Annotated in this window: 48 protein-coding genes and 5 pseudogenes (1 of these 53 cut by a window edge); 26 read left to right on the forward strand and 27 right to left on the reverse strand. The window is 65.0% G+C overall.

The genetic code is table 11. The annotated features are described in order from the left end of the window. Nucleotides 1-484: 484 nt before the first annotated feature. The 3 genes from ACFTWF_RS23740 to ACFTWF_RS23750 form a co-directional block, all read right to left on the reverse strand. Nucleotides 485-1,120 carry an RES family NAD+ phosphorylase gene (locus ACFTWF_RS23740; RefSeq protein ID WP_378463628.1) on the reverse strand — a complete coding sequence of 212 codons (636 nt, stop codon included), beginning with the start codon at nt 1,118-1,120 and terminating at the stop codon, nt 485-487. A 9-nt stretch (nt 1,121-1,129) separates the two neighbouring features. Continuing rightward, the gene (locus tag ACFTWF_RS23745) at nt 1,130-1,756 is read right to left on the reverse strand and encodes a hypothetical protein (RefSeq protein WP_378463629.1); all 627 of its coding nucleotides are present in this window, start codon (nt 1,754-1,756) and stop codon (nt 1,130-1,132) included. 93 nt (nt 1,757-1,849) lie between these two features. Next, entirely contained in the window at nt 1,850-2,038 is a 189-nt protein-coding gene (locus ACFTWF_RS23750; protein ID WP_378463630.1) for a hypothetical protein, read from the reverse strand. A gap of 125 nt (nt 2,039-2,163) precedes the next feature. On the opposite strand from ACFTWF_RS23750, the pseudogene ACFTWF_RS23755 reads away from it, so the two are divergent. Further along, nucleotides 2,164-2,355: pseudogene (locus tag ACFTWF_RS23755) on the forward strand (Txe/YoeB family addiction module toxin); the annotation flags it as partial. A gap of 91 nt (nt 2,356-2,446) precedes the next feature. Here ACFTWF_RS23755 and ACFTWF_RS23760 read toward each other — a convergent pair. Next, nucleotides 2,447-2,845 (reverse strand): annotated as a pseudogene (locus tag ACFTWF_RS23760) (hypothetical protein); the annotation flags it as partial. 248 nt (nt 2,846-3,093) lie between these two features. Here ACFTWF_RS23760 and ACFTWF_RS23765 point away from each other — a divergent pair. Then, complete coding sequence (locus tag ACFTWF_RS23765; protein ID WP_378463815.1) at nt 3,094-4,611, forward strand: acetyl-CoA hydrolase/transferase family protein; 1,518 nt, start codon at nt 3,094-3,096, stop codon at nt 4,609-4,611. 364 nt (nt 4,612-4,975) lie between these two features. Then, nucleotides 4,976-5,140 (forward strand): hypothetical protein, encoded by a 165-nt coding sequence (locus ACFTWF_RS23770; protein WP_378463631.1) that lies wholly within the window; start codon nt 4,976-4,978, stop codon nt 5,138-5,140. Nucleotides 5,141-5,837: 697 nt separating this feature from the next. Here ACFTWF_RS23770 and ACFTWF_RS23775 read toward each other — a convergent pair. From ACFTWF_RS23775 to ACFTWF_RS23790, 4 genes are all read right to left on the reverse strand, one after another. Next, a complete protein-coding gene (locus tag ACFTWF_RS23775) occupies nt 5,838-7,484 on the reverse strand; it encodes a flavin-containing monooxygenase (RefSeq protein WP_378463632.1) in 1,647 nt (548 codons plus the stop codon). A 216-nt stretch (nt 7,485-7,700) separates the two neighbouring features. Then, a complete protein-coding gene (locus ACFTWF_RS23780) occupies nt 7,701-8,846 on the reverse strand; it encodes an acyl-CoA dehydrogenase family protein (RefSeq protein ID WP_378463816.1) in 1,146 nt (381 codons plus the stop codon). 144 nt (nt 8,847-8,990) lie between these two features. Then, complete coding sequence (locus ACFTWF_RS23785) at nt 8,991-10,778, reverse strand: sigma-54-dependent Fis family transcriptional regulator (protein ID WP_378463633.1); 1,788 nt, start codon at nt 10,776-10,778, stop codon at nt 8,991-8,993. A gap of 87 nt (nt 10,779-10,865) precedes the next feature. Continuing rightward, nucleotides 10,866-12,443 (reverse strand): long-chain fatty acid--CoA ligase, encoded by a 1,578-nt coding sequence (locus tag ACFTWF_RS23790; RefSeq protein WP_378463634.1) that lies wholly within the window; start codon nt 12,441-12,443, stop codon nt 10,866-10,868. 248 nt (nt 12,444-12,691) lie between these two features. Here ACFTWF_RS23790 and ACFTWF_RS23795 point away from each other — a divergent pair, with 248 nt between their 5' ends. The 5 genes and pseudogenes from ACFTWF_RS23795 to ACFTWF_RS23815 all read left to right on the forward strand — a co-directional run bounded on the left by ACFTWF_RS23795 (nt 12,692) and on the right by ACFTWF_RS23815 (nt 17,316). Beyond that, nucleotides 12,692-13,591, forward strand: coding sequence for an SMP-30/gluconolactonase/LRE family protein (locus ACFTWF_RS23795; RefSeq protein WP_378463635.1), 900 nt, complete (start codon nt 12,692-12,694; stop codon nt 13,589-13,591). A gap of 2 nt (nt 13,592-13,593) precedes the next feature. Continuing rightward, entirely contained in the window at nt 13,594-14,568 is a 975-nt protein-coding gene (locus tag ACFTWF_RS23800; protein ID WP_378463636.1) for an NAD(P)H-dependent flavin oxidoreductase, read from the forward strand. Between the two features lie 19 nt (nt 14,569-14,587). Beyond that, on the forward strand, nt 14,588-15,469 hold the full coding sequence (locus ACFTWF_RS23805; RefSeq protein ID WP_378463637.1) for a crotonase/enoyl-CoA hydratase family protein: 882 nt from the start codon (nt 14,588-14,590) through the stop codon (nt 15,467-15,469). Between the two features lie 39 nt (nt 15,470-15,508). After that, nucleotides 15,509-15,872 (forward strand): annotated as a pseudogene (locus ACFTWF_RS23810) (acetyl-CoA C-acyltransferase); the annotation flags it as partial. Between the two features lie 346 nt (nt 15,873-16,218). Then, nucleotides 16,219-17,316, forward strand: a complete 1,098-nt coding sequence (locus tag ACFTWF_RS23815; RefSeq protein WP_378463817.1) for a hypothetical protein — start codon at nt 16,219-16,221, stop codon at nt 17,314-17,316. 163 nt (nt 17,317-17,479) lie between these two features. Here the strand turns inward: ACFTWF_RS23815 and nudC are convergent, their stop codons facing one another. The 3 genes from nudC to ACFTWF_RS23830 form a co-directional block, all read right to left on the reverse strand. Beyond that, nucleotides 17,480-18,406 carry an NAD(+) diphosphatase gene (gene nudC / locus ACFTWF_RS23820; protein WP_378463638.1) on the reverse strand — a complete coding sequence of 309 codons (927 nt, stop codon included), beginning with the start codon at nt 18,404-18,406 and terminating at the stop codon, nt 17,480-17,482. Nucleotides 18,407-18,482: 76 nt separating this feature from the next. Next, complete coding sequence (locus ACFTWF_RS23825; protein WP_378463639.1) at nt 18,483-18,785, reverse strand: Dabb family protein; 303 nt, start codon at nt 18,783-18,785, stop codon at nt 18,483-18,485. Between the two features lie 73 nt (nt 18,786-18,858). After that, nucleotides 18,859-19,599 carry an alpha/beta fold hydrolase gene (locus ACFTWF_RS23830; protein WP_378463640.1) on the reverse strand — a complete coding sequence of 247 codons (741 nt, stop codon included), beginning with the start codon at nt 19,597-19,599 and terminating at the stop codon, nt 18,859-18,861. 234 nt (nt 19,600-19,833) lie between these two features. Between ACFTWF_RS23830 and ACFTWF_RS23835 the strand changes: the two genes are divergently transcribed. After that, nucleotides 19,834-20,766, forward strand: a complete 933-nt coding sequence (locus ACFTWF_RS23835; RefSeq protein ID WP_378463641.1) for an alpha/beta hydrolase — start codon at nt 19,834-19,836, stop codon at nt 20,764-20,766. A 24-nt stretch (nt 20,767-20,790) separates the two neighbouring features. On the opposite strand, the gene ACFTWF_RS23840 is transcribed toward ACFTWF_RS23835, so the two are convergent. Beyond that, the gene (locus tag ACFTWF_RS23840) at nt 20,791-21,546 is read right to left on the reverse strand and encodes an IclR family transcriptional regulator (RefSeq protein WP_378463818.1); all 756 of its coding nucleotides are present in this window, start codon (nt 21,544-21,546) and stop codon (nt 20,791-20,793) included. 152 nt (nt 21,547-21,698) lie between these two features. On the opposite strand from ACFTWF_RS23840, the gene ACFTWF_RS23845 reads away from it, so the two are divergent. Genes ACFTWF_RS23845 through ACFTWF_RS23855 form a run of 3 tightly spaced genes read left to right on the forward strand, consistent with a single transcriptional unit; the run spans nt 21,699 to nt 25,110 of the window. Next, nucleotides 21,699-22,922, forward strand: coding sequence for a CaiB/BaiF CoA transferase family protein (locus ACFTWF_RS23845; RefSeq protein ID WP_378463642.1), 1,224 nt, complete (start codon nt 21,699-21,701; stop codon nt 22,920-22,922). A 14-nt stretch (nt 22,923-22,936) separates the two neighbouring features. Further along, nucleotides 22,937-24,082 carry an acyl-CoA dehydrogenase family protein gene (locus tag ACFTWF_RS23850; RefSeq protein WP_378463643.1) on the forward strand — a complete coding sequence of 382 codons (1,146 nt, stop codon included), beginning with the start codon at nt 22,937-22,939 and terminating at the stop codon, nt 24,080-24,082. Then, nucleotides 24,082-25,110, forward strand: a complete 1,029-nt coding sequence (locus tag ACFTWF_RS23855; RefSeq protein ID WP_378463644.1) for an acyl-CoA dehydrogenase family protein — start codon at nt 24,082-24,084, stop codon at nt 25,108-25,110. Before ACFTWF_RS23850 ends, ACFTWF_RS23855 begins: the two co-directional genes overlap by 1 nt. 109 nt (nt 25,111-25,219) lie before the next feature. Here ACFTWF_RS23855 and ACFTWF_RS23860 read toward each other — a convergent pair whose 3' ends face one another. From ACFTWF_RS23860 to ACFTWF_RS23875, 4 genes are all read right to left on the reverse strand, one after another. Further along, entirely contained in the window at nt 25,220-26,020 is an 801-nt protein-coding gene (locus ACFTWF_RS23860) for a crotonase/enoyl-CoA hydratase family protein (protein ID WP_378463645.1), read from the reverse strand. Between the two features lie 163 nt (nt 26,021-26,183). Further along, nucleotides 26,184-27,089, reverse strand: coding sequence for an alpha/beta hydrolase (locus ACFTWF_RS23865; protein ID WP_378463646.1), 906 nt, complete (start codon nt 27,087-27,089; stop codon nt 26,184-26,186). 45 nt (nt 27,090-27,134) lie between these two features. Beyond that, nucleotides 27,135-28,751 (reverse strand): flavin-containing monooxygenase, encoded by a 1,617-nt coding sequence (locus ACFTWF_RS23870; RefSeq protein WP_378463647.1) that lies wholly within the window; start codon nt 28,749-28,751, stop codon nt 27,135-27,137. A 103-nt stretch (nt 28,752-28,854) separates the two neighbouring features. Continuing rightward, nucleotides 28,855-30,327 (reverse strand): aldehyde dehydrogenase family protein, encoded by a 1,473-nt coding sequence (locus ACFTWF_RS23875; protein ID WP_378463648.1) that lies wholly within the window; start codon nt 30,325-30,327, stop codon nt 28,855-28,857. 1,207 nt (nt 30,328-31,534) lie between these two features. Between ACFTWF_RS23875 and ACFTWF_RS23880 the strand changes: the two genes are divergently transcribed. Beyond that, nucleotides 31,535-31,870 carry a hypothetical protein gene (locus ACFTWF_RS23880; protein ID WP_378463649.1) on the forward strand — a complete coding sequence of 112 codons (336 nt, stop codon included), beginning with the start codon at nt 31,535-31,537 and terminating at the stop codon, nt 31,868-31,870. Nucleotides 31,871-32,091: 221 nt separating this feature from the next. On the opposite strand, the gene ACFTWF_RS23885 is transcribed toward ACFTWF_RS23880, so the two are convergent. Further along, nucleotides 32,092-32,376, reverse strand: a complete 285-nt coding sequence (locus tag ACFTWF_RS23885; RefSeq protein WP_378463650.1) for a YciI family protein — start codon at nt 32,374-32,376, stop codon at nt 32,092-32,094. A gap of 546 nt (nt 32,377-32,922) precedes the next feature. Here ACFTWF_RS23885 and ACFTWF_RS23890 point away from each other — a divergent pair. Next, nucleotides 32,923-33,118: pseudogene (locus tag ACFTWF_RS23890) on the forward strand (IS110 family transposase); the annotation flags it as partial. Between the two features lie 532 nt (nt 33,119-33,650). On the opposite strand, the gene ACFTWF_RS23895 reads toward ACFTWF_RS23890, so the two are convergent. Further along, nucleotides 33,651-34,667, reverse strand: coding sequence for a S1C family serine protease (locus ACFTWF_RS23895; protein WP_378463651.1), 1,017 nt, complete (start codon nt 34,665-34,667; stop codon nt 33,651-33,653). A 699-nt stretch (nt 34,668-35,366) separates the two neighbouring features. Here ACFTWF_RS23895 and ACFTWF_RS23900 point away from each other — a divergent pair. The 12 genes from ACFTWF_RS23900 (at nt 35,367) to ACFTWF_RS23955 (ending at nt 46,594) form a co-directional block, all read left to right on the forward strand. Next, nucleotides 35,367-35,870, forward strand: a complete 504-nt coding sequence (locus ACFTWF_RS23900) for a general stress protein (protein WP_378463652.1) — start codon at nt 35,367-35,369, stop codon at nt 35,868-35,870. A gap of 3 nt (nt 35,871-35,873) precedes the next feature. Next, on the forward strand, nt 35,874-37,760 hold the full coding sequence (gene dnaK / locus ACFTWF_RS23905; protein WP_378463653.1) for a molecular chaperone DnaK: 1,887 nt from the start codon (nt 35,874-35,876) through the stop codon (nt 37,758-37,760). A gap of 8 nt (nt 37,761-37,768) precedes the next feature. Continuing rightward, nucleotides 37,769-38,293, forward strand: a complete 525-nt coding sequence (locus ACFTWF_RS23910; protein ID WP_378463654.1) for a nucleotide exchange factor GrpE — start codon at nt 37,769-37,771, stop codon at nt 38,291-38,293. A 6-nt stretch (nt 38,294-38,299) separates the two neighbouring features. Then, nucleotides 38,300-39,226, forward strand: a complete 927-nt coding sequence (locus ACFTWF_RS23915; RefSeq protein ID WP_378463655.1) for a DnaJ C-terminal domain-containing protein — start codon at nt 38,300-38,302, stop codon at nt 39,224-39,226. Beyond that, nucleotides 39,223-39,552 (forward strand): chaperone modulator CbpM, encoded by a 330-nt coding sequence (locus tag ACFTWF_RS23920; RefSeq protein ID WP_378463656.1) that lies wholly within the window; start codon nt 39,223-39,225, stop codon nt 39,550-39,552. The genes ACFTWF_RS23915 and ACFTWF_RS23920 overlap by 4 nt, the downstream gene beginning before the upstream one ends. Then, nucleotides 39,534-42,167, forward strand: coding sequence for an ATP-dependent chaperone ClpB (clpB, locus tag ACFTWF_RS23925; RefSeq protein ID WP_378463657.1), 2,634 nt, complete (start codon nt 39,534-39,536; stop codon nt 42,165-42,167). The genes ACFTWF_RS23920 and clpB overlap by 19 nt, the downstream gene beginning before the upstream one ends. Before the next feature lie 13 nt (nt 42,168-42,180). After that, nucleotides 42,181-42,633, forward strand: a complete 453-nt coding sequence (trxA, locus tag ACFTWF_RS23930; protein WP_378463658.1) for a thioredoxin — start codon at nt 42,181-42,183, stop codon at nt 42,631-42,633. Further along, nucleotides 42,630-42,896: a UBP-type zinc finger domain-containing protein gene (locus tag ACFTWF_RS23935; protein WP_378463659.1), complete on the forward strand. Its 267-nt coding sequence runs from the start codon at nt 42,630-42,632 to the stop codon at nt 42,894-42,896. The genes trxA and ACFTWF_RS23935 overlap by 4 nt, the downstream gene beginning before the upstream one ends. Beyond that, the gene (locus ACFTWF_RS23940) at nt 42,874-44,601 is read left to right on the forward strand and encodes an FAD-dependent oxidoreductase (protein ID WP_378463660.1); all 1,728 of its coding nucleotides are present in this window, start codon (nt 42,874-42,876) and stop codon (nt 44,599-44,601) included. The genes ACFTWF_RS23935 and ACFTWF_RS23940 overlap by 23 nt, the downstream gene beginning before the upstream one ends. 13 nt (nt 44,602-44,614) lie before the next feature. Then, on the forward strand, nt 44,615-45,055 hold the full coding sequence (locus ACFTWF_RS23945; protein WP_378463819.1) for a DUF1931 family protein: 441 nt from the start codon (nt 44,615-44,617) through the stop codon (nt 45,053-45,055). Nucleotides 45,056-45,127: 72 nt separating this feature from the next. Further along, nucleotides 45,128-45,265, forward strand: coding sequence for a hypothetical protein (locus ACFTWF_RS23950; RefSeq protein ID WP_378463661.1), 138 nt, complete (start codon nt 45,128-45,130; stop codon nt 45,263-45,265). Nucleotides 45,266-45,637: 372 nt separating this feature from the next. Then, nucleotides 45,638-46,594, forward strand: a complete 957-nt coding sequence (locus ACFTWF_RS23955; protein ID WP_378463662.1) for a nucleoside hydrolase — start codon at nt 45,638-45,640, stop codon at nt 46,592-46,594. 68 nt (nt 46,595-46,662) lie between these two features. Here ACFTWF_RS23955 and ACFTWF_RS23960 read toward each other — a convergent pair. The 9 genes and pseudogenes from ACFTWF_RS23960 to ACFTWF_RS24000 all read right to left on the reverse strand — a co-directional run. Continuing rightward, nucleotides 46,663-47,991 (reverse strand): annotated as a pseudogene (locus ACFTWF_RS23960) (coenzyme F420-0:L-glutamate ligase). Further along, nucleotides 47,988-48,899, reverse strand: a complete 912-nt coding sequence (cofC, locus tag ACFTWF_RS23965; protein ID WP_378463663.1) for a 2-phospho-L-lactate guanylyltransferase — start codon at nt 48,897-48,899, stop codon at nt 47,988-47,990. Before cofC ends, ACFTWF_RS23960 begins: the two are co-directional and overlap by 4 nt. Nucleotides 48,900-48,940: 41 nt before the next feature. Further along, complete coding sequence (gene pgl, locus ACFTWF_RS23970) at nt 48,941-49,747, reverse strand: 6-phosphogluconolactonase (protein ID WP_378463664.1); 807 nt, start codon at nt 49,745-49,747, stop codon at nt 48,941-48,943. Next, nucleotides 49,744-52,215 carry a 5-amino-6-(D-ribitylamino)uracil--L-tyrosine 4-hydroxyphenyl transferase CofH gene (gene cofH / locus ACFTWF_RS23975; RefSeq protein WP_378463665.1) on the reverse strand — a complete coding sequence of 824 codons (2,472 nt, stop codon included), beginning with the start codon at nt 52,213-52,215 and terminating at the stop codon, nt 49,744-49,746. Before cofH ends, pgl begins: the two co-directional genes overlap by 4 nt. Before the next feature lie 77 nt (nt 52,216-52,292). Beyond that, on the reverse strand, nt 52,293-53,270 hold the full coding sequence (locus ACFTWF_RS23980) for a ribose-phosphate diphosphokinase (RefSeq protein ID WP_378463666.1): 978 nt from the start codon (nt 53,268-53,270) through the stop codon (nt 52,293-52,295). A gap of 152 nt (nt 53,271-53,422) precedes the next feature. Next, nucleotides 53,423-54,043: an HAD family hydrolase gene (locus ACFTWF_RS23985; protein ID WP_378463667.1), complete on the reverse strand. Its 621-nt coding sequence runs from the start codon at nt 54,041-54,043 to the stop codon at nt 53,423-53,425. Between the two features lie 98 nt (nt 54,044-54,141). Continuing rightward, complete coding sequence (locus ACFTWF_RS23990) at nt 54,142-55,599, reverse strand: nicotinate phosphoribosyltransferase (RefSeq protein WP_378463668.1); 1,458 nt, start codon at nt 55,597-55,599, stop codon at nt 54,142-54,144. A gap of 821 nt (nt 55,600-56,420) precedes the next feature. Beyond that, nucleotides 56,421-56,810, reverse strand: a complete 390-nt coding sequence (locus ACFTWF_RS23995; protein ID WP_378463669.1) for a nuclear transport factor 2 family protein — start codon at nt 56,808-56,810, stop codon at nt 56,421-56,423. A gap of 74 nt (nt 56,811-56,884) precedes the next feature. After that, a protein-coding gene (locus ACFTWF_RS24000; RefSeq protein WP_378463670.1) for a PfkB family carbohydrate kinase crosses the window boundary here: on the reverse strand, nt 56,885-57,671 show its 3' portion. The gene runs 164 nt beyond the window's last position; the window shows 787 of its 951 coding nt (coding positions 165-951); its start codon lies beyond the right edge, outside the window — the gene reads right to left on this strand; its stop codon occupies nt 56,885-56,887.

The raw sequence follows: 57,671 nt of genomic DNA on the forward strand, positions 1-57,671 counted from the left end.
ACCTTCACCCGAACTGCCCCCCCCCCCACCCACCCCCCGCCAAAACAAACCACCCGCCGAAATACCGCCGTGCGGCCTTCATATCCCCGCCCCCACTGCGATATTGGTAAAAGCGGCAATGGAGCTCGGCTTCTTCATCCATGCTCTGCCCTGCCACATCGGCAAGGAGGAAAGGCCGACCTGCCGCGTCCGGCCATATTCGGGAAAGCGGAATGGTGACACAACCGCACGTCGACACGCCAATCCGCATCGCGACGATCAGAATTATCTTCGCTGTAAGGTCAGATCCGCGGTGGAGGTCTGCGGAGCAGCAGTGCCTTGCGCGCGGAAGCGACTCCATATCGGCTCGAGAAGGACCGGCGCGACCACACCACACCACCGCGTCACTCCCCGAGAACCGGCCCACCACCAATAACACCCAAACATACTCTTGACCAACGGTTTTAGGTGCAAGCCGCGCGGGGGAGAGACCGCACCACAGCGCTCAGGTGACGGTGTAGCCGAGCTGATGGGCCGCACTGTCGATCGGCCCGGACAAGCCCGGATGCGACAACGGCAGCGACAACACCGGCAGCACAGGGAACGCATCGGCGGCGCGTTCGCCCACCGCGACACAGACACCGCCGGCGAACCGGCCACGATAGATGATCCCATCGAGATCCACGTGGGCCCGGTGAATGGTGCGGGCCCAGTGCTGGGTTCGGCCGTGGACCGCGGAGTCGAGGGCATGGTTGCCGCCGACCCGGGTCGCCCACGTCCCCTCACCGATACCGGACACATCGAGCAGTCTCAGCGGCCGGGAAAATCGCAGCCCGGTCAGATACGGGTCACCGCGGTCCCGGTCGATGACCCGGGCGCTCTGAAACGCCTCGGCCAGCCCACCCCGCGGACTGGATGCGCCGTACCAGATGCCGTAGCCGGCATGCTCGGACCGCGGGAGCGGATGATGGTCGAACCGCAGGATCGGCCCGAACCTGCGCATCGCATTCCACGGCACAACGTGCGCGCCGGTGGTGCGATGCACCCGCCAGACCACCTCGGTCGGGTGCCAGTCGATCACTTCCTCCGGACGTAGGCCCGCGCCGCGGAGGACGGCGATGGTCGGCGGTGGCGGCAGCATCACCCCCATCTACGCCGATTCCCAGTCGGCGGCGACGAGCACATCGGCGACTTGTTCGATGTCGGCGGCGGTCCCCGCACTGCCGATCAGCCATGCCACGATCGACACCGGCCGCCCCTCGACGATCAGAGACGGCTGCGGATGGGTCAGCAACGCCTGCACCGTCAACGGGTGCAGATCCTTCGCCAGCAACGGCAGCACCCGGTCCAGGTGCGGCACCGCCCCGGTGTCGGTGAACTGAGCGGGCGGCAGCAACCGGTTCCGGCCCGACGAAAACGCCCACAAGGTGCCCTCGCCGAGGCGTTGCCGGATCCGGGCCGAGGTCACCCCGAGACGGTCCGCGGCCTCAGCAATGGACAGGGAGCCGTGCACCAGTTCCTGCATGCGAATGTCGCGGTCCACCCGTGCCGCCGTCGCCGCCGCCGGATCGTCGACGAACCCGGCATCGTCGAGCAAGGCAGCGTCGTGCTCGGACAACGCCGGCGCCGCCGGATTCCGGTCGGACAGACTGTGCAGGATCTGCGCGAAGAACGGCCGGCCCACGTCCGTGCCGGTCACCTCCCGCAACGCATCCTCGAAACCGAGATCACCACGCAGATAGCGGGCCTCCGTGCTGACATCCGCGGCCTCATTCATCACACCCACCCTCGCTTTCACCAGTTATCGAGCACAAATACATGATAGCCCGAGGTGGGAAGGGTCGCTACCGGGTGCCTGCGAGGGTAGACATCACCCCAGCGTTGCCAGGTCCCGGGAATCTCCGACGCCGACCCACCGATCGATGCCGTCCCAATCCCGCATCAGATTCACCCGGACCGATTCCTCGATGTAGTGGGTGGCGCGTTCAAGCGCCCGCTCGCCCTGTGGTTTATACGCCTCCGGCGTGGGCATGGTGCTCCTGCTGGTCGTGGTCGTCATCGTGGGGGTTTCCTTCCTCGTTCAGTGGTTCACCGTCGGCAGGGAGAACGCCTCGGTGAGCAAGGCGCCTTTCTGGGCGTCAGACAGGCGGAACCCACCCAACCGACCCTCAGCGACCCGACAGCACCTTGCTGTCCCACCTCGCCCTAGTTATCAAAGACATCATGCGGTCACCCTACGAGGGCATCGGGAAACCCGAACGCCTCCGCCACATCGACGACAACGTCTGGTCGCGGCGCATCACCCAGGAACACCGGCTGGTGTACGTGATCGTCGACGACACCCTCGTCATCCAGCAAGCCCGCTACCACTACTAGAACCGACCGAACCGGCGCCCGATATCCCCATGCAGGGGTGCCGGGCGCCGGCTCGTTTCTTCGCGAAGTCGGCGGGCCCGTGCCTGCCGCGCTATTGGGACTTCTTCTCCGCGATCGCGGTCGCCGGATGCACCGCGATCAAGCCGAGGCCTTCGCGTCGCTTGCACAGCCGCGCCAGTTCGCGATACGCGGCCTCACCGAGCAACTCGGTCAGCTCCGGCGCATACGACTGCCACACCGGTTTGGCGCCTACGTGCGCGTCCGGCGAGCCGGAGCAGTACCAGTTCAGGTCCGCGCGGCCCTGACCCCAACCACGTCGGTCGTACTCGGTGATCGTCTTCAGGACCTGCTCGCCGTCGGGTCGCTCCACCCATTCCTGGGTGCGCCGGATCGGCAGCTGCCAGCACACGTCCGGCTTCACCTCGCACGGCTCGATGCCACGGGCGAGCGCCATCGCATGTAATGCGCACCCGATGCCATGATCGCCCGGCCCTCTCACGGAAGCGCCCGGTAGTGAGCAGGATCACGATTCGACGCGCATTCGGGCGCGACTCGGCGGGCGACCTCGCGGGGTCGATGAGCGGCGGGTCCCCCGCGACGAACGGTCAAGGGCGGCGGGCCGTGGCGAACACCGGCTGTGATCCGGTGAACATCGCGATCTTTCGGGGTGGTCGCGTCACGTCGCCCACTCCTACACTGGCCGCCGTGAGCCTCCAGATCAGTGATCCCGCGCCCCCGTTGCAGTCGAGCCGGATTCGGCACTCGGCGTTTCAGCAGAAGGTGACGTCGGCGGAGGAAGCGGTCAAGGCCATCAGTCCGGGTGACACCGTCGCCGTCAGCGGCTTCGCCAGTGCAGGGACACCCAAGGCGGTCATCCCGGCCTTGGCTGGTCGGATCCACTCCGCCCGGGCGTCCGGCGCGAATTTCACCATCGACTTGCTGACCGGGGCGTCCGTGTCGACGGAGACCGAGAGGATGCTCGCCCAGATCGACGGAATCGCCCTGAGAATGCCCTACCAGGCGGAATCGACGGCACGGCAGAAGATCAACCAGGGCCGGATGGACTACGTCGACATCCACCTCTCGCACGTGGCGCAGCAGGTCTGGGAGGGCTACTACGGCGCGGTGAACGTCGCGGTTGTCGAGGTCTCCGGCATCACCGACACCGGCGAGTTGATCCCCGCCGCGTCGGTCGGAAACAACAAGACGTGGCTCGACGTCGCGGAGAAGGTCATTCTCGAGGTCAACTCGTGGGTTCCGGACGCGATGGACGGTATCCACGACATCTATTACGGCACAGCGCTGCCCCCGCACCGCCGGCCAATCGAACTCATAGACGTCGAGGACCGGATCGGGCAACCGCATTACCGGGTGGACCCGGCCAAAGTCGTTGCGGTGGTGGAGACGAATGCCCCCGACAGTGCGAGCGCGCTGACCGCTCCGGACGCGGTCAGCGAGGCGATCGCGGCCCACGTGCTGGACTTCTTCGACCACGAGGTGAGGCGCGGCAGGCTCCCGGCGAACACCCTGCTGCCACTGCAGGCGGGCGTCGGGAACGTCGCCAACGCCGTACTCGGTGGGCTCGATCGCGGCCCGTATCGCGGTTTGACCTGCTATTCCGAGGTCATCCAGGACGGGATGCTGCACTTGATCAAGCACGGCACCGTCCGGTTCGCGTCGGCTACCGCGCTGGCACTCTCGGAGGCCGGGATCGAGGAGTTGACCTCCAACATCGACTTCTATCGGCAGCACATCCGGCTCCGCCCGCAGGAAATCAGCAACCACCCCGAGGTGGTCCGCCGATTGGGAATCATCGCGATGAACGGGATGCTGGAGGCCGACCTCTACGGGAACGTCAATTCGACGCACGTGATGGGCACCAAGATCATGAACGGCATCGGCGGATCCGGGGACTTCGCGCGCAACGGATATCTGTCAATGTTCCTCAGCCCGTCCACCGCGAAGAACGGGGCGATCTCGTCGATCGTCCCGATGACCCCGCACGTCGACCACACCGAGCACGACACCCAGGTGCTGGTGACCGAGCAGGGCCTCGCCGACTTGCGGGGGCTGTCGCCCCGCCGCCGGGCACGGGTGATCATCGAGCGCTGCGCGCATCCGGAATTCCGGTCGCTGCTCACCGACTACGTCGAGCGAGCGAACGCCACTCCGGGAGCCGGCCAGACGCCGCACCTGCTCGGGGAGGCGTTCTCGTTTCACCAGCGGTACCTGGAGTCCGGCTCGATGCGACTCTAGAACGGTCGCCTTCCCGCTCCCGTCGGGCGGTGGATCTTCCGGGACTCGTCGCGAAGGCAAGGCGAGGCGATCCGGGAGTGGATGGGCCCGATGGCCGATGAGATTCGGATAGCGTACTGACGCAAGGGATGTGAGCGCCCGTTGATCCGGGTCGACGGGCGGCCCGTCGACCCTGCGCCCAGGCAGTTAGATCTGAGGCGCCTCCCGCCTGCCCGTGAGTCAACCCGTCCTCCGGACTCGATCTAGCGGATCTACCAGACATGGGACTGATCCGCGGACACAATAGAGAGGTGGGCGAGGACCGAGTCCGAGGAGGGGCAGGCTGCTCGCGTGGTCCGAGCGTCCAGCCGAAGACCTCCATGATGTGACCTTGTCGGGTGCGGCCAGCGACGAGATCGGCGCTCCCGTGGTGATCGACTTCCTGTATTCCGTCTACGGTTCCCCCGGTGCATCGCTGATACTCGTCTACCGCGGCCGCGTCGACAACCTCGCCGAGAGCGGCGACGGGTTGGCGACAGGTCAAGACTGACAGCCGTTCAATACGAGTTCGGCTCAACCGATCACCACGTGGCCCGGTGTGCGGAGCTGACCGGGCCGTAGCGGCAGTTCGTCCCAACGCCGCCACTACTGGGGACGGACGACAACCAGATGGGGGCGAAGTCGTCGGCGGGATCTCGACGGCCGCAACGACGTTGCAAATCAGCGCGGCGCAACCATATGGACGGGGCATACGAGGGTCCGCGGAGTGCGCGGCGGCGCTGCACGTGCGCGACTGAACCGGCGAGGACGACCTCGCCGACCAACTGGAGGCCGTGTTGGGGATGTCCGCGACGCCGATGCTCCGACCTCTCGCCGTCGACCTCGAGGAACTCTCGTCGCTGTTCGAGGGCGACCCGGCCGTTGCCGACCGGCTCGACATCGCGATCTCCGGGCGCGGTGCATGCACAGGGATGGCTCGCGGACAAGGGTTACCGCGCCCGACCTCCGCCCGACCTCCGCGCGGCCTCGTGGAAGAGCGCTCACCGCGCAGCGACCAGCGGGTGCGGTCTCGCGGGTTCGGGCTGATCGCGGCGCCGGCCGCACCGCGCTCGGAGTGGTCATGTCCGAGGCGGGAAGCGTACCGGCCACCGTTCATCATCAGGGTGTCGGATGGTCTGGTCTGCTCTTCTCACCCGTTGCAGCTCGTGGGCCACGGATGCACCGCGGCCCACGTGAACTCATTCCGATCAGTTCGTCTCGTAGGCGTCGTAGCCGTTGGCCTTGATGTCGTCCCAGCGAGCAAAGTACTGCGGCACACCCCCCGAATAGTTGAGCATCTGCGCCGGCTTGCCGGGAACGTTCGCGCCCCAGTACCAAGACCGTGCCTTCGTGAACATCGAGTTCAAGAACAGTTCGTCGACGTGCGCACGCCACTGCTTCTCCGACTCAGCGGTGTTCTCGAACCGGGTGATGTCTTGGTCGCGCAGATGTTGAAGGAACTCGACGACGATCTCGCCTTGGTACTCGGCGGACGTGGGACCGTTACAGAATCCGGACGGGCTCTGCGGGCCGTAGAGGAACATCATGTTCGGGAACCCACGGGTAGACAGGCCCATGCAGGTGTCGACCCCGGACTTCCACTTGTCCTGGATGCTCAATCCGTCGACACCTTGGACGTCGATGGCCATGATTCCGCCACTGTTGTTGTCGAAGCCGGTGGCCAACACCAGCAGGTCGCATTCGATGACGCCCTCGTCGGTCTCGACGCCGTGGGGCAGCACCCGGCGGATCGGGGTGATATTGGAGTCGATGACATCGACGTTGCTCTGGTTGATGACGTCGAAGTAGTCCTGCTCGAGTGATGGGCGTTTGACTCCGTAGGGGTGCGGCGGTGTCTCGGGCGCCACGATCGCGGCCTTCTTCGGATCGGTGACCCGCTCGAGGACCTTGCTGCGCCAGAAGTCGTAGAAGGTACGGTTGGCCTCCTCGTCGACGAGGATGTCCTGGAAGGTACCGAGCCACATCTCGAAACCACCTTCGGACCACATCTTCTCGTAGATCGCGTCGCGCTCCTCCTTGCTCAGGTCAGTGGCGTTCTGCGGCAGGAAGTCGAAGTCGAAGCCTGCGAAGGCCTTGTAGCGTGCCGCGAACCGCTCGGGCAGTCCTTTCCGGAAGTTCTCGTTGTCGTCGGGGCTGAGCGTGCGCTGCTGCATCGGAATCGCCAGGTTCGGGGTGCGCTGGAACACCGTGACGTGTTCGGCGACGTGACCGGCTTCCTGCACCACCTGCACGCCACTCGAGCCGGTGCCCATGACGACGACCTTCTTGCCGGTCATGTCCACGCCCTCCTGCGGCCAGCGGGCAGTGTGGTGGCATTGACCGGCGAACGAGTCGAGCCCGTCGAGATTCGGGTAGAGCGGCTTCGCACCGAATCCAGTGGCGACGATCACCTGACGTGCCTTCTGGACCTTGCCGTCCGCGGACCGCGCGGTCCACTCGCGGGAGGCCTCGTCCCACGTGCACGCCTCGGCGAAGGTATCGAACACGACGTCGCGCGTGAGATCCAGCTGCGAGTCGACGTATTCGAAGTAGTTCCGGACTCCGGCGAAACCTGGATACAGTTCGGCGAAATCGTAACTTTTCCACAGGTCCTTGTGCGAGAACTGGTAGATCTGTCCGGTGCTATCGGTTCGTGCACCGGGATAGCAATTCCACCACCAGATTCCGCCTAATCCGCCGGCCGCGTCCCAGACCTTGACGGTGAAGCCGAGGTCGCGAAGCCGGTCCAGCGCATACAAGCCGGAGAAGCCTCCGCCGATGATCAGGACGTCGAGCACATCGTTGTCAGAGTGCGAGCCGGTGCGGGTGGCCGTGTCGGCCTGGGATGCCGTCATTGGTTCCTCCTCGAGGTTTCCCGGGACGTGTATTCCTGCCCGGACATGTATGACGTTAGAAGCGACCGTGTGATGTGAAGTGTCCGAAATCGAATCACGAGTGCCGAGCGGTTCCAAGATAGTCTCAAGAACCACAAGGACATTCGAGTTCCGCCTTCCGACGGACCAGGCGGCAGTAGCCAGTATTGTTCCCGGGCGCGCGCCACCGACCGGGATTCAGAAACCGAGGTCGCGGCCGATCAGTTCCTTCATGATCTCGTTCGACCCCGCCCAGATCCTCGTGACCCGCGCATCCCGCCACGCCCGCGCCACCCGGTATTCGTTCATGTAGCCATAGCCGCCGTACAGTTGCACGCAGTGGTCGATCACCCGGTTCTGGACGTCGGCGGTCCACCACTTCGCCTTCGCCGCGTCGACGGAGGTGAGCTCACCCGCCACGTGGGATTCGACGCACCGGTCGACATACGCCTGCGTGACCTCGATCTGCGTCACCAGGTCGGCGATCAGAAACTTGTTGTGCTGAAATGTTCCGATCGACTGACCAAAAGCCTTTCTCTCGCAGCAGTAGTCGATGGTCTCGGCAAGGATCTGCGCGGCGTGCGCAAGATTCGCGACAGCACACCCCAGCCGCTCCTGGGGCAGGAACGACATCATGTGGATGAAGCCGCGATCGAGCTCACCGATGACATCGGCGTCGGTGACCCGCACGTTGTCGAGGAACAACTCGGCGGTGTCGGCTTCGTCCTGGCCGACCTTGTCGAGTTTACGGCCCCGCTCGAATCCGGGCAGTGACGTCTCGACACCGAAGAGGGTGATGCCCTTGGCCTTCTTCTCCGGCGAAGTCCGTGCCGCGATCACCACCAGGTCCGCCGAATAACCGTTGGTGATAAACGTTTTCGCGCCCGAGAGCACCCACCGGTCGCCGTCGCGTACCGCGGTGGTCTTGAGTGCGGCCAGATCCGAACCGCCACCGGGTTCGGTCATCCCGATCGCCGTGAGCATCTCACCCGAACACACACCGGGCAGCCACCGCTTCTTCTGTGCGTCGGTGGTCAGTTGCACCAGATACGGCGCTACGACATCGCAGTGGATGCTCACACTCGACGCCAGGGCAGCGTTGGTCTTGGCCAGTTCCTCGATGAGCACCGCGTTGAAGCGGTAGTCACCCGCGTCCGCACCCGTGTACTCGGCCGGCACCTCGAGTCCCAGCAGATCGTGTTTGCCTGCTTCGAGCCAGAAGTCGCGGGGCAGCGCCTTGTCGGCCCGGACGTCGTCGGCGCGCGGTTCGAAGTGCCGGACGAGGAACTGACGGACGGAGTCCCTGTAGGCCTCGTGGTCGTCGCCGTAGACAGTGCGCTTCATCATTGATCATCCCTTCGGATCGGTCCGCCGCCACCCGGCGGGACGGCGCGAGGAGCCGGGTGACTGGGGTCGCCCGTCCTGCGCCTATCGTCTCCGCCATGGAGGTGGCTGGGATGTCCCGATACGCGACAAGGGGTTTCGGGATCAGGATCCGAAGCGTTCGTTCTCCAGCCCGAGCGCGCGGATCTTGCGGTACAGCGTCGACCGGGCGACACCGAGCCGATCGGCGGCGAGCGACTTGTTGCCGTCGGCCTCGTCGAGGGCACGCACGATCGCTTCCCGCTCACTGCGTTCGAGGGAGGTGAGCTGCCGGCCCGATCCCAGTGCGCGGTAGTCGTCGGGAAGGTGTTCGAGTCTGATGTCGAATCCCATCGACCGGGCCATGGCTGTGCACAGGACGGCATCGAGCTCTCGGACGTTGCCCGGCCAGTGGTGGGCAACCAGAGCCCGGTGGGCTGCCGGCTGCAACTGCGGGGTGGGCCGCCCGGGGAGGTGAGCGCCGAGCAGTTCACGTGCGAGGTCGTCGAGATCCTCGATCCGCTGGCGCAGCGGCGACACGGACACACTTCGGCGCACATGGGTGTGCACCTGCTGGCCGGCACCGTCCGGCGCCGTCGAGGTCGCGGTCGCGACGATCGGCGCGGACATCGTCGCGGCCGCGTCCAGTAGCCGGCGGGTGGGAGCGACCGCGGCGTCCGGTATCTCGTCCACGTGCTCGACGATCCACGGGACGTTGCTCGACAGGCGCGCGCGCAGGTCTGCGACGGTCTCGGCGGTCAAGGTGGACCCGTCGACCACGGGGATGTCGCCGTCGTGGCCCCAGCGTTGCTGAATGTACCGGGCGACATGCGACTTGCCGACCCCGGACTCGCCGGTCACCAGGACCGGGCCCACCGTGCCCGCGATCTCGTCGATACGGCTCTGCAACCGGTGCGTGGCCAGGCTGCGGCCCACGATCCGGCCCGCGGACTCGGTGGCGGGAGCGTGACGCGACGCGGGAAGCACGGCCGTGTGAGGACGGGAGACCGCGGACGAGACCATCGGACGCAACTCGAGAATCGCACTGAGCTGCTCGCCCGACTCGCTCACCCGACGCGCATGAACCCGCACGTCGATGCCGTCCGCGAAACGCAGCGGTCCTTCCCATTCCTGCTTCGTGCCCAGATGGCTGCTGATCCAGTCCCAGATCATCATCTGATCCGTCGAGTCCATCAGCCGAGACGCGGTCGGAGTTGCGATCACCGTGTCCGGACTCATCGCCACCACCGCGGCATTGCCGCGGCGCTTGCTCCGCATGTATTCGCGCAGCAGAACTTGCTCACTCTTGGCGGACTGGTTGAAGAGCCGCTCCTCGACGTCCCGGACCGCGGAGAAGATCAGCGGCGCCATCAGGTCGCTGACCTGATCGACGTTGCATGTGATGTCGAGGATGCCCACCACCGTGCGCGAGACCGGGTCGACGATCGGCGAGCCAACGCACGCCAGCGACTGCAGGGACTCGAGCATGTGCTCGCCGCCGCGCACCCGGAACGCTTTGCGTTCCTCGAGGGCCGTGCCGATGCCATTGGTGCCTGCGTACTCTTCGGAGAACATGAAGCCCGGCGCCACCTGGGCACGGTCGAGACGGCCGAGCAGTGACCTCACCCCCGTGCGGCGGTCGACAATGGTGGCATCCTGATCCGCGAGCAGGATCGTCACCGGCGCATCGGCGAGCTGTTCGGCCAGCCGATCCACGACGGGGCGAGCGGCACGAACCAGTTTCGAATCGGTGTAGGTATCGTCGATGAACCGAAACCGCGAGCCGTCCGGCGCCGCCCCGATGGCGCGGCACCGCCGCCACGACTGTTCGATCTCCGGTCGCAACCTCAGCGGAGCACCCTCATCCGCATCGAGGGAACGATCGTCCGCACGCGCGGAGGACCGGTCGGTCACCACACCACATCACCACCTCGGAACACCTCACAGCCAGTACGTTCATTATGTAACCGAGGTCACACAGGCTGCGAGTGTCCCAGAACGCTACACCACGTCCTCGCGCCACAGATGACGCATCCGCGCCTTGTCGAGTTTGCCCACCGACGTCGTGGGGATCTGGCCGACCCGCACGAACGAGTCCGGAAGCCAGAACTTGGGTAGGGACGCCGCCAGATGGGTCCGCAGTTCGTCGTCGGTGACCTCGCCGGTGAGCCGGACCCACGCCACGGGGCGTTCCTGCCAGGTCTCGTGTGGAACGGCGATGACGGCGGCTTCGAGGACAGCCGGGTGGAGCAGCAGCTTGTTCTCCAGCTCGACCGAGGAGATCCACTCCCCTCCGCTCTTGATGAGGTCCTTCACGCGGTCGTGGATTTGGACCTGGCCGTCGGGGTGGATCACAGCGACGTCGCCGGTCCGCAACCAGCCGTCGTCGAACGCGTCGGCAGCACGGTCGTCGTCGAGGTAGGTGCCGGTCACCCACGGCGAGCGAGCTTGCAGTTCACCCGTGGTGAAGCCGTTCCACGGCAGGGTCCGACCCTCCTCGTCGACGATGCGCACCTGGAACAGCGGCAGGGGCCGTCCGTGGTTTGCGGGGGCGTGACTGAAGGTTCCCATAGGCGAGGTCTCGGTCATCCCCCATCCGTTGACGGTCGACACTCCGTGCGCCGCCCACCAGTTCACCAGACCCGACGGCGGCGCCTGGCCGCCCAGCCACAGGGTCCGCAGGCTCCCGAGATCGTAGCGGCCGGGATCGGCGTCGAACCGCTCGCGCATGAGCGCCGCGACAGCCGGTACGCCGACGACCACATCCGGGGTCTGCTCGGTGGTGATGCGTAACAGCTCCGCCGGTGAGGGGTGCGGTCCGGGAAGGACGAGGCGCGCCCCCTGCAGGACACCCGCGTGCGGAACACCCCAGCTGTGGACGTGGGACATCTGCGTGGTCAGCAGATACGAGCGTGACCCGTCGATCGCGACACCACCGGAGGCACTGATGGCCATCGCGTGCAGCACGGTGCTGCGGTGGCTGTACACGACACCCTTGGGCAGTCCGGTCGTGCCGGAGGTGAAGCAGATCGACGACGCGGAGGTCTCGTCGAACTCCGGGAACTCCCCGATCGGTACCGCGTCGTGCAGGAGCCGGTCGAACGACCACCACGTCACCGTCGCGGACGCTATGGGAGCGATACCGTCGAAGGCCCCGAAGACCACGACGTGCCGGACCCGGGACAGTCTGGGAAGCACGTCTTCGAGCACGGGTAGCAGATCGGCGTCGATCAACACCACTTCGTCCTCTGCCTTGTCCATCGCGTAGACGATGTGGTCGGGCGACATCCGGTGGTTGACCGTGTGCAGGATCGCCCCGCACGCCGGAACCGCATAGTAGGCGACGAGGTGCTCGAATGTGTTCCACGCCAGCGTCGCGACTCTCGTCCCGAACCGGATCCCGAGGTTGTCGAACGCACCAGCGAACCTGCGGGTGGCCGCGCCGAGATCGCGATAGGTGAACTCCCGGTCGCCGCGGTCACCGTCACACGAGACGCAGACTCGGTCGGCGAAAACGTTCTCTGCGTGCCACAGCAACGAGCTGACGAGCAGTGGGCGATCCATCATCGTGGTGAACATTCTGTATTTCTCCGGATCCGGTGGGTGAGCGAGTGCGACCAGCGTCCATGCCGAACCGCCCTGCGGACCGTCCGAATTCGCGACAACGAACCCCGAGCCGCACTGCGAACTCACTGTTGCGTTGTGGGACACCCGCGCCGCACCGCCAATCCCGAGACTGGGGCTCACACCACCGGCCCAGTCGATCGACCTGCGACCGACGGCACAACGCACGGGCAAGAAAACCGAGCTCAGGAAGAGGTACCGACATGTCCGATCGTCAGCTCACCGAGATCGCGGCGGGCTTCACCTACACCGAGGGACCCCGCTGGCACCAGGACCGACTGTGGTTCGTCGACTTCTATACCCACTCGGTCAACGTCGTGAACCCGGACGGATCCGTCGAACGGGTCTGCACCGTCGAGCACCAGCCGTCGGGCCTCGGCTGGCTCCCCGACGGACGCATGCTCGTCGTCTCCATGAAGGACCGCAAGGTCCTGCGCAGGGAATCCGACGGCGCGCTCGTCGAGCACGCCGACATCTCCGAACACTGCCGCGGCCACGCCAACGACATGGTGGTCGCAGCGAACGGGCAAGCGTACGTCGGTGAATTCGGATTCGACCTCATGGGCGGGGCCGACCACGAGCACGGTGTCGTCGTCCTCGTCGAGCCGGACGGCACCTCCCGCGTGGCCGCAGGCGGACTGTCCTTCCCGAACGGCATGTGCATCTCCCCGGACGGAAAAACACTGTACGTCAACGAACTGTTCGGTAACCGGGTCTCCCAGTTCGAGATCGGACCCGACGGAACACTCGGCCCCCGAGAGGATTTCGCCTCGTTCGGTGACCTCGCCGACGAACCGAACGTGGAGAAGCGGCTCGCGGCATGCACGATCGCCCCAGACGGTCAGGCCCTCGACGCCGACGGCGCGGTCTGGATCGCCGACTGCGTCAACCAACGCGCCGTCCGCTTGGGTGCGGGCGGGACCGTCCTCGACCAGGTGAGCACTGCACCGCTGGGCGTGTTCGCGGTCGCCCTCGGCGGACACGACGGACGGACGTTGTTCCTGTCGGTCGCTCCCGACTTCGACGAGACCAAGCGCAGTGCCGCACGCGAGGCCAAGGTCCTCTCGACGACCGTCGACGTTCCGCACGCGGGACGGCCGTGACCATGCTGCGCACACGCTTCACAGAAGCCTTCGGTGTCGAGCACCCGGTGGTGTGCGGGGGTATGACCGGTGTGGGCACCGCGGAGCTGATTTCCGCGGTGGCCGAAGCCGGAGGCCTCGGCTTCCTCACCGCACTGACCCAACCCACACCCGAAGCGCTCGCGGCCGAGATCATCCGGTGCCGGGAGCTGACCGACAAGCCGTTCGGCGTCAACCTCACCCTCCTGCCGACGGTCACTCCCGTACCGTACGACGAATACCGTGCCGCGATCATCGACAGCGGCGTCACCATCGTTGAGACCGCCGGCAGCAATCCCCGCGAGCACGTCGAGGCGTTCAAGGCCGCCGGAATCAAGGTCATCCACAAGGCCGTGGCCGTCCGACATGCACTGAAGGCCCAGTCCATGGGCGTCGACGCGGTGAGCATCGACGGATTCGAGTGCGCCGGCCACCCCGGCAACGAGGACATCCCCGGACTCGTCCTCATCCCGGCCGCGGCCCGCGTACTCGACATCCCGATCATCGCCAGCGGCGGATTCGCCACCGGGGACGGGCTGGCAGCAGCGCTCGCCCTGGGCGCCTCCGCGATCAACATGGGCACCCGGTTCGTCGCGAGCGACGAGGCCCCGGTGCATCCGAACGTCAAGGCCCAGATCGTCGCCAACGACGAACGCCAGACGATCCTCGTCTTCCGCGAGTTCCACAACACCGCCCGTGTCGCCCGCAACGCGATCTCGGAAAAAATCGCGGCCATCTCGTCTCGTCCCGGCGCAGAATTCTCCGACATCGCGCACCTCGCATCCGGGGCACGCGGCCGTACCGAGGTACTGCAGAAGGGCGACATGGACGGCGGAATGTGGTGGGCGGGCCAGTCCCAGGGCCTCATCGAAGCCGTTCTGCCGTGCAAGACGATCATCTCGGACATCGTGAGCGACGCGGAAGCCGCCATCCGCAGAATCACCGCCGACCTCACCTGATGCGCAGGCAGGAGCAGCCATGAAGTACAGGACCATCCGCCACGAGATCGAGGACGGCATCCTCACCGTCGTCCTCGACCGCCCCGACAACCTCAACGCGTTCACCGTCGAAATGGCAGACGAACTCGAGCACACTTTCGTGTCGGTGAACGACGACGATGCGGTCCGGACCGTGATCGTCACCGGCGAGGGCCGCGCCTTCTGCGCCGGCATGGACCTGTCGAGCGAAGGCAACGTCTTCGGGCTCGACGAATCGAAGACGCCGTCCCTCGCCGACATGGACGATCTCGGCGATCCGGAGCTGCGCCGGATCCGCGACACCGGTGGCCGCGTCACCCTCGCGATCCACGCCTGCCGTAAACCGGTGATCGCCGCGATCAACGGTGCGGCCGTCGGGATCGGTGCGACCATGACATTGGCGATGGATGCGCGCCTGCTATCGAACCGAGCGCGGTTCGGGCTGGTGTTCGGCAAACTCGGGATCGTGCCGGAAGCGTGCTCGACGTGGTTTCTGCCCCGGCTCGTCGGCATGCCCGCGGCACTCGATCTGGTGTACCGGGCCGACATCCTCGACGCCGACGCCGCACACGCCGTCGGGCTGGCGCAGGCCGTTTACGAACCCGATGCGCTGCTCGGTGCGGCACGAGCCCTGGCGGACGCGTGGACACGCGACCGGTCGCCGGTGTCGGTGGCACTCATGCGCCAGATGTTGTTGCGGAATTCGGCGGCGCCGCATCCCGTCGATGCCCATCGCGTCGATTCCCTGGCCATGTTCTACACCAGCATCGGCGACGGCGACGACGGGGTGCGTGCCTTCCTCGACAAGCGCCCGCCCACATTCCGCGGGAAGGCATCCGAGATGCCGCCGTTCTACCAGGAGTGGATCGATGCCACCACCTGATCACCACCACACCCCGTGGACACGGAGAGCAGACAGCAGATAACCACGGACCACATCGTCGTCGTGGACGCCGCACGCACCCCGATCGGCAGTTTTCGGTGGCTTCAAGGACGTGCCCGCACACGAACTGGGAGCAGCCGCCGTGAAGGAGGCCACTCGCCCGTGCCGCGGTGTCCAGCGAGGATAGCGACGAGGTGGTCATAGGCTGAATCGGTCAGGTCGGCCCCGACGCGTACCACGCCCGACGCGTACCGGCCGCCGAGTGAGCCTGGTCGCGGGATTGCCGGTGACCACCCCGGCATACTCCGTCAACAGGCTGTGCGGTTCGGGCTTGCAGGCGATCTGGTCCGCGGCGATGCAGATGCGCTGGGGCGGCATGGATATCACGGTCGCAGCTGGCGATGGTGCGCGACGCCAAACTCGACTGCAGGACCGTGCCACGGCCATGCACAGACGGCATGGCCGCGAGTGGCCGAGATCAGCACACCGACGATCACGGCGATGTCCGTGTCCTGGACTGTGACGGGACATCTGAGGATGCGCCCGCCACGATTCGCGCGTGGGCCGACGAGCGTGGCGTTTCGGGTCGAGCCGGCCGGCTGGCGGTGTTGGTGCCGGTCACGCTCGCTGCCGCCTGGTGGGCGTGTCCACCGGATAGGGACAGCGGCAGCGGAGATCCGCGGCGGCGCTGATCTACTCGCACCCACTGCCTGGAGTTTGGGGGCAGACCGATCGGGTACGCGATGGCGGTGAGGGTGAACGAGCACCTGCGGGGAGGGCAATCCGGTGCGGACGGTGAGCAGGTCTCGGTGCTGTTCATCGCGGATCCGGGTACGCCTGCGGCTCTCGCGGAACGCGTCGCGGAGTACCTGCCGCAGCGCCTGCGGAGCCGTGATCGCCCCGAGCGTCGGTGGACGACGTGCGTGCGCCGCAAACCGTACCTCTCTGACGAGCAAGCGGCTTTCGCCGATGTGATCGACGCGGTTGATCCGTCCTCCGAGCGGGAGGACATCGTCGTGTACCTCACCGATCTGCCGCGCCGCGAGGACACCTTGCCGGTGGTGGGCGAAGTCAGCGCCGGCCACAAATTCGCGCTCATCTCGGTCGCCGGGGTGGGGGGCGTCAATATCGAACGCCGGGTCCGCACCGTCACCGAACTCGCGATCGCCCGCGTCCTCGGGGAGCCGGAACTCATGCCCCCCGGCTCGGCGCGACGGTTCCGGTCTGTGCAGGTGGAGGACGGCATCCGGTACTTTGCGCCGTCGGGGCTGCGGCGGCTGCGTCTGCTGTCGGGGATGGTGCGGGCCAACCGGCCGTGGCGACTGGTCACCGGACTGTCGAAGGTGCTTGTCGGCGCCTTCGCCACGGGTGCGGTCGCGCTGGCCACCGACACGATTTGGTTGTTCGCCGACATGATGGGGCCGTGGCGTATGACTGTGGCGACGATTTTGTCGATCGTGGCGATGGTTCTCTGGCTGATCCTCGACCACGAACTCTGGGAGCGGCCGAAGTCGCCGGCGGAACGCGATCGGTCGGTGCTGTACAACACCGCGACGGTGGTCACCCTGGTCATCGGTGTCGTCGTCCTGTACGTGGCCCTGTTCTGCCTGCTGCTGTTCACTGCGCGTCTCGCTCTTCCGTCGGAATTGCTGTCCCGTGTTCTCGGGCGAGGGGTGGACTTCACCGACTACCTCACGCTCACCTGGCTGCTGGCGTCCATCGCCACCATCGGTGGCGCCCTCGGGTCGGGTCTCGAGGACGACGCCGCCGTCAAGGAGGCGGCGTACGGGGTGCGGCAGCGGCAGCGCATCGAGGAGACGCGGACGCAGTCGAACGAGGCGGGATGATTTGTTGTCGGTCCACCGAAAAGTGGTGGTGGGGGCAGGTGGCGCCGTCTGGGTAGCTCGCTGCACCCTCTACCGCAAAATGCGCGCTCCGGGAATCGACTGAGGCCGTTCCTACCGCAGTAGTGCCAGTCGATGACGGGACCATGCCGACCGTGACACAGCGTCAGTCAGCGGGTCGCGCCCAGGCCTCGAGCATGCGCCTCGCAATCGAGACTGCGCCGGGCAACAACACGTGCGCATCCGACCGGCTCGTCCAATCCCCGGCAGCCAGAGCCTCCCGTACCTCCGCGCGGGTGCACCAGACAGCTTCGCCGATCTCGCCATCCATGAAGACGAGCTCGTCTCGAGGGTCGGCCGTGGCATGGAATCCGAGCATGAGGGAGCGCGGGAAGGGCCAGGGCTGGCTTCCGACGTAGGCCACATCGGAGACAGTGAGACCGACCTCCTCGGCGACTTCCCGTGCCACACAGCTTTCCAGAGACTCGCCCGCCTCGACGAAGCCCGCCAGCGTCGAGAAGTTCCGTGCCGGCCAGTTCGCCTGACGGGCCAGCAGTACCCGGTCTGCTCCGTCGTGCACCAGACAAATGATCGCGGGATCGGTACGCGGATACTCCTCCCGACCGCACGCCGTGCACACGCGCACCCAACCACCTGAGGTGATCGTTGTCGGCGCCCCATCCCCGGCGCAGTAATGGGCGTCGTCGTGCCACGTCAGCAAAGCCGACGCTGTGACATACCGGTCGGCGTCAGCAGCATCGAGGAATGCTCCGTGTGATCGCAGGTCACCGACCTCGACCATGGTTCCTGCTGACGAATCGTCAGCGCGGAACTCGTCCCGCACCGCCCACTCGTGAACCGTGCCACAGACGCCGAGCAGCACGGCGCCCGCGGGGGGCTCGGAGTAGAGGTCGGCGGCCGGTTCCAGCATCAGTTGTCTGTCGACAAGCCGGACCTGACCACGACCATTCACGCGAAGTATTCGGGCATCCGGCCACGCCTCCACCCACGCGGCCGCGTCGTCACGCACAGAGACGAGGCGGCTCAGAGCACCACACGACAGGGCCTGCTGTCCGGTATGTTCGACACTCACTACTGGATCACAACTTTCGGAAACGAGCGACACTGTCGACCGGACCGTCGTTCGCCGAACAACGGTCCGGTCGCGCCTATCGCGAGGCGAATTCGATCTGAACGGACGAATACGATTCGGCCATCACCGAAATGAATTCCTGGACGAGTCGCACATGAGCGGGATGTGCCAGGTAGGTGCGAAAGTCGGGGACGTCTTCGAAGGTCGCGGAGATTGCGTAGTCGCCGCTGCCGGGCTTGAGGGCCAGATCCCTTCCGTAACGGTATTCCACGACCTCCGGAATAGTCTCCGAGACTGTGCTCAGCGCTTCGTGAAAGGACTGAATATGATCGTCACTGATGTCCTGCTTCCATATGAACGTCACAACGTGATTCAGCATGATGAATCCTCCCTGGATTCGTAATTCGAACGTGGCGGGGCCGGAACCCCGGGTTACGTTCCCGGTCAGATCATTACAGAGATTGCTGCGACAACGCCACCGTCTCCGGAGCGTTCTCCACCATGGGGTAGTGCCCGGCTTTGCCCTGCACGGTCTTCAGGTTCCCGTTCTTCAAGGCCGCCAACGTGTCCTCGAGGTACTCGGCGGTGACGAACGGGTCGCTCTCACCTACGATCAGGGTGGTCGGCCCTTCGTAGATGCCTATCCGGTCGAGAAAGTCGGGACTGGTCCAGTTCTTCAGGTAGGACTCCCAGGTTGTCTGGTCCATCGTCGAGCGGTTGCGGTCGACGAGGTTCTTCAGATCTGTCTCGTCGATGTGTGGTGCCAGGGCGCCACGGATGGCTGCACCCGGGTCTGCCCAGGCCGCAGCGAAAGAATCGTAGGTCGCCTCGTCGAGAGGGGTACCGGCCGGGGAGACGGGCGTCAGTGCGACGACCGAGGTCACGCGTTCGGGTGCGAGTGTCGCCACCCGAAGCGCTGAGGTGCCGCCCATCGAATGTCCGAGAACAGAAAAGGTCGACCATCCGAGCTGATCGGCGGCGTCGAGGGCGACTGCGGCCATCCCGTCGATTCCGTCGGCCGGTGCTTCGGGACGGTTGACCCCGTATCCCGGAAAGTCGAGGTACGCGTAGGTGAAGCGGGACTGATCCGTCCGGGCGCGGGCGGTGAGCCATACGCTGCTGTCCAGCGCCCAGCCGTGCAACACCAAGACCCGATGGTCACCGCTTCCTTCGATCGCTGCAATCGCGCTCACTGCCGTTCCTCTCTGTCGGCGACGCTGAAATTCCAGCCGTCTGTTGATCACTCCGAATGAAACTAGAACCGCTGTAGGGCGTCGGCGTGTCCGATTGTGCAACACACGCCCGTGACACCGGGGGCGCAGATGGGTGTGTGATTTTCGGACACTCCCCGCGCTGGGGGCACCCATAGTGTGGCTCCACCTGCCGGCTGGCTGAACAGATTTGTTCATGACATGAAGGAGAACACCATGGCACTCGATCCTGCGGTCAAGAATTTGATAGACACTCTGAACGAGCAGGGGCTGAAGTCGTTCGAGCAGATGAGCATTGCCGAAGTTCGTGGGGTCGTCGAGTCCTTCGGCGATCTCCAGGCACCGAAGGCGGACGTCGCTCGTGTCGTCGACACGGTCTACCCCGGACCCGGTGGCGACCAGCCAGTGCGTCTCTACATCCCGGAGTCCGAAACACCTCTGCCGATCGTGATGTACATCCACGGTGGTGGCTGGGTCGCCGGCAGCCTCGACGTCATCGAGCAGCCATGTCGCGCGCTGGCCGCCGATGCGAAAGTCATCGTGGCTGCACCGAGTTATCGGCTGGCTCCCGAGCACAAGTTTCCTGCCGCACCCGAAGATACGTTCGCCGCACTGAACTGGGTGGTCGAGCACGCAGCCGACTTCGGTGGTGACGGCACGCGCGTTGCCGTCATGGGTGACAGCGCCGGAGGCAACCTGGCCGCGGTCACAGCCCTCCGGGCACGCGACACCGGCGCCCCGGCACTGCGCGCTCAGGTATTGATCTATCCGGTCATCGACGGCACGGCACGATTCCCGTCGCGCGAGGAGAACGCCGAGGGGTACCTGATCACCACGGCCGCCATCGACTGGTTCTGGGAGCAGTACCTGGCCACCACGGAAGACGCCGAGAATCCGTACGCCTCCCCGGCCAAGGCCGCGGATCTGTCGGGGCTTCCCGCCACCCTCCTGTTGCTCAACGAATACGAGGTCACTCGGGACGAGGGCGCGGACTACGGCCGGAGACTGGCCGACCAGGGCGTCCCGGTGCAGGTCGAACTGTATGAAGGCCTTGTCCACGCCGTGTACTGGATGACCGGTGCCATTCCACGCAGCGCTGAACTGCACGGCGCCGTCGTCGAATTCCTCGGCAAGCAGTTCGCCAGCTGATCACGGTGTCCCGGGTCGGCTGCATTACAGTCGCAGGCTGCGATCAGACCAACTCCGGGCACCTTGCTCCAAGAGGCCGACCAACCGGTCACGCTCCTTCGTGATCACGGTATGTGGTGCGATGACACCGACGGCGGCGACGGTCTTGCCGTTCTCACGAACCGCGACCGAGACACCGTCGCCGTCGGTCGACTCGTTGGGGGAGGCGCAGATTCCGGTCTGTTCGATCTCCGGTAGGGCGGCGAAGAACCGCTCGACAGTGTCGCGATCCTCGTCGGGCAGAGTTTGGATGTACGCCCAGAGGTCACGCTTCTCCATCCCGGCAAGCAATACCCAGCCGCCGGAGGTACGGATGAGCGAGCGCCTCACGTAGTTCTCGGCGAGGTACGCGAACCGTGGGTCGGAAGAGCAGTAGTCGACGTAGAAGATGTTCGGACCGACAGCGATCGACAGCACGGTCGTCAATCCGGAACTCGCGTGAACGTCTTCCAGGTCGGCGTGCGTGACCGTCGAGACGGGCTGCCGCCCCGCGAGGCGGTTGAGTAGATACGGGGCACTGCCGAGCGAGTACCGTCGATCGTGCTCCTCGAGATAACCCGTCGCAACGAGGCCGTTGACGAGACCTTGCGTCGAACTGATCGGCGCGTCAAGCTCTTTGGCCATCCCGCTCAAGGTCAGTCCGGTACGGGATCGGGCCACGAGCTCGAGAATCGCAGCAATGCGATCCACAGTTCGATGGCGACTGCGGCCTCGACCATTGAAGGCATCATCTGGTTGCATCACGGCACATTCTCCCTACGGGCACTGCCCCATCCAAGCGGTCACCACCCACTCTATCTTACTTATATCTGTAATCAACTCCTTTATTGCGGAAAACTGCTCCAGGTGACATAGTCCCAGAGATGCTTCCTGCCGCAGCGAAAGAGGTTTCAGTGGAACTCACACCCGGCGCCCTTCATGGCCTGCGCATCATCGATCTGACGACCGTCATCATGGGCCCCTTCGCCACCGCAACCCTCGCCGACATGGGCGCAGACGTCATCAAGGTCGAGAGCCTCGACGGTGACATGAGCCGAGATATAGGTGCCCGCCGCCATGACGGTATGAGCGCTCTGACACTCAACCTCCAGCGCAACAAGCGCAGCATCGCAATCGACCTCGCCTCCGAGGAGGGCCGCGAAATCCTCGACGATCTGGTGCGCAACGCGGATGTGGTGGTGACGAATCTACGGCCGAGCTCCCGGCAGAAGTTGGGCATCACCTATGAGCGGCTCTCGGAGAACAATCCGGGACTGATCCTCTGCACCGCACAGGCATACGGCTCCGAGACGGCCTTCCGGGACTACCCCGCCTACGACGACATCGTGCAAGCCGCATCCGGCGCCGCGAAACTCACGGAACTCATCGACGGTGAACCACGGTATGCCCCATACGTCATCGCCGACAAGGTCGTCGGTCTCTACATCGTCATCGCCGTCCTCGCCGCCGCGATGGAGAAGAACCGCACCGGCCTCGGCCAAGAGGTCGACGTGCCGATGGTCGACGCGATGATCGGCTTCAACCTCGTCGAGCACTTCGGTGGCCACACCTTCGCCCCCGTGGAAGGGAACTTCGGATGGGCGCGCGTGCTGACACCGGAACGTGTCCCACACCAGACGGCCGACGGCTGGATCTGCATCATGCCGTACTCGGCGAAGAACTGGAACGACTTCTTCATCATCGCCGGGCGCTCCGACCTGGTGAACAACCCCCGCTACGCCTCGGTGAACGACCGCCACACCCACATGGGCGAACTCCTCTCCGCGATCCGTGAGGCCGTCCCGAGCCGAACCACTCAGGAATGGTTGACCTTGTGTCAGACACAGGGAATTCCCGCGTCCGACCTACTCGACCTCGCCCACGCACACGAGAACGCCTACGTCCTGGACCAGGAATTGATCACCAAACGTGACCACCCCACCGAAGGCGAGTATTACGCCACCCGCACTCCGTTCGCGATGTCGCGCACACCGATTTCGTTCAGCCGACACGCTCCCCTGCTCGGCGAGGACACCTTCACGATCCTCGAAGATCTCGGTTACCCCGCCGACCGCGTCCGTGCGCTGGCCGATGCATCCGTCGTCACGGCGACGTCGCCTCAGGCCACCTCCTCCTGAATGGAAGAACCATCATGACCAACCTCAGATTGGTGCCCCCGGTCTCCAGTGACCCACACACCATGGACGACTTGCGGACCGAAGTCCGTGAGTTTCTTGCCGAGCAACTCAGTGAGGGCAAGATCGGCCGACAGGTCGACTCCTGGTTGACCGGTTGGGACGAAGACTTCACACGTGCACTGGCCGCCCACGAATGGCTCGGCATGACCGTGCCGGCCGAGTACGGCGGCCACGATCGACGCCACCTCGAACGGTTCGTCGTCACCGAAGAGCTCCTCGCCGCGGGCGCCCCCGTCGCCGCCCACTGGATCGCCGACCGGCAGATCGTCCCGTCGCTGCTGAAGTACGGCACCGAGGTCCAGAAACGCAAGTTCTTACCGGCCATCGCGCGGGGGGAATGCTATTTCGGTATCGGTATGAGCGAGCCGGATTCCGGGTCCGACTTGGCCAGTGTGCGCACAAAGGCCACCCGAGTGGACGGAGGGTGGTCCATTACCGGAGCGAAGGTCTGGACCTCCGGTGCTCATCGCGCCGACGCGTTCATCTGCCTCGCCCGCACCGCCCCACTCGATCCGGCGCACCGGCACGATGGCCTCAGTCAGTTCATCGTCGATCTGCGCGCCCCCGGAGTCGACATCAGACCGATCGTGTCGATGAACGGGCAGCACCACTTCAACGAGGTCCTCCTCGACGAGGTCCTCGTCGAGGACGAGATGGTCTTCGGCACCATCGACAACGGGTGGCAGCAGGTCACCTCGGAACTCAGCTTCGAACGCAGCGGCCCGGAGCGATTCCTGTCGACATTCGCGCTGCTCGCCGAGACGGCTGAACAGATGAAGCAGGGAACCTTGCCGCGGCATTCGGATCTGGGCCGGTATCTCGGGCGGATCGCCGGTCTGCACCACATGTCGACCGCAGTGGCGGGCGCACTCGAGCGCCACGAACCCGCCGACACCGCCGCCGCCGTGGTCAAGGTCCTCGGGACGTCCACCGAAGGCGACGTAGCCGACTTTGCCGACCTCCTCACCGATGAATCTTCGCCTACTCGTTACGCCACGATGCTCGAGGACGCCATCGTCCAACGCCCGGGATTTACTCTCCGGGGCGGCACCAACGAAGTTCTGCGCGGCGTGATCGCGCGGGGATTGGGGATGCGCTGATGCACGCACCAACCACGGTCGACGCGAGCCTGACCGACATGATGTCCGCAGTCTTTTCCGATTACCGGGAACGGAACGGGCGCGAGAACGGTATCGCCACGTGCGATCCCGCACTGTGGGCGCAACTCGACGAACTGGGTCTTGCCCGGCTGACCGGCCGCGAAGAGACCGGCGGCAGCGGCGCAGGTTGGTACGAGGCCGCGGAACTCCTGCGCGCCGCGGCGTCGCACGGAGTCCGGATTCCTCTCGCCGAACACGACCTGCTCGCCGGTTGGCTCCTCGACGAGGCCGGTCTACCGATGGACAATGCGCGCCGCACCGCATGCGTACTCGACGAGAACGGCGTCGCCCGTGGCGTGCCGTGGGCGTCCCAGGTAGACAAGATCGTCACGGTCTGGCGGAAGAACGACACGTACGTGTTTGCCGACCTCGAGACAACAGTCTTCGACATCACCTCCGGGTCCAACCTCGCCGACGAACCCCGCGACGTCGTTTCCGCTGACACGATCGCATTGTCGGGCACCGCGGTGTCGGACTCGGTGATCCGACAACTTTTTCTACGGGGCGCCCTCATCCGGGCGCTGCAGGTGTGTTCCGCCCTCGACCGCATCCTCGATCTCTCCGTCGCCCACACCACCGAACGAGTGCAATTCGGACGCCCACTGGCCAGGTTTCAAGCCGTGCAGAACCTGGTGGCCGATATGGCAGCCGAAGCTTCCCTCGCCCGAACAGCGACCGAAGCTGCGCTGACGGAAGCGGTCCGCACACAGTGGTCGAGTGAGAACCTCGAACTCCCCATTGCCGTCGCCCGCTCGTGCGTCGGACACGCGGCATCGGTCGTCGTCCGTAACGCCCACCAGGTACACGGGGCGATCGGCACCACCCGCGAGCACAGGCTGCACGAATTCACCAAACCCGCACTGGCGTGGCGCTCGGAATTCGGATCCGTCCACTACTGGGACGAGATCTTGACCACCGCCGCACTCGAAGCAGGTTGCGAAAATATCTGGGGCCTCGTCACCCGCTGAAGTGCCCAGGCGCTACCAGAAGAAGCACCAGTTCTGCGAGCGGACCTGAACGAAGAACTCCGTGGAAGCATCAATTCGCTTCCACGGAGTTCTTCGGTACTCGGGCAGGTCACTCGCCGGTGAAGGCGGCAGTTCGCTTCTCCATGAACGCGTTGACTGCCTCGGTGTGATCGGTCGTCTGCTGAACCAGCGCCTGCATGGCAGCGGATAATTCGAGGAGACTGTCGAGGCTTTGGTGCTGCCCCTCGCGGAGGAGCCTCTTGGCCATCCGTACCGAGTGTGGCGGGTTGGCGGCCACCCGGCCGGCGAGCGCGCGAGCTTCGTCGAGTAGCTTCTCCGGCGCAACGACACTGGAGACCAATCCCCACTCGAGCGCCTGGACCGCGTCGACACGGTCGCCCGTCAAGATCATCTCTGCGGCCCGCGCCATCCCGACGGCCTTGGGTAGCAGCCACGCGCCACCGTCACCCGGGATGATTCCCAGCTTGACGAAGCTCTCTGCAAAGAATGCCTTTTCGCTGGCAATGCGGAGGTCGCACATGAGGGCGAGGTCGCATCCGGCACCGACTGCGGGGCCGTTCACTGCTGCGATGAGAGGCACGTCGCAGTTGTACATGATCCGCGGAATCCGTTGTATCCCCGCTCTGTAGCCATCCCGTTGTTCGTGAGGCTTCCCCCCGAACAATCCGCGACGATGCGCCATGTCCTTGACGTTGCCGCCGGCGGAAAACGTCGATCCGGCGCCGGTGAGGATGACAGCTCGCACACCGTAGTCGGCGTTGACGGCATCGACGCAGGCGACCAATGCGTCCACAACGTCCATTCCGGAAATGGGATTGCTCTGCGCGGGTCGATTAATCGTCCACGTCTCGATGAACCCGTCGCGTTGGACGAGCACTGGACTATCCATGGGTGTAACTCCCCTATCTTCACTGCGGATCGACCGTTCGACTGGTGTCCGACCGGCATGCGAACGAACTCGTCGGCGGCGGTCTCGACCGCCGCCGACGAACACGTTCACCTCCTGCCGCCGAACACCTTCGCGTTCATACGCACGCTGCGCATGGCAGGGTTCAGGCGAGACCCAACTTGGGTCGCAGCCACTGGGCAATCCGGCTCAACGCGTGATCCGCCTCGGGTGCCCGACCCGCGTTGAAGTGGAATACATGCTGTTGCTCATCGACCACGTCGAGCACGACCTCGCCGCTCACCTTCTCGATCAATTCGGCCAACCGGCGTGAGTCGTCCAGCAGGGTCTCATAGCCTCCGACCGATACGTACACCGGAGGGAAGTCGGTGTAGTCGCTGAGCAGTGGGTTCGCCCGCGGGTCCGTTGCATCTGCGGGGTCGGAGAGGAACATCTCCCGCATCATCTCCAGCACCGCCCTCTTGGCCAACACGTCGACCGGGTCGTTCGAATCGACCGTCAACCCCGTGATCTCCATATCGAGCCACGGTGAAAGCGTGACGACTGCGGCAGGAGCGGGAAGCTCCAGGCTCGCGAGTTCGAACGCCGTCGAGATCGCGAGATTGGCGCCCGCCGAGTCGCCGACGGTCGCCGTGTACTCCGACTTGTAACCCTGCGTGCGGAGCCACTTGTGGACGGCCATGCAGTCTTCGAGTGGGGCCGGGTGCTTGTGCTCCGGCGCGAGCCGGTAGTCCACGATCAGGGCATGAACACCCGTCAGTTTGGCGAGATGTGCTGCGAGCTTGCGGTGGGAGAACCGTGAACCTGTCACGAACCCGCCACCGTGGGTGAAGACGATCACGCGGTCCTCGGCGGCCCCCAGAGGCTTGGCCCACATTGCCGGCACACCGTTGGCTGTCACGTCCTCATAGGTGACATCGATGGGTTCGATGGTCGGAAGATGCCATTCTTCGAACATATCTCGCTGACTGGCGAGGTCCATTCCTTCGGACCGGGTAAGCCACGACGCGTACAGGTCGTTGAGGAACAGGGATTCTTTGCTCACGGACATGCGTTGCTCACTTTCATCACTACTCGAGGGAGGAAGATTGACTGCTCAGGAAAGCGTGAAGCCCTTGTACCCCGCACACACGGTCTCGTCCCACTTGGCCAGGTAGAGGGGAAGACCACCGGGGTAGTTGAGCAACTGCCGCGGTTTACCCGGGACGTTGGCACCCATGTACCAGGAGTCGGCTTTGTCGTAGAGCGCCTCGGCCGTCAGCTCGGCGACGTGATCGGACCAGGCAGCATCCGCGTCCGCCTCGGATTCGATACGGTTCAGGGCGTTGTCCCGCATGTAGTCGAGGGTGTTGACGATGAGGTCACCTTGGATCTCGGCGCAGCTGGGCCCGTTGCAGAAGCCCGACGGGCTCAGTGGTCCGTAGAGGAACAGCAGGTTGGGGAATCCTGCCGTTGCGACTCCGAGGTTTGCCCGCACACCATTCGACCACTTGTCCCTGAGCAATGTACCGTCGGTGCCGCGAATGTCGATGGCGGTCAGGCCACCGGTGACGGCGTCGAAGCCCGTTGCATAGACGATGATGTCGAACTCGTGCTCTTCGGATGTGGTCCTCAGCCCGGTACGCGTGATCGTCTCGATCGGGTCCTCGTGCAGATCGACGAGACGCACGTTGTCCTGGTTGAAGATGTCATAGTACGTCCGCTCCAACGAGGGGCGCTTCACGCCGAAGGGGTACGCCTTCTTCATCGGCGCCAGCTTCTCGGCGACGACCGGGTCCTTGATCCGGGCACGCGTCCGGTCACGCCAGAACTCGTAGGCCGTGTCGTTTGCAGCATCGTCGACGAAGACGTCTTGGTACGTTCCGAGCCAGAACTCGAAACCGAACTCCCACAGTCGCTCATATGTGGTGGTTCGCTCCTCGTCGCTCACCTCGAGGGCTGACTTGGGAATGAAGTCGAAGTCGAAGCCGGAGAATGACGCCGAACGACGACTGAATCTGTCCGCCAGATCGGACTTGATCTTCGCGTTGTCCTCGTCGGTGAGCTGGCGCTGTCGCATCGGGAGCGCCTGAACGGGGGTGCGCTGGAAGATGGTCAGCTGTGCGGCTTCCCTCGACGCCTCCTGAGCGACCTGCACACCGCTGGCGCCGGTACCGATAATGGCGATTCGCTTTCCTGCGAAATCGATTCCGCCTTCGGGCCACAGACCGGTGTGGTGGCTGATCCCTGCGAAGCTGTCCATTCCCGCGAGCCTCGGGAAGATCGGCTTTGCCGCGAATCCGGTGCACAGAACGAAGTACTTGCAGACGAAAATGCTGCCGTCCTCCGCGGTCACGGTCCAGGTGTTCGTCTTATCGTTGAACTCGGCGGAATCGACCCGGGTGTTGTAGTAGATGTCCTTGCTCAGATCGAGCTTCGCGTCGACGTACTTGAAGTAGCGGCGCAGTTCGTCGCCTCCGGGATAGAGCTCGGAGAACGCGAAGTCATCCCATAGGTCGGGGCGCGTGAACTGGTAGATGGGACCTTCGCTGTCCACTCGGGCGCCCGGGTAGCGGTTCCAGTGCCAGATTCCGCCCAGGTCCCCACCCGCCTCGACTACTTTCACCGAGTACCCTCGACTCCGCAGATTTTCGAGCTGGTACAGCCCGGCGAATCCTGCTCCTACGACGAGAACGTCGAGTACTTCGGTCACGGCTGGTGCGGCAGTGCTCACTGTTGTCTCCTCTTGATACCGAGTGTTGCTTGGGGTTTGTTGATTGCGCTCTGTGTCGCAGACTGTGATGAGCTGATTGCGGGAAGGCCGTCCGGCGTGGCTGCTAGGTCCAGCGGACATACGCGGTCTTGGTGGTGGTGAAGAAGGTACGTGCGGCCTTTCCCTGTTCTCTGCTCATGCTGCTCGAGCCTTTGAGCCCGCCGAACGGCACATGTGGCTCGACACTGCTGGTCTCGCGATTGACGTGCACCAACCCCGATTGTGTGCGCCGGATGAAGGTCATCGCGGTCGCGATGTCTCTGGTGAACACTCCGGAGGACAGGCCGTAGTCCGTGTCGTTCGCGACCTTCAGCGCATCATCGAATCCGTCGACCTCCTGCACGGTCACGACTGGTCCGAAGATCTCCTCCCGGACGAGCCTGCTCTTCTCCGACACTCCGGTCAGGATGGTGGGTGCGATATAGCAAGTGTCGGAATCGAACTCTCTGCCCGTCAGGAACTCGGCGTTCTCGTCGCGGGCGAGTTGCAGGTATCCGGCCACCGTGTCCCGTTGCTGCACCGAGGCAAGTGGGCCGACGTCGGTGGCTTCGTCGTACGGATCACCGACGACGAGCGTGTCGGCGTGCGTCACCAGCAGTTCTCGCAGTCTGGGAGCGACGGTGCGGTCCACGTAGACCCGGCTCGTCGCTGTGCACCGCTGTCCCGCGTGGAGCATCGCGCTCTTCACGATCTGCAGCGCTGCATCCTCGACATCGGCGTCGGCAAGAACAATGGACGGGTTCTTGCCGCCCAGCTCGAGCTGGACCTTGACGTTGCGATCGCCGACGGCCTGACGGAGCCGCGACCCCACTGCACCCGAACCGGTGAAGGTCAGGGCTGCGAGTTGCGCGTTCCCGGTGAGTGCCGCCGAAAGCTTTCTACCGCTGCCCGTCACCAGATTGAGGACCCCCGCGGGCAACCCGGCTTCTGCGAGAATCCGCGTCAGGAACACGGCGGATCCGCAGGCCGGTTCGGCGGGCTTCCACACAACCGCGTTCCCGAAACCTATTGCCGCCGCGATCTTCCACGCCGGAAGCGCGAAGGGGAAGTTCCACGGTGTGATTGCACAAACGACACCGAGCGGCTCCTCTACCGTCATCAGCATCGTGTGTGAATCAGCACTGGGGTATGTCTCTCCACTGGGCTGCAGGATCTCACCCGCGTAGTAGCGGAGAATGGCGACACTTCGCAGGACCTCGGCGCGTGCGTCGCGGATCGCCTTCCCCATGTCCGCGGTGATCGTCAAGGCAGCCTCGTACACGCGGTTTTCCAAAAGGTCGGCGGCAGAGCGAAGAAAATCCGACCGCTGAATCGCTGGCGTCTCTGACCACGCTGGTTGGGCACCGGCGGCGGCCGCATACCCAGCCTCGACATCGTGGGGAGTCGCCGACGCGTAGATTCCCGTCACACGGCGCAGATCGGAGGGATCGACACGCTCGAAAGTGTCGGTGGCGGTGCTCCATCGACCTGCGATGTACAACGTTCTCCCGTCAGCGATCGACGACGACAACGCTGGGTGGTCCACGTTCACGGACATTTTTGTTCCCCTATCTGTGTAGGCGCAGAAATGGGTGGAAGTTTCACCACTCGGCGCGGAGATGATGAATGGCCTAACCCGTGCGCAATGCGGCAGACGCGCCGGTACGAAAATCGTCTCGGCATTTCCGTAGCCGCACTTTTGACGCGGGCGGGTCGATGTCGGATGTTCCGTGCTCAGGACAGTAGCGCGACGGCAGTCGAACTAACTGGAACAAATTGCTCGCTTGTTCTCAAACGACGTGCACTGAACACTCTTTGAAGTCTCGCGGGAATTGAACTCGCTGACTCCTGGCGCCTTGGCCGGCACCCAGACTGATGCCGTCCGCCCAGCGACTGTTGACGACATCCGCAACCTGTTCGCAAATCCAGCTGCGGCACAGAGAGACATCGAATCGTCGCGAGGGCGATGGCCAGCTGGCCGCCCAACGCCCCGGCCACCTTCCAACCCGATTCACGCGTGACTCCTCATACCCAAAGTGACCTGAAACACCTTGCAGGGCAAGCATGACACCCGGTCCCTGAAAACACAATAGGAGATTAGTTTACGTATATAGGCAATTTGAGTTGGTGCCGGGCGGGAGATGCGCGGCAAAACCTGGCGGGATCGAGGAGGTGGGCGGCATAGATGATCGATCTCGCCATCCGATCCTGGAGTCGATGGCCTAGGCCGGCACCGACCAGCCCGGTCCAGCGTTGCGAATAACTCAAATCGCTGAGTTCCACACCGATCCGGCGAATGGTCGAATCGGTTTCCGCGACAGAGACGAGCGATCTCGCCGGCATATCCGCGCTCCACACTGGGCCTGCGCAACATACTCCCGGGACAGACGCAGGCCAAACCATCTTGCCCGCACAGACTTCGAAACCCAGCCTGCGCGAGCAGGCATGACCGTCGCCTCCGGTCCCGACGTCATTCGTTGAGCGAGAAGGGTACGGGGTTGGCAGCTGCGACTGTGGCTGAAACCACAGCACAAGTCGAGAACGTAGGTAGAGTCACCTCCTTCGCGCCGCACAGGCACGCGGCGAACACGGCTGCGGCAGTGGAAATAGCCCTCACAGGGAAGAAGGAGACCGACCATACTGCCGCGGCTTGAACTCACTGTTCACCGTCTCCACCGATCCGGAGCCGGCCGCCGAAGTGATCGACATCGTCGACCTGTACTTGAATCCACCGACAACGCAATTGTGTTGTGCGTGGACGAAAGGTGGCAGCTTCAGGCCCTGGACCGGACCGCACCGGTGCTGACGATGCGGATCGGCTCGCCCGGGAGGCCACCCACGACTACGCCCGACACGGCACCTCCACCCTGTTGGCCGCCCCGGGCATCGCCACCGGCAAGGTCACCGGGCTGCACATACCGAGACATCACCCTCAGGAGTCCCTCATCTTCCTCGAACACCTCACCCGCGCCTACCCGGAGCGAGAGTTTCATCTGGTGATGGACAACGACGCCACCCACAAGAAGGGCCGAAGTCCGGGCGTGGCCAGCCGACAATCCTCGTATTCATCTGCATTTCACGCCATCTCGCACCATGGATGAACCTTGTGGCGGTGTGGTTCGGAATAATCGAACGGCGGCCATCCACCGCGGGCCTTCGGCTCCATCACGGAGCCGACCACCAAGATCCGCGCCTTCATCAGCGGATGGAACACCCGCTGCGCGCCGTTCGTCTGAACCAACACCGCCAAGCAATTACATACCAAGGCAGAGCGTGAAGATACTTCAATCACGAGCCAAGGGACCGGCGTTGCGCATTGTCGTTAGACGCCGACCAGAGGGCCTATGACTGGATTCCATTGGTAAATGTGCTGCTCTACGACGACGCCCTGCTTGACGTATGGATCCTCCGCAAGCAGAGAGCGCAAGGCGTCTTCGCTGACCGCTTGGAATACCAGTAGGGCTCCGGCACCGTCGGCCCAGGCGCCGGCCTCCTGCAGCACGCCTCGGGCAGCGGCATCCTTGACGAAAGTCAGGTGTTCGGCATGCGCTGCCTCTTTGACCGAGGCATTGGTGGTATACGACCAGATCACAGCGAACAAGGCCATGGTTACTCCTCAAAAGGGGGATGAAACATGAAACGGCTCCGAATATGCACATGGAGTGCGCACTCGAGAAGGTTAGAAGTACGGCTGAGGTGACTCGTGTCCCATTTCGCAACACTGGTTGCTCCATGAAGATGATGCATGAAGCGGAATCGGATCTGACCGACGGGGAATCTGTTGTCCACGTTCACCGACGCGGGCGGGGTCACCACCGCGCGGCCGGGTCGGTGAGCGAGTCGATCACCTTCGACCCGTGCCAGAGCGTCCACGGCCAGCCGTGGGTGAGAATCAACGGGATCGGGTACGGCTCGACCACGGCCGAATCCCCGCCATGGACCGGATCAGACCCTCCGCGGGGATGGGAGCAGTCCGCACAGTGCGGCGAACTGCTGCTCGCTGCTCAGTCGTTCGGGGTTGTCGCCCCAGGCGACCAGAAGCTGGCCGGCGGCGAGGGGCCGACGCCGGGCAGTGTCAGTAGTGCCGGGTGTCGATACCATCGATGTCGGACGTGTGCTGTTGATGGCACACGGCCAGTCGTTTCAAAGATCCGCCTCGTCGGGCAAGCATCATCGGCACCGGCTCCCTGGGCAGAGACCGCACCGCCAACTCCGCGATCGTGCGAATGTCCGCCGGTGACACACGCACCGTCGACTACATCGCGCGACGCACAGCGGAGGGCAAGTCCGACCGCGAGATCATCCGCTGCCTCAAACGCTTCGTCGCGCGCGAGGTTTTCAAGATCATCGGAGAATCCGCAGCCAGTGAACAGCGGCACGGGCCGACTGCGCCATCGTCGCCGAACACTGGCCACCCCGATCACCACGGTGGCAACCGCACTCGCGGTTCCCTACCAGCGCCTACGACGCCTGGAGATCGGGCAACGCCTCGACCCCGACTTCACCGCCACCCACTCGCGGTGGCTCACCGACCGCGAACAGCAGTCCAACTCCCTATCCCTGGCCGACACTGCTCGAGCAATCCTGACAGCAATAAGAGCATCCATTATCGTGGACGCAACCAAGACCTGCAGGTCGGAAACACCGAGAAGTGATATCGATCCGCGGAACCTACACCGTCTGTAGGTTCCCAGCCTCCGTGCCGTGGCAGTTTCTCGGGTACGTTCAGCGTCCGGTGTCAGTGGGGATGTTGGTTCTCAATTTCGTGTCACGACGACACGCTGACGGTGATGCTGGTCAACGCCCGCGACCCCCCGCAACGTGCCGGGCCGCAACACCGATCCCGTCCCCGTCCGTTTCGGGCGCTCGTGGAATCGTCATTCAGCTGGCGGGGCGGTCTGTCACGGTGACCGAAATCTGCTGGGTGTCACCGCCGCGGAGCACGGTCAGTTCGACTCGATCGCCCGGCGCGAGGGCACGAAGCGCCGCGATGAAGTCCTCCGCCGACTCGGTGTCGTGGCCGTTGACCGCGGTGATGACATCGCCGGGCCGGATACCCGCGGTCGCAGCCGGACCGAGCGGGACTACCTCGAGGACGATGACACCGCTGGTGCGATCGACCGCCGATTGTTCGGCGATCTGCGGGGTCAGTGTGCCGGGTTGAATGCCGACGTACGCATGCTGGGCGGTCCCGGACGCCAGCAGTTGATCCGCGACATCGACGACATTCGCCGCGGGGATGGCGAAGCCCAGAGCCACCGCACCCGCCGACGGGGGGATGTAGGCCTGGCTCATCCCCACGACCCGGCCTTGTCCGTCGATCAGGGCACCCCCGGAGTTACCCGGCGAGATTGCAGCGTCGGTCTGGATCAGGTCGACCAGAGGCGCCCCGGTGGAGGCCGACCCGGGGATCTGACGGTGCAGTCCTGAGATGATGCCCGAGGTGACTGTGGCCTCGAACCCCAGGGGGCTGCCCATGACCACCGCGAGCGCGCCGACCTCCGGCAGCGCTGTCTCGAACGTCGCCGCAGTCAGATTCGGGCGGTCCGCGTGAAGGACCGCGACGTCGGTCACGCGATCGACGGCCCGCACGTTCGCCGGCACCTGTTGCCCGTCCGCGAAGGCGACGTTCACGTGCCGGGATCCCTCGACGACGTGGGCGTTGGTGAGGATGGTGCCGTCGGTCTTGTAGACGATGCCGCTGCCCACGCCGGAGCCGGTGAGTACGGTGACAACCGAGGCCTCCACCTGCCGGACCAGTGCCGGCAGGTCTATGGCGGGCCCGGCTGCGGGGGTCGAGGTGGTGGGAGCCGAGGGGCCGCATCCCGCGAGGAGGAGGGCCACGATCGCGACCAGCGGCACCCAGATCGAGGAACGTGCGGTCGACGGCGCGCGCATCAGCGACCGGTTCCGTACGACATCGGTCTCCTACATGCGCCTGCCGCGAGTGGGCCCATCCGATCAACATACTCCTGGCTTCGCCCGTGGGCTGCCCTGTCGAACCGCTTCGTGTCCCCGCCCAACCGGCATCGACGACCGGCAGCCCGCATCCCTCCCCTACTGTGAGCCGGCACCGCCCGTATTATGGTGCACTACCATATATTTCACATTGCTCCAACTTCGGTTGCCTCCAATTTGGTTACTTACCAGTGGATTCCGGTGCGGGCGACTTCAATGTATGAATAATCAGGCAGCTGGAAAATGGATTTCGCTGCTGATCCGATCCGTGTCGGGAACTTGTGGCTCCGTCACCGAGCACCTGATCCTGTACGTGAGGCTGAGGCCAGCTGTCTTTCCACGGTTTTCGGAGACTGTGGTGTCAGGACGGAAGCGCGCTTCCTACTTTGGCCTTGCCGGAACCTTGCGACACGAGGTGTCGGGTGCGAGAATTATCTGCATCGGGAGTTTTATTCGCGCACGCACCGGACTGGGTGTGGTCGCCACCGACCCCCGTTTTCTCGTATGCCCACAGGCGGATGAAGAATCCTCATGCGGTTGAGCCGCCCGTGAGCTCGACCCGTTGACCGACCGACGGGACGCCGAGCCGATACCCCGCAGGCTCGGCGAACCCCACATCATCGACGCCCAGGGGGCGTGATGTCAGAGTCCAGTGGCGGAACCTCCGCCGTAAGTCCACACCAACCTGCACGCCAGGTAATTGCAACGTTCGACAACTACGCCGACGCCGAAAGCGCCGTCGACTACCTCTCCGACCAGCATTTCACGGTAGACAAACTCGCCATCGTCGGCCGCGACATCGAGCTGGTCGAGCAGGTCGTCGGCCGACTGAACTACGGCTGGGCCGCTCTGCGCGGCGCCGCCGCGGGCGCGCTGACGGGCGCACTGTTCGGCTGGATCTTCGGATTACTCGACTGGGTCCGGCCACTGCTCACGGGCCTCACACTCGCCTTCTACGGGCTGATCTTCGGCGCCCTCATCGGTGCTCTGCTCGGCCTGCTCATGTATGCGCCGCAAGGCGGCCGGCGCGACTTCACCTCAACCCAGTCATTACAACCACGTCACTACGAAGTCCTCGCCGACGTCGAGGTCGCGGACGAAGCCGTCCGCCTGCTCACCGGCCGGGCCGATCGAAAGGAATGAGTCATGGCAACCGCGGTAGGCATCGACTTGGGCACCACCAACTCGGTCATCGCCAGCTGGCAAGGCGGCGAGCCGGTGGTGATCTCCAATGTCGAGGGAGCGCGGACGACGCCGTCGGTGGTGGCGTTCACCGAGAGCGGCGAGCGCCTGGTGGGTCAGCTCGCCCGACGGCAGGCGATCTTGAACCCGAAGGGCACGATCTACTCGGCGAAACGCTTCATCGGACGGCATTACGACGAGATCTCCGAGGAGGCCAAAGCAGTCAGCTTCGACGTCGTGCCGGGTGACAACGGTGAGGCCCGATTCGACGTGCGGGGCAAGAAATACGCGCCGGAGGAGATCAGTGCCCTCGTGCTGCGCAAACTCGTCGACGATGCAAGCAAGTTCCTCGGTGAGAAGGTCAAGGAAGCGGTCATCACCGTTCCGGCCTACTTCAACGACGCGCAGCGCAACGCCACCAAGGACGCCGGCCGCATCGCCGGCCTCGAAGTTTTGCGGATCATCAACGAGCCGACCGCTGCGGCACTGGCGTACGGCATGGACAAGCAGACCCACGAGACCGTTCTGGTCTTCGACCTCGGCGGCGGCACCTTCGATGTGAGTCTGCTCGACGTCGGCGAGGGTGTGGTCGAGGTTCGCTCCACGGCCGGCGACTCCCACCTCGGCGGCGACGACTTCGACCGGCGTCTGGTGGACTACCTCGCCGACGAATTCCAGAGTGCGGAGAACATCGATCTGCGCAAGGATCCGCAGGCGTTGCAGCGGCTCTTCGAGGCCGCGGAGAAGGCCAAGGTCGAGTTGTCCTCGGTGACTCAGGCCCAGGTCAATTTGCCCTTCGTCACCGCTGACGCGAACGGTCCCAAGCACCTCACCACGACGATCATGCGATCGAAGTTCGAGGATCTGACCGCGGATCTGGTGGAACGCTGCCTCGACCCGGTGAAGCAGGCGATGAGTGACGCCAAGGTCACCGCCAACGACATCGACGAGGTGATCCTGGTCGGTGGTTCGACACGTATTCCGGCGGTGCAGGCGCTGGTTCGCCGGCTCACCGGCGGCAAGGACCCCCACATGGGCGTCAACCCGGACGAGGTCGTGGCGCTCGGTGCCGCAGTCCAGGCGGGTGTGCTCAAGGGCGAGGTCTCCGATGTGCTGTTGCTCGATGTCACCCCGCTGTCCCTCGGCGTCGAGACGCAGGGCGGGGTGATGACCAAGATCATCGAGCGCAACACCACGATCCCGGCCCGGCGCAGCGAAGTGTTCTCCACCGCGGAAGACAATCAGTCCGCCGTGGACGTCGTGGTCCTGCAGGGCGAACGCGAACGGGCCGCCGACAACCGGGTGCTGGGTCGGTTCCGGCTCGAAGACATCCGCCCCGCGCCCCGCGGCGAGGCCCAGGTCGAAGTCACCTTCGACATCGACGCCAACGGCATCCTCAACGTCACCGCCCGCGACAAGGACACCGGCAAGGAGCAGAGCATCACGATCAGCGAGCAGGGCAACCTGGACCAGAGCGAGGTCGAGCGCATGCTCGCCGAGGCCGAACGGAACCGGGGCGAGGACGAGGCGCTGCGCACGGCGGTCGACGCGCGCAACGCCCTCGATTCGGTTGCCTATCAGGTGGAACGGCGACTCGCCGAACTCGGTGACAGTGCCCCACCGCACGACAAGGCACGCGCCGAGATGCTGATCGCCGACGCCAGGAAGGCCGTGAAAGACGGTGCTTCGCCCGCGGAGGTACAGCCACTCGCCTCGGAGCTGCAGCAGCTGCTCTACGGGCTCGCACCGGCCCAGGCCGGCGGCGGCGACGGACACCAGGCCGGCGGCGGAGGCGAGGGTGCGTCGTCGGATGACGACGACGTGATCGACGCCGAATTCGATCGGAGCTGAGGCACCCGATGGACAGGTCTGCAGATCATTCGACGACCGAGCCGGCTACCGACGGTACCGACACCGATCAGACCGAGACGGTGCCTGAACGCACCGACACGGGGGCCGAGCTGGCTCAACTCGAGGACCGCTGGCGCCGGGCCCTCGCAGATCTGGACAACCTGCGCAAGCGGTATGCCAAGGATCTGGACCGTGAACGCGCCGCGGAGGCGGCGAGGGTGTCGGCGGCGTGGCTGCCGGTGCTGGACAATCTGGAGCTCGCGCTGGCCCATGCGGGCAGCGATCCTCAGGCCGTCGTCGAGGGTGTGAAGGCGATCCGGGATCAGGCGGTGCAGTTGCTCTCACGGCTCGGCTTCGAGCGCCACGACGAGGTCGGTGTGCCGTTCTCCCCGGAGCTCCACGAAGTTGTCAGTGTGGTGGCCCAACCCGACCTTCCCTCCGGGACCGTGATCGAGGTCTTGCGCCCGGGCTATGGGGAGGACGGGCGGCAGTTGCGTCCCGCCTCGGTGGTCGTCAGCCGGCCCGAGGGGTGAGCACCGATGGCGCGTGACTACTACGACGTGCTCGGGGTCCCGCGCGGCGCCGGCACCGACGAAATCCAGCAGGCGTACCGCAAGCTGGCCCGCAAGTACCACCCCGACGTGAACAAGGACCCCACCGCGGAGGACAAGTTCAAGGAGGCCAACGAGGCCTACCAGGTGTTGTCCGACCCGGACACCCGCAAACGCTACGACCGATTCGGTGACGACTTCCGGCGGGTGCCCGAGGACTACGACGAACGGGTCCGGGCGAGCGCCGGTGGGTACGGCGGCGCGGGATACGGCGGCGGGGGCGGGGGCAGACGGGTGCACTTCGGTCACGGTGTCGGTGGCGAGGGCGGCGTCGACTTCGAGGACCTCTTCGGGCAGATGTTCGGCGGCGGCGGTGGGTACGGGCCGATACCCGGCGCCGATCAGGAGGCGGAACTGGAACTGCCCCTGGAAGAGGCGTATCGGGGCGGCAAACGCACTCTCAGACTGGACGGACGGCAGTACGACGTCGACATTCCGGCCGGTGTCCTGGACGGCCAGCGCATCCGGCTGGCCGGGCAAGGCGGCCGGGGCAACGGTGACGCGCCGCCCGGGGATCTGTACCTCGTGGTCCGGATCAAACCGCATTCCCGGTTCCGGGTACAGGGCCGGGACATCTACGTCGACCTGCCCGTATCGCCCTGGGAGGCGGCCCTCGGGTCGACCGTCGTCGTTCCTACCCCGGGTGGCGACGCGAAAGTCAAAGTGGCACCGGGCTCGTCGACGGGAAGGAAGCTGCGCCTGCGCGGAGAAGGTATGCCCAATCCGCGGGGCGCCAACGGCAACCTCTACGCCGAAATCAAGGTGATGGTGCCGTCGAAACCGACAGCACGCGAACGCGAGCTGTTCGAACAGTTGGCCGCCGAATCGAACTTCGATCCGAGGAAACAGACATGAGCACCCCGACCCCCGTCACCCGGTACGTCTTGGTTCGCCGTACCCGACTGTCGCCGGATGCCTTCGCCGAACGTACCGGGCTGCACCCGGACCTGGCACGAAAGCTGGTGGCCCTCGGCCTGCTCGACGCCCACCACGACGCCGGCGGCGAGATGTCCTTCGAACCATCCGAAGTGGCCCACGCCGCCCGCATCCAACGGCTGCGGACCGGTCTGGGCCTGAACTACTCGGCAATCGGGCTGGTGCTCGATCTGCTGGATCGAATCGAGGAACTCGAAGCAGCGTCCCGCAGAAGGAGGACACCCCCATGGACACCGGCAGCCTGACTGAAAAGTCACGAGAAGCCCTGCAGGAAGCCCAGAACGTAGCGACCAGAATGGGCCACACCGAGGTCGACGGTGAGCACCTGCTGCTCGCGTTGGTCGATCAGCAGGACGGGTTGGTACCCCGGCTGCTCGAGCAGGCCGGCGCGAACGTCGACGCCCTGCGATCCGATCTGGAACGGGAACTCTCGCGCAGGCCGAAGGTCAGCGGCCCCGGCGCGACACCCGGTCAGGTGATGATCACCCAGCGCCTGGCCAAGCTGCTCGACGCCGCGGAACGGGAGGCGAAGCGACTCAAAGATTCCTACGTGTCGGTGGAGCATCTCGTGATGGCCCTCTCCGAGGAGGGGTCGGCCAGTGCGGCCGGACGTGTCCTCGCCAGTCATGGGGTCACACGAGATGCCTTCCTCACCGCGCTGACGAAAGTGCGCGGCAATCAGCGCGTCACCTCGGCGACCCCGGAAGGGGCGTACGAGGCGCTCGAGAAGTACGGCCGCGATCTCGTCTCCGAGGGGCGGGCCGGCAAACTCGATCCGGTCATCGGCCGAGATGCCGAGATCCGCAGGGTGACGCAGATCCTGAGCCGGAAGACGAAGAACAATCCGGTGCTGATCGGTGACCCCGGCGTCGGGAAGACCGCGATCGTCGAGGGACTCGCCCAGCGGATCGTCCGCGGTGACGTGCCCGAGGGCCTGCGTGACAAGACGATCTTCTCGCTCGACATGGGTTCCCTGGTGGCCGGCGCGAAGTACCGCGGCGAGTTCGAGGAGCGACTGCAGGCGGTGCTGTCCGAGGTGAAGGCGGCCGAGGGGCACATCCTGTTGTTCGTCGACGAGTTACACACCGTGGTCGGCGCGGGATCAGTCGGCGGCGAGGGGTCTCTCGACGCCGGCAACATGCTCAAGCCGATGCTCGCCCGCGGCGAACTGCACATGATCGGTGCCACCACCCTCGACGAGTACCGCAAGCACATCGAATCCGATGCGGCACTGGAGCGTCGCTTCCAGACCGTTCTCGTCGACGAGCCCGGCATCGAGGATGCGATCTCGATTCTGCGCGGACTTCGGGAACGCCTCGAGGTGTTTCACGGCGTGAAGATTCAGGACGGCGCACTGGTGGCCGCCGTGACCCTCTCACACCGGTACATCACCGACCGCTTCCTTCCGGACAAGGCGATCGATCTGGTAGACGAGGCATGCGCGCGGCTGCGCACCGAAATCGACTCGATGCCCGCCGAACTCGACGAGCTCACCCGGAAGGTGACCCGGCTGGAGATCGAAGAGGCCGCGCTGTCCAAGGAAACGGACGCGGCCAGCAAGACGCGCCTCGAGGAGCTGCGTAAGGAGCTGGCGGATCTGCGGGCCGAGGCCGACGCCCGGCACGCCCAGTGGGAGGCCGAGCGGCAGGCGATCCGGCGGGTGCAGGAGCTGAGGGGAGAGCTGGAACGGTTGCGCCACGAGGCCGAGGAAGCGGAGCGCAACTACGACCTCAATCGGGCCGCCGAGTTGCGATACGGCGAGATCACCGAGCTCGAACGCCGACTCGCGGCGGCGGAGGAGCAACTGGCCACCCGGCAGGGCCGCAATCCGTTGCTGCGCGAGGTGGTCACCGAAGACGAGATCGCCGAGATCGTGGCCGCATGGACGGGTATCCCGGTCGCCCGGCTGCAGGAAGGCGAGCGGGAGAAGCTGCTCAAGCTCGACGAGATCCTGCACGAGAGGGTCGTCGGTCAGGACGAGGCGGTGCAACTGGTCGCAGACGCGGTGATCCGGGCGAGGTCCGGTATCCGCGACCCGCGCCGGCCGATCGGTTCGTTCATCTTCCTGGGCCCGACGGGCGTGGGAAAGACCGAGCTCGCCAAGACGCTGGCCAGCGCCCTCTTCGACAGCGAAGAGAACATGGTGCGCCTGGACATGAGCGAGTACCAGGAGCGGCACACGGTGAGCAGGCTCATCGGTGCACCCCCCGGGTACGTCGGCTACGACGAGGGCGGCCAGCTCACCGAGGCGGTGCGTCGCAAGCCGTACTCCGTGGTGCTCTTCGACGAGATCGAGAAAGCCCACGCCGACGTCTTCAACACCCTGCTGCAGGTACTCGACGACGGCCGCATCACCGATTCCCAAGGACGGCAGGTCGATTTCCGGAACACCGTCATCATCATGACCTCCAACATCGGATCCCAGCATCTCCTCGACGGAGTCACAGCCGACGGCGAGATCAAACCGGACGCCCGGGAGCGGGTGCTGGCGGAACTGCGCGGGCACTTCCGTCCCGAATTCCTCAACCGGGTCGACGACATCGTGTTGTTCACCCCGCTCACCCTGCCCCAGATCGAGCACATCGTCGAGCTGCAACTCACCGACCTTCGGAACAGGTTGTCGGAGCGGCAGATACACCTGGATATCACGGCGGAGGCGCGCCGGCTCATCGCCGAACGCGGGTTCGATCCGGTCTACGGTGCGCGGCCGCTGCGGCGGTTCATCGCCCACGAGGTCGAGACCAGGATAGGTCGTGCGCTGTTGCGCGGCGAGATCGAACCGGGTGGCACCATCGGTGTCACGGTGGACGGCGGCGAGCTCGCCGTCGCGTATGCGGAACCCGCCGTCGCGGCGGCCTGAGACGAGGTGGGTCATGGGATCCGACAAGGTGAAGTGCCCGAACTGCCACAAGGTCAACAAGGTGCCGGCGGCCGGGGACGGCACACCGCGCTGCGGGAACTGCCACGAGCCGCTGCCCTGGATTACTTCGGCCGGGGACTACGACTTCGCGGAGGTCGCCGAGAAATCCTCGGTGCCTGTGCTCGTCGATCTCTGGGCGACGTGGTGCGGCCCGTGCCGCATGGTCAGCCCGGCACTCGAGCAGCTCGCCAGGGAACGCGCGGGTCAGATCAAGCTGGTCAAGGTCGACGTGGATGCTGCGCCCCAGACGGCCCAACGGTTCACCGTCCGCGCCGTGCCGACGCTGCTGGTGATGGACCGGGGTGAGGTCCTCGCTCGTCAGGCGGGCGCCGCCCCGGTACCGGCGCTGCGCACCTGGCTCGATCAGGCGCTCTCGGAAAATGCAGGCAAGGAGGCAAAGCCATGACCTCGGTCCACGCGGACCCCCACGTGACCGCGATCCGGCCCGTGGCGCCCCGGACCCCGCAGGGTTGCGAGGAATGTCTTCGCCTCGGCACCCCGTGGGTGCATCTGAGGCTGTGCCTGACGTGCGGACACGTCGGATGCTGCGACTCCTCGCCGGGCAAGCACGCGAGCGCGCACGCCCACGCCATCGGCCATCCGATCGTCCAGTCGATGGAACCCGGTGAAGATTGGCGCTGGTGTTATGTCGACCAGAACTTCGTCTGAGGACGCCGCACCCCTCGGCGACGGTCCGCCGGTCGACGACGAGACCCCGGATGCGGTCGGAGCTTTCCCGCGGCTGACGGACGACCAGGTGGCAACGCTCGCGACCGGTGGCGCGCGTCGATCGGTTCGCGCCGGCGAGGTGCTGATCCGAGAGGGCGCGCACAGCAACGACTTCTTCGTCATCCTTTCCGGCAAGGTCGCGGTCATCGACGAGGGCGACGGGGACGGCGAACGCCGGATACTGCGCGTGCACGGTCCAGGCCGCTTCCTGGGCGAGCTCGGACTGCTCGAAGGCCAGGTGGCGTTCTTCACCGCCGAGGCGATCGAGGACGGCGAGATGCTCGTCGTCCCGGCCGAGCGGGTGCGTGAGCTCGTTGCCCACGATCTTGTGCTCAGCGATCTGATCCTGCGCGCCTACCTGGTGCGCCGGCACCTGCTGATCGGGCTCGGTTCGGGGTTCCGGATCGTCGGCTCCTGTTATTCCCCGGATACGTTGCGGCTTCGCGAGTTCGCCATGCGCAACCGATTGCCCCACAGGTGGTTCGATCTGGAGCAGGACGCACGGGCGGAGCAGCTGCTGCGCAGCCTGGACATCGCCCCCGAGGACACTCCGGTCGTGATCTGGCACGGCGAGAAGGTGCTGCGCAATCCGACGAATGCGGAACTCGCCCGCATCGTCGGGCTTCCGGTCCCGGACCCGGTCCTGGACGCAGCCCAGGACGTGTGCAACCTCGTCGTCGTCGGTGCCGGACCGGCCGGTCTGGCCGCGTCCGTGTACGGCGCCTCAGACGGGTTGACCACGGTGACGCTGGAGTCGATCGCCGCCGGCGGCCAGGCCAGTACCTCCTCCCGGATCGAGAACTACCTGGGCTTCCCGGCGGGGATCTCCGGCTCCGAATTAGCCGAGCGCGCGGTGATCCAGGCCGGCAAGTTCGGCGCCCGCATCCTGGTATCGGCGGAGGTGACCGGTTTGGGATCCGAGTCCGGGAACCACGTGCTCCGGCTGGCGGACGGCGGCGCGGTTCGCGGCCGGACCGTCGTGCTCGCCACCGGGGCGCGATATCGCAAGTTGGCGGTTCCGGGGATCGAAGCACTGGAAGGGACGAGCGTGTACTACGCCGCAACCCATCAGGAAGCGCGGATGTGCGGCACCGACCCGGTCGCCATCGTCGGCGGCGGAAACTCCGCCGGACAGGCCACCGTCTTCCTCGCCGACCACGTCTCCCACGTCCACCTGCTCATCCGCGGCGACGACCTCGGAAAGAACATGTCCCGATACCTCGTGGACCAGATCGAGCACCACCCGCACGTCACCGTCCACCGGAACACCGAGGTTCGCGAGGTCCACGGTGAGAAGTACCTCGATGCAATCGTGGTCGAGGACAATCGCACAGGGGAACAGGACACCATCCGGGTGCACGCCCTGTTCGTGTTTATCGGGGCGATGCCGCACACCGGGTGGCTGGCCGACGCGATCGCGCTCGACGACCACGGCTTCGTCCTCACGGGCGTGGACGCGGTCCACGCCCGAGGGGACGGCAACCGGCGGATCGGCGCCGGGCCGTCGAGGACGCTCGAAACCAACCGCCCCGGCCTGTTCGCGGCGGGCGACGTCCGCAGCGGCTCCGTGAAACGGGTCGCATCCGCTGTCGGTGAAGGAGCGATGGCGGTTCGCCAAATCCATGAATACTTCGAGAGGAGCTGACGACATGCCAGTGATGGGCACCGTGAAATTCCAGCGATTCTTCCGGGCCGCGGCTGGACTGCAAGTCGACCGGAACGATCTCAAGCGCTATACGGATTTCATCGACGACAAGATCTACGACGTGATCCTCATCGGCAAGGCCTCGGCAAAGGCAAACCTGAGGGACGTGATCGAACCGTGGGACCTGCCGATCACCAAGGGGCTGCAGGAGAGCATCCACCGGTTCGAAAAACTGGACGAGGAGATCGAACTACAACCTCTGCTCGATCAACTGACGGCCCGGCCGCCGTTGGACGTGGCACTCTCCGAGGAGACCGAGCGGCGACTGCCGCTGATCGCCGGAGGCCTGAGCGTGGCACTGGCGCATACCTTCGTCACGGTCGAGCCGGACCGCAAGAACCCCGGGACCGCCGAATGGAACATCGCCTTCGACATCTTCCATCTACTGCTCTGACCCCGGCCAGCGGCCGGGGCGAACCGTTGGTTGCCGGGACGCGACGAACTCGTCCGAGTCAAGTAGTACCGGTTGTCGACTACCCAGCGGCTGCGACACGTACTGCGCGAGTACTGCCCGGCGGCCGGGAAACCGTTCGAGGATCTCGATGCGGTCGACGCCCTCGAGCTGCTCGGTAAGGCCCCGCCCCGGCGGCAGCAGCGAGACTGACGTGCCGCCAGATCACCGCGGCGCTCCGCAAGGCCCGCCGCCGCAACATCGAGACCGACGGGTCAGGCCGCATGGCGTGCAGAACAGCTGGGTCGGGCGGCGGTGATCACCACAGGCCTACGCGGCCACCACCCGCTCCGCCGCGGCCGTGCTTGGCAACTCGCGACCAATTCTCGAATACTTTGCGGCGACTCGCGCAGTCGAAACGATTAGATAATTGGCGGTATGCGACACGAAATTTTGGAAGAACGCGTTACAGGCCTCCTATCTTGGCTGCACGTCCGGTTTTGCCGCAGAGAGTCGAACAGAATTGTATCGTTTCTATCATGGGTCGAATCCTGCCGACCCCGAGAAGCCTGAGGAGAACCGACAGTGGCTGCGCCTGCGCGATTGATCATCGATACAGATCCAGGGATTGACGATGCGCTGGCGCTGGCTCTGGCGGTGACGAGCCCAGAGGTCGATCTGCTTGGCGTCACCACGGTCGCGGGAAACGCTCCGGTCGAAGAGGCGACCGACAACGCACTGCGGCTTTTGCGCGCACTCGGACGGGACGACGTTCCGGTCGCGGCGGGCGCAAACCGCGCGCTCGTCCGCATCGGGATGCACAACCAGCCGTCACCGCACGGCGAGAACGGGTTGGGCGGCGTCGAGCTTCCTGCGCCGACTCGTTCGTTGTCCAAGGAACACGCCGTCGGACTCCTCGCGTCGGCGCTCCGTGAGGCCGCACCGCGGTCCGTGACGATCGCGGCGATCGGTCCGTTGACCAATATCGCCCTGCTCGTCGCCATGCACCCCGAGTTGATCGACCGGATCGACAAGCTGGTGATCATGGGCGGGAGCACCGGCCGGGGCAACATCACGCCGGTTGCAGAGTTCAACATCTGGTCCGACCCCGAGGCGGCGCAACGCGTCTTCGCATGTCCGCACCTCGAAACCTGGCTCCTGGGACTCGATGTCACGCGACGTTCGACTCTGGACGAGAAAGCACTCGCAATGCTCGAGGCGCGGTCACATACCGGGTCACTCCTCGCGACGATGATCCGAGGCTACGGTGACATTCAGGCCGACGGCTGGCCCATGCACGACGCCTTGGTGATCGCGGCGATCGTGGATCCTTCGATCGTTCGATTGCAGACCGCGGCAGTCGAAGTCGAGACCGGTGTCGGTGTCGGTCGCGGACAGACGGTGTGCACGCTGTCGGGCTCCGTCACCACGTCCGGGGGGTGCGCCACGCCGGGTACCCGTCTGGCGGTCGATCTGGATGTCGCCCGATTCCGTGACCTCGTCATCACGCGCGTCGCGGGTCTCGCTGTGGCACCGGCCTGAAGAGGCCGAACGACAGGGCGTAGCGGACACTACCCAAGGCTGCCGTTGGGCAGTGCGTTCGTGCGAACTCACAATTCTACGAGCGCCCCGCCACATCGGCGGGCGGAAGGACGTGCCGAGGTCCTGGGGTAGCCGAGCGGCTTCCAGTCCGCCGGCACACCCAATTCCATGCGAACGATCTCCGGCGCAAAGATGGTGGATCCGATCCAACAACTGCCCACTTCCCGTGCGGCGAGGGAAACCAAAAGCCCTTGTACCGCCGCGCCGACGGCCACGGTGAACATCGTCGTCTCGGCGCGCCGACGGTACGCGTCCGGGTATTGTTGGGCGCCGTCCAGTACACAGTACGGGACGGTAATTTCCCGGGCGTCGAACAAAAATGCCGCCGCGAACGATTCGCCGCCCCCCGCTCCGGGGGCAAGCCGTCAGCGGTCAGATCGATCCGCCATTGCTCGCGCATCGCGGCGAGGAATCGCACGCGTACCTCGCGACCGCAGCCATACAAATCACACAGGACGTGTGTGGTGCCGGGTTGGTGCGGTCAGGGATTCGGCGACCGCCTGCGTGATCAGCTCTGGGTGAACCGGCCTGTGGTGCCGAATCCGGACATCCAGAACATCACGATCGACAGCGAACACAGCTGAAAGCGCGAACCGAATGCCGCAGCAACTGAGCCTCGCGGCGACCTTGTGCCAGCGCCTCAGCGGTGCCGAGCCAGAACAAGTCAGATCGGTTGCATCTGACCCGTCGTCGTATGTTTTCAGTCCCCGAACTACAGCGACGGAGATACCCGCCACCTTGCCCTTCACCAGATCGGCGGCGGCCGCGAGTTCGTCGCCCACTGCCACCTCGGTTACCAGCACGTTGCCCTGCGCGTCGCGGCGGTTTGCCCTTGGCGCCACGCGCGGCCCATCGTGTCCGTGATGATCACCGCCACGCTGACACCGAGCAGATACTGCAAACATGCCGAATCGACTGCGCGCTCTCATCGGGGTTCTCTGGTAGTAGTACCAATTCGTACGAGAAGACGTTAGACCCATCGATCCCCGAAGCGGCTTGCACGATCCCCCAGACGGTTCTCGGTGATGACGGTTGACCCCTCGCGGGCAACGACATGAACGGCTTCCTGCTCGACCAGACGCGCCCGGAACGCGTCACGATCCTGAGCTCCTGTCGGCGCATCGACGATTCGTCCCTCTGCCTTGGACACAATCTTGCTCGTGATCACGACGATGTCGTCGTCAACCAAACCAAGGCGCCTGGTGCGCGACCTGTTCGGCGACGTCGTCTCCCCGCCGGACCTCCGGAAGACCTGTCACGGGAAACACATGGAGTCCACTGACAGAGCCGTGGTCGGGGACGTCCGGGGCTCCCGAAGACTGGGCGGCCGACGTCATCGCTGGCTCTGCAATCGAGGAATTCGGGTAATCCGGTCCTCCTCTGCAAGTCGCAACTTCGCTTGTCGGAGTAATTTTTCCCGCTGACTCTGCGCGAGTTCAGGAGTCACGTTCGACGACAACAGTGCGGTCAATTGTTTGAAGTACGGGCGCGGTGGCACGCCGAAGGTAATGAATATGTCATCCGCGGTTCCGCCACCGAAGGGTTGCCAGCGGCGGGCAAAGTCGATCATCGCAGCCTCGTGTTTGTCCAAGAACGCGAACTCACGCGCCGACCCCAGAGCAGCCATGCGGGCGCCGAAGCCCAATCCCCGGACCGTGCGCAGGTCGGAGGCGGTGTCCACGTCTGACCTCAGCGAAGTCCATTCACCCTCGAGAGCTATGGCGCCCGACGCCTGATGGGCGAGCGCCGAACCGATGCCGAAGGCCGGAAACAGTCCTTCGCCCGCCGCCGATAGCAGCAACGTTGTGCCCTTTCCATCCCGGTCGGCGCAGTACGCACGCCTGCCGTCGGCAGCCGAGATGAATGCGGACAATTCGCGATGCCGAAGCGCTGGAAGATCCGCCAGCAACGCGCCCACCACTCGGCCTGGGCGTTCCCGCTCCAGCAGGGCCGCGCCGTGGTTCAACGCCGAGTTCACTCCCCCGGCTGGCTCGTTTCCCAGTACGCGTGCACCGAGCCGTTCGACGCTGCGCGCCACGACCGGGTCCGGGGTGACGACGAGCACCGAGTCGACCGCTCGTGCCCGCAGCGCAGCGCAGACTGTGTCGAGCACGATCGCCAGGACCAGCCTCTTGTGCGCGTTCATCTTTCCGGTACCGCCGTCAACCGCGCCCCGGAGTCGTGTTTTCGCCTCGGAGAGTGACTTGACCGGAATTATCAGGTCGATAGGATGCGGATTCGTCATTACAAGACTCGGATTCTCGGGTGGGTCTTTCCCATCATCGGTTATCGCGCCGAGGCGGGGAGGTCTGCGCAGTTGGACAGCAGGCTCGCTGCTGCCGCGTCCAGGAAGACCCGGGTCGCGTGCGAACCCAGCGCCCCCGCTGCCGGTAGCTGCTGGGGCGTCAGCCCCTGCTGCATCAGCGTCGCGACTGCGGGCGCCTTGGCGTCGCCGGTAGTCATCAGCCACACTTCGCGGGAGCGCGTGATCGCCGACAGGGTCAGCGAAATCCGGGTGCTCGGCGGCTTCGGGCAGTTGTATACCGCCACCACTTCACGTTGCTTCTCCAGCACTGCCGGTGAGTCCGGGAAGATCGAGGCGACGTGACCTTCCTCGCCCATCCCGAGGAGGCAGATGTCGAACAGAGGCGTCCTATCCAGGCGACCGTACGCGCACAGTAGCGCCTGGTAGGCGCTTGCTACTGCGGTGGCGTCGTTGCCGAAGCCGCCGTCGGAGGGCGCCATGACGTGCACGCGGCTCGGGTCCACGGGCAGGTGGTCCAGCAGGGCCTCGCGCGCCTGTTTCTCGTTACGGTCGGGGTGATGTCGGGACACGAAGCGCTCGTCGCCCCAGAAGAAGTTCACTCGATGCCAGTTGACGATGTCGCGATTCGGGGCGGTGCGTAGTCGGTCGAGCACCGCTGTCCCGGTTCGTCCTCCGGTGAGCACCAACGATGCGTAGGCGCGCTCTTGCTGCGCCTGGGCAAGAGTCGAAAGCAACCTCGACGCGACGTCACCGGCGAGCTGTTCGCCGTCGTCGTAGATATAGGGGATCGGCTTCGGGAGGGTGGAAGCGGTTCTTATTGTGGTCATCTGAGGATCACCTCTGGTGAGTGTGTCGGTGCACCGTGCAGATCGAGCTGGTGGGTGGGAGGCGTCAGGTAGTTGGTCGTGCGCCGTCGCAGGCGGCGGCCGATTCCCTGCACCACCGCGTCCAGGTCTGTCTCGTCGAGTTGCTGGCCGTGGGCGGCGCCGGCGGCGCGGCTGATGTTCTCGTCCATCAACGTCCCGCCGACGTCGTTCACTCCGGCCTGGAGCAGTTGACGAACCCCGTCGAGTCCGAGCTTGACCCACGAGGCCTGCACGTTGTCGATCAGCCCGTCGTAGACGATTCGCGCAATCGCGTGGACCAGCACTACTTCTCGCCAGGTCGGCCCACGGCGCGCACCTCGCTTGAGGTAGATCGGAGCCGCCATGTGTACGAACGGAAGACCGACGAACTCGGTGAACCCGCCGGTCTCACGCTGGAGTTCTCGGGTGCGGAGGAAGTGGCGCGCCCAGTGCACGGGCTCCTCGACCGTTCCGAACATCATCGTCACGTTCGACGTCAGGCCCATCGAGTGGGCGACGCGGTGACATTCGAGCCACTCCTCGGTGTCGATCTTGTCCGGGCAGAGGGTCGCCCGGACGTCGTTGTCGAGAATTTCGGCGGCGGTGCCCGGGAGCGACTTCAGTCCTGCGTCGACCAATCGCTGTAGGTACTTCTCGAGCGGCTCCCCGAGCCGCTTGGCCCCTTCGGTTACCTCGAGGGCCGTGAAGCCGTGCACGTGGATGTCGGGCGCTGCTTCCTTCGCCGCGCGGCAGACGTCGATGTAGTAGTCGCCGTCGAAGGACGGATGGATGCCGCCCTGCAGGCAGACCTCGGTACACCCGAGATCCCACGCCTCCCGGACACGGCCGGCGACGTCCTGAAGGGTCAGCAGGTACGGCTTGCCTCGCAGGTTCAGCGACAGCGGCCCCTTGGAGAACCCGCAGAAGGTGCATTTGAAGGTGCAGACATTGGTGTAGTTGATGTTCCGGTTCCGCACGAATGTCACGTCGTCTCCGACCGCCCTGGAGCGGAGGTGATCGGCGAACTCGGCGACCTCGGCGACCTCTCCCCCGCGAGCTCCAAAGAGGGTGACGATCTCGCCCACTCCCGGTTCCTGCCCCGAGGCGATACCGTCGAGGACGTCCGTGACGGGCCCGCCGAACCCTCGCCTGCGGCTCGGCACCAGATCGGTGGGCGCGAACTCCGACCCGGAGCTCCAGACGGTCGAGCGTCGACCGATCTGGACGACTTCCGCCCCGGTGCCGACGTTCTTCGCGTCGGCGTGGCGCTCGGGGAACATCGCACCCGGGTCGTCGCGGCCGAGCGACTCGGCGTCCGACCGGTCCAGGATCGCGAAGCGCAGACCGGGGTCGATCCATTGGTCGGGGCGGCGCGCGAACTCGGGGTAGACGGTGAGGCGGGGTGTGAGGAACTTGCCGTGACGTTCGGTCACCTCGCGGAGCCGGTCGAGCGAGGGCCACGGTCGTTCCGGGTTGACGTGGTCGACCGTCACCGGGGACACACCACCGAAGTCGTCGATCCCCGCGTCGAGCAGCGCACCGACGTCTTCCGAGAGGTTTGGGGGTGCCTGCAGGTGCACATCCGGCGGCAGGATCAACCGCGCCATCGCGATCGTGCGGAGGAAGTCGTCCTGCGGGCAGGCGGGTTCGTTGCGCATCACGGTGTCCGGTTTGGGCATGAAGTTCTGCACGATCACTTCTTGGACGTGCCCGTAACGTCTGTGCAGGTCCGCGATGGCGCGCAGCGCTGTGACACGGTCCTGCGGAGACTCTCCGATGCCGACGAGGATCCCGGTGGTGAAGGGAATCGCGAGTTCGCCCGCGGCTTCCAGCGTGGCCAGCCGGCGTTCCGGTCTCTTGTCGGGCGCACCGCGGTGGGCCATCAGGGTTGGGTTCAACGACTCGATCATCATGCCCTGGCCGGGGCTGACCGTCCGCAGCAGCGACAGAGCATCCGGTGCGAGGGCTCCGGCGTTGGCGTGCGCCAGCAATCCGGTCTCCGCGGTCACGAGCCGGCACATTGCGGCCAGGTACTCGACGGTGGAGCCGTAACCGTGATCGCCCAGCCATTGGGCCGCGACGTCGTATCGGTCTTCGGGCTGTTCCCCCAGCGTGAACAGCGCCTCGTGACATCCCGCCTGCGCCCCTTGCATCGCGATCGCGAGCACCTGATCGGGCGTGAGGTAAGGCGCCTCCGCGCGTGCGGGTGAGCGGGAGAACGTGCAGTAACCACACCCGTCGCGGCACAGTGAGGTCAACGGAATGAAGACCTTGGGCGAGTATGTCACCCTCGTGCCGAAGTGTGAGTCGCGCAGTGCGGCTGCCCGTTCCATCAGCTCCGGGAGGGGACGGGTAAGAACGGCCGCGTCATCGACGGACAGCGCATCGAGGGCGCTCCTGGTGGTGCCGAGCTGGTGGATTGTTGACTTCGTACCTATATCGAGACTCATGGTGGGATGCTCTCTACGCCTCTACCGGTGTGATGGAAACCCCTCGAGCGCGGCTCGGCGGCTCCCACTTCGATCGATCAGAACAACTGGTACTCACTGCCGAACACTTCGCTGACAGATCCGCCTCGGAAGACCTGGCTGATCGAGTCGGCGAGGACGCCGGCGCAGGACAGCACGCGCACGTTGGCCGGTGCCTGGGGCGACAGCGCGATCGTGTCGGTCACGACGATCTCTTCGAACGGCGATGCGGCGAGGTTGTCGTAGGCCTGGCCGCTGAACACCGGGTGGGTGGCTGCGGCGAACACCCTTGACGCTCCAGCCCTCATCACCATCTCCCCCGCGGCACGGAGAGTGCCGGCGGTATCGATCATGTCGTCGACGATGATCGCGGTCTTTCCCCGCACATCTCCGATCACGTGACCTATCTCGGCGACCTGATGTTTCGGGCGTTCCTTGTCGAGAATCGCGAGATCGGCGCCGACGCACTTGGCGAAACTCTTGTTCAGCTTCACCCGGCCGGCGTCGGGTGCCACCACCACGACATCCTCCATCGCGAGATCGATGAAGTACTGAGCGAGCAACCTCATTGCCGTCATGTGGTCCACCGGGATCTTGAACATGCCCTGGAGCTGTCCGGCATGCAGATCCATCGCCAGGAGACGGTCTGCTCCAGCCGATTCGAGCATCCGCGCGACCATACGCGCGGAAATCGGCTCACGCGGGGCGCTCTGCTTGTCCTGCCTCGAGTACCCGTACCACGGCGTTACGGCGATGACGCGGTGCGCACTGGCAGCAACAGCGGCGTCGATCATCACCATCAGCTCCATCAGTGCATCATTGGTGGTGACCCCGGTCTCGGGATTGGTACATGTCGGCTGAACGATGAAGACGTCGGCGTCGCGGATCGACTCCTCGAACCGGCAGTACACCTCTCCGTTCGAGAAGGTCTTCAGCACAACCGGACTCAGCCCCACGTCCAGCTCGGCACCGATCGCTTTCGCGATGTCGGGGTTGGCTCGACCGGAAAACAGTTTCAACCGCTTGCCGTAATTCATCGGCATGCTCGTCGCGGTACCCGCGGACGTAGCGCAGTCCGCACCACTACTTGTCGGGATGCTTCTCAAGGCGGCCACCGTTCAAGGACCTCGCTGTCGTATTGGTGGAAGGTAGTACTGATGTGCCCGTCTTCGACGTGCGGCGGCGCCGGTCAGAGCAGTCCTCGGCCGAGTACGTATGCACCGCGGAGATCGGTCCCCTCGTACTCGATCGTGGCAAGCTCACGGACCCGGGCGCTCGCATTGACGGCCACCGTGTTCGGGAGCTTTCCGAACAGCGGGATGTCGGACGTGGAGTCGCCGTATGCAACGCAGTCCCTTTCGGCGAGTCCATACTCCGCGAGCAACTTGCTGACGATCGAAACCTTGTCCTCGGCGCTGAGGAGACTCTCCGGGCCGACCTCGCTCCTCAAGGCCACCTGCGCGCCGAACGCCGAATCGGCGCCCAACCCGGTCAGGCGTTCCACGAAGAATTGGGGTGACTGAGAGATGACAGTGCTGTATTCGCCGCGGTTGCGGATATCGGCGAAGACTTCGACCACGCCGCCGATCCACGGGGAGGCGGCGAACGCGTCATCGATGTCTGCCTCGCTGAGCCCTTCCCACAGGGGAAGGCAGAGTTCCCAGAAACGCACATCGCTGATCTCACCCCTGAACCAAGATTGCTCGATCAGCTCGCCTGCAGCGAGTTCTCCGACCGCTCTCGAGATCTCGATCGAAGCAGTGGACTGCAGGAGGGTGCCGTCCATGTCGAAGACGTGCAGCTTAGTCATCGTGCTGTGAACCTAACTGTGTGTGGAACGGGTTACAAGCCTGCCCGGGGGCCGGCGACCAGGGCGGTGTAAAAGTTGCGCCCGGTCGCCGGCAGCTCTCAGGAGAGTGCGAGTTCAGCGTCGTTGTGCAGGGGTGCGATGGCGTCGGCGTAATAGCTCTCCGGCACCTCCCGCTCACTGCGCTCGATCAGCTCGGAGAAATCCCACTTCCGCAGCAACTTGCCGTTACGGAACACCGGCTGCAGAATGTTCTCCTCCGGCGTAATCGACTCCCGCGGCACCGTCTGATACTCACCCTGCGACAGTCGCAACCCGAGTCGGCCGCGTTTGGACGCCTTCATTGCATCCCCGGTCGGCGCCTTCGCGATACCCCGCCACTCACCGTTGACACACACCGCGGACGCCTTCTGCCCGAAGTTCATCGTGTCCCGGTTGCAGTGTTGCAACAGCCCGCCGCCCATCCCGAAGATCGCGTTCTCCGCCGAGAAACCGCGGCGTTCGAGCTCGGCGTACACCCGCGGGAGACTGTCACGATTGACCCCGTCACCCTGCACCACCCGCACATAGTCGGGCAGCACCTTGAAACCCTTGCTGTTGGTGGTGTACCCGAAGCTCTCCATCAACCACTCGGTCGTCTCCGCGGTCACCTGCACCACATCACCCGAGTCCGGGCGCACCCCGACCAGTCCGGGAAAGTTCCGAACAACGTCGGCGAGCTCGCGGCCGATGATGTTCTTGACCGCGTTCTCGTGATCGTAGGTGTCGGTCAGCAGCAACGCCACCCCGCTCGGTGCGTGCACCTCGAGCATGTTCCGCATCGCCGCGGCCTCGTTCTCCCGACCCCACGCGCAGAAACTGGCGTGCTCGGAGTTCGGGCCGGAATTCGCCGGCGCGACCGCGTTGTAGTACTCCCTCGCCGCGAGAATCCCTGGCACGGTGTCACTCTGGTTGAAGTTGACCAGGTGCGCCAACCCCCCGAGCGCGGCCGACTGCTGCGAGCTCACCCCGCGGGCACCGTAGTCGTGCAGACAGTGTCGCAGAATTTCCGGGTGATCGGAGGTCCGGGCCAACGCCTCCTTGATGACCTGCTTGGCCAGCCAGCTGATGGTGCCAACCGTGGTCGGGTACCACACTCCACGCAGCAGCGCGGTCTCGAAGAAGCTCGTCACCCAGAAGTACTTCGGGTCGGTGTTGATGATCTGCACCAGCACGTTGCGGGTCGGCATCACCAGGCCCTCGGGCACCGCCTCGATCTCCACCGGCAAGAATCCATCATGATCGTTGAGGATTCCCAGCCAATTCTCCCGATTGAAGTGCATCCCCTGCTCACGGGTGATACTCTCCGCCTGATCGATATCTTCGAGCGTGATCGGATGCAGCAGATACTCCCGGATGAAGGCCTGCAAGCCCACGAACATCGTCACCGGGAACTCCCCACCCCGCGACTCGATGTAACTGGACACGTACTCCGTCCCTGCCGGATACAACGGGTAATGACAATGCTTGTAGCTATCGGTGTTGATGATGATGTTGTCGTAACTCCGACTCAAAGCCATCGCAATTTCGCCTTTTCTCGTGGTGTGTGATCGTTGCTACTTCTCTGCTGTCTGGATTTTCCAAGTCCCGGAGAGTTGCTGCGAATGCGGCCGAACCTTCGCGTTCGAGGTGCTGCGTTCGATCCAGAACTCGATCTTGTAAGACGTTGGCTACCAACATGTTCGGTCCATTACGTCTATCGAGCAGGTACCCGTCATGCGGGCGACCTATAGCGGGTTCGCTCTCTCAGTGCGCTGCATCACACTTACTATTAACGTTTATAGTGCCGCAGTCAAGAGGTTCGAGGAGATCAATTCTCAGCTCGCGCACTTTACTCGAAAACCGGCTCGTGCCACGGCTGGCCTGGACAATTCCCTGCCAACGATCAGCCGGCCGCATCCCGATTCCGCCCCTTCGTTTCCCGGCGCTACGGAACCCGAAATCCGGTAGAACGACCAAATATTAGAAAGGGTTCTACCTTGTGGATGCCTGAGTTACTCGCGAGCGCCGCGCCTACCGGCCGCGTGACGGACTTGAACCGACTATGAACCATGCACCTGGACAGACGAATACGGCCACCCACACGAGTGAATGACCGTATTCTCGCAGCCGGAGTCGGGGGTGCCGTGGCCAAGCGCCGACATGGCGAGGCGACCGGTCGGTGCCGACTCGACGAAGCGACCAACATGCGGTTCTCCCGCTCATTGCGGGACGGTCGCCCTGTCTACCTCAACCCGGGCGGGTCTGCGCTCCGACACTTGTCCTCGGTGTCAGAGTGATCCCGTTGCGGTATCCGACAGTAACCCCACAACATTCAGTTAGTTCCTCTGCGTTGTTCCTTCTAGGAGGCAGTAACGGGAGTGGAGATCTTGCGGTAGGTGTCCTTACGCCTGATGCGGTCGCCTTCGAACTCGAACACGTCGCACGCAAGTGTTTCCAGAACGGTCCCGTCCACTTGCCTTTGGAAGGTAGTCCACCGGGTTACAGCAAAATTCATACTTACAAGCGGCTTCTCCATCACGGTTTCGGTCGCCGAACCGCTTGGTCGAAGGTACATCTCGAATCCGCGACGAACATCGGCAGGACCTTCGAACCGGACTCCCGGATCGGGGCCGACAGAAGAGTGGAAGGTGCAATTGTCGGCCATCAGGTTCATCAGTGCGTCGACATCCTTGATGTTCCAGGCGTAGACGAACTGGTCGATCAACGTTGCACGGTCGTCAATAGTCATGGCTGCTCCATATGCTCCGGTTCGGGAAGCCTCCGGGTGCGCTGATGTCGCCACACAGGGGCCTCGACGAGTGGTTATGCCCGGCTGCCGACCTCGATGTCCGTGGCGCGAGGCATCCCAGCGCGGGCCCCGACGTGTGCAACAGACAGCGCGGCAGCAATATTTGCGGCTCGGACGGCGACGTCGAGTTCATCTCCCGCTGCTAGCCGGGTGATCAGAATGCCATTGAAGGTATCGCCTGCGCCGGTGGTATCGCGTGCCACCGCCGGCCGTGGCCGCACGTGGTCGACGTTCCCGTCGGGCGTGAGTACCAGGGCACCGTCACCTCCCAGGGTGACGACGACCGGGGCTCCGGTGCGTGCCATGGTCGCGGCGGCGGCTTCGCGGGCGTGGGTGTGCTCGTCACCGAGCATCTTTGCGAGTTCGACACACTCGCCCGCATTGGGCGTCAGGATCGGCCCGTACCCGAGGAGATCGGCAACCCCGGGAATGGGAGGGGCCGGATTCAGGACACAGCGTGCACCCGCGGTGGCGGCAGCGACCACCGCAGCCGCCACCGCGGCGTCGGGTATCTCCGTGCTGACCAGCACTGAATCCGAGGGTCTCAGATCGGAAACGAGGGCCCGCGTCACGTGTTCGACGCTCAGTGCGGCATTGGCACCCGCACCGACGGCGATCTGGTTCTCGGCGCCCGGGTCGACGACGATCAACGCGACCCCGGTGGCTTCCTGCTCGAGGACGGTGACGCCCTCCACCCAGATACCCTCGGCGGTAAGTTCGTCCAGCGCTTCGGTGCCGTTGGCGTCCGCGCCTACCGCTCCGACGAGATGCACTTCCGCGCCCGCCCGCGCGGCCGCGACC

It is taken from the genome of Rhodococcus sp. NPDC056960, assembly GCF_042674125.1.
Taxonomy (GTDB): domain Bacteria; phylum Actinomycetota; class Actinomycetes; order Mycobacteriales; family Mycobacteriaceae; genus Rhodococcus_F.

Coding starts and splice junctions, on each gene's coding strand:
- ACFTWF_RS23740 (WP_378463628.1), bottom strand. CDS start 1,120: ATGCTGCCGCCACCGCCGACCATCGCCGTCCTCCGCGGCGCGGGCCTA.
- ACFTWF_RS23745 (WP_378463629.1), bottom strand. CDS start 1,756: ATGAATGAGGCCGCGGATGTCAGCACGGAGGCCCGCTATCTGCGTGGT.
- ACFTWF_RS23750 (WP_378463630.1), bottom strand. CDS start 2,038: ATGACGACCACGACCAGCAGGAGCACCATGCCCACGCCGGAGGCGTAT.
- ACFTWF_RS23775 (WP_378463632.1), bottom strand. CDS start 7,484: ATGACGGCATCCCAGGCCGACACGGCCACCCGCACCGGCTCGCACTCT.
- ACFTWF_RS23780 (WP_378463816.1), bottom strand. CDS start 8,846: ATGAAGCGCACTGTCTACGGCGACGACCACGAGGCCTACAGGGACTCC.
- ACFTWF_RS23790 (WP_378463634.1), bottom strand. CDS start 12,443: ATGTTCACCACGATGATGGATCGCCCACTGCTCGTCAGCTCGTTGCTG.
- ACFTWF_RS23795 (WP_378463635.1), top strand. CDS start 12,692: ATGTCCGATCGTCAGCTCACCGAGATCGCGGCGGGCTTCACCTACACC.
- ACFTWF_RS23800 (WP_378463636.1), top strand. CDS start 13,594: ATGCTGCGCACACGCTTCACAGAAGCCTTCGGTGTCGAGCACCCGGTG.
- ACFTWF_RS23805 (WP_378463637.1), top strand. CDS start 14,588: ATGAAGTACAGGACCATCCGCCACGAGATCGAGGACGGCATCCTCACC.
- ACFTWF_RS23825 (WP_378463639.1), bottom strand. CDS start 18,785: ATGCTGAATCACGTTGTGACGTTCATATGGAAGCAGGACATCAGTGAC.
- ACFTWF_RS23835 (WP_378463641.1), top strand. CDS start 19,834: ATGGCACTCGATCCTGCGGTCAAGAATTTGATAGACACTCTGAACGAG.
- ACFTWF_RS23840 (WP_378463818.1), bottom strand. CDS start 21,546: ATGCAACCAGATGATGCCTTCAATGGTCGAGGCCGCAGTCGCCATCGA.
- ACFTWF_RS23850 (WP_378463643.1), top strand. CDS start 22,937: ATGACCAACCTCAGATTGGTGCCCCCGGTCTCCAGTGACCCACACACC.
- ACFTWF_RS23855 (WP_378463644.1), top strand. CDS start 24,082: ATGCACGCACCAACCACGGTCGACGCGAGCCTGACCGACATGATGTCC.
- ACFTWF_RS23860 (WP_378463645.1), bottom strand. CDS start 26,020: ATGGATAGTCCAGTGCTCGTCCAACGCGACGGGTTCATCGAGACGTGG.
- ACFTWF_RS23865 (WP_378463646.1), bottom strand. CDS start 27,089: ATGTCCGTGAGCAAAGAATCCCTGTTCCTCAACGACCTGTACGCGTCG.
- ACFTWF_RS23875 (WP_378463648.1), bottom strand. CDS start 30,327: ATGTCCGTGAACGTGGACCACCCAGCGTTGTCGTCGTCGATCGCTGAC.
- ACFTWF_RS23885 (WP_378463650.1), bottom strand. CDS start 32,376: ATGGCCTTGTTCGCTGTGATCTGGTCGTATACCACCAATGCCTCGGTC.
- ACFTWF_RS23895 (WP_378463651.1), bottom strand. CDS start 34,667: ATGCGCGCGCCGTCGACCGCACGTTCCTCGATCTGGGTGCCGCTGGTC.
- ACFTWF_RS23900 (WP_378463652.1), top strand. CDS start 35,367: ATGTCAGAGTCCAGTGGCGGAACCTCCGCCGTAAGTCCACACCAACCT.
- dnaK (WP_378463653.1), top strand. CDS start 35,874: ATGGCAACCGCGGTAGGCATCGACTTGGGCACCACCAACTCGGTCATC.
- ACFTWF_RS23910 (WP_378463654.1), top strand. CDS start 37,769: ATGGACAGGTCTGCAGATCATTCGACGACCGAGCCGGCTACCGACGGT.
- ACFTWF_RS23915 (WP_378463655.1), top strand. CDS start 38,300: ATGGCGCGTGACTACTACGACGTGCTCGGGGTCCCGCGCGGCGCCGGC.
- ACFTWF_RS23920 (WP_378463656.1), top strand. CDS start 39,223: ATGAGCACCCCGACCCCCGTCACCCGGTACGTCTTGGTTCGCCGTACC.
- clpB (WP_378463657.1), top strand. CDS start 39,534: ATGGACACCGGCAGCCTGACTGAAAAGTCACGAGAAGCCCTGCAGGAA.
- trxA (WP_378463658.1), top strand. CDS start 42,181: ATGGGATCCGACAAGGTGAAGTGCCCGAACTGCCACAAGGTCAACAAG.
- ACFTWF_RS23935 (WP_378463659.1), top strand. CDS start 42,630: ATGACCTCGGTCCACGCGGACCCCCACGTGACCGCGATCCGGCCCGTG.
- ACFTWF_RS23940 (WP_378463660.1), top strand. CDS start 42,874: ATGTCGACCAGAACTTCGTCTGAGGACGCCGCACCCCTCGGCGACGGT.
- ACFTWF_RS23945 (WP_378463819.1), top strand. CDS start 44,615: ATGGGCACCGTGAAATTCCAGCGATTCTTCCGGGCCGCGGCTGGACTG.
- cofC (WP_378463663.1), bottom strand. CDS start 48,899: ATGACGAATCCGCATCCTATCGACCTGATAATTCCGGTCAAGTCACTC.
- pgl (WP_378463664.1), bottom strand. CDS start 49,747: ATGACCACAATAAGAACCGCTTCCACCCTCCCGAAGCCGATCCCCTAT.
- cofH (WP_378463665.1), bottom strand. CDS start 52,215: ATGAGTCTCGATATAGGTACGAAGTCAACAATCCACCAGCTCGGCACC.
- ACFTWF_RS23980 (WP_378463666.1), bottom strand. CDS start 53,270: ATGAATTACGGCAAGCGGTTGAAACTGTTTTCCGGTCGAGCCAACCCC.
- ACFTWF_RS23985 (WP_378463667.1), bottom strand. CDS start 54,043: ATGACTAAGCTGCACGTCTTCGACATGGACGGCACCCTCCTGCAGTCC.
- ACFTWF_RS23990 (WP_378463668.1), bottom strand. CDS start 55,599: ATGGCTTTGAGTCGGAGTTACGACAACATCATCATCAACACCGATAGC.
- ACFTWF_RS23995 (WP_378463669.1), bottom strand. CDS start 56,810: ATGACTATTGACGACCGTGCAACGTTGATCGACCAGTTCGTCTACGCC.